Origin of the sequence: Methylobacterium sp. 190mf (genome assembly GCF_900107945.1) — a bacterium.
In the GTDB taxonomy this organism is placed as follows: Bacteria; Pseudomonadota; Alphaproteobacteria; order Rhizobiales; family Beijerinckiaceae; genus Methylobacterium.
Map to the genome: position 1 here is coordinate 1 of NZ_FNVI01000016.1, position 57080 is coordinate 57080.

The 57080-nt window shown below is 72.6% G+C and carries 45 protein-coding genes and 1 pseudogene (1 of these 46 running past the window's edge); 23 read left to right on the top strand and 23 right to left on the bottom strand.

Annotated elements, in window-relative coordinates; genetic code table 11:
• Together C4T42_RS19050 and C4T42_RS19055 are read left to right on the top strand one after the other, a co-directional pair.
• On the top strand, positions 1 to 357 hold a 357-nt coding region (locus C4T42_RS19050; RefSeq protein WP_146074008.1), incomplete at its 5' end, for a phosphopantetheine-binding protein.
• The gene (locus tag C4T42_RS19055; protein ID WP_103985621.1) at positions 354 to 4460 is read left to right on the top strand and encodes a non-ribosomal peptide synthetase; all 4107 of its coding nucleotides are present in this window, start codon (positions 354 to 356) and stop codon (positions 4458 to 4460) included. The genes C4T42_RS19050 and C4T42_RS19055, both read left to right, overlap by 4 nt.
• A 299-nt stretch (positions 4461 to 4759) precedes the next feature.
• Here the strand turns inward: C4T42_RS19055 and C4T42_RS19060 are convergent, their stop codons facing one another.
• The 5 genes from C4T42_RS19060 to C4T42_RS19080 all read right to left on the bottom strand — a co-directional run bounded on the left by C4T42_RS19060 (position 4760) and on the right by C4T42_RS19080 (position 10821).
• On the bottom strand, positions 4760 to 6982 hold the full coding sequence (locus C4T42_RS19060) for a TonB-dependent siderophore receptor (RefSeq protein ID WP_244603228.1): 2223 nt from the start codon (positions 6980 to 6982) through the stop codon (positions 4760 to 4762).
• 352 nt (positions 6983 to 7334) lie between these two features.
• Complete coding sequence (locus C4T42_RS19065) at positions 7335 to 7622, bottom strand: hypothetical protein (protein WP_020094334.1); 288 nt, start codon at positions 7620 to 7622, stop codon at positions 7335 to 7337.
• Positions 7623 to 7768: 146 nt separating this feature from the next.
• A complete protein-coding gene (locus C4T42_RS19070; RefSeq protein WP_103985623.1) occupies positions 7769 to 8113 on the bottom strand; it encodes a hypothetical protein in 345 nt (114 codons plus the stop codon).
• A gap of 18 nt (positions 8114 to 8131) precedes the next feature.
• A complete protein-coding gene (locus tag C4T42_RS19075) occupies positions 8132 to 9469 on the bottom strand; it encodes an acyclic terpene utilization AtuA family protein (RefSeq protein WP_103985624.1) in 1338 nt (445 codons plus the stop codon).
• A gap of 26 nt (positions 9470 to 9495) precedes the next feature.
• Complete coding sequence (locus C4T42_RS19080; protein WP_103985625.1) at positions 9496 to 10821, bottom strand: citrate:proton symporter; 1326 nt, start codon at positions 10819 to 10821, stop codon at positions 9496 to 9498.
• A gap of 116 nt (positions 10822 to 10937) precedes the next feature.
• Here C4T42_RS19080 and C4T42_RS19085 point away from each other — a divergent pair, with 116 nt between their 5' ends.
• Entirely contained in the window at positions 10938 to 11864 is a 927-nt protein-coding gene (locus C4T42_RS19085) for a LysR family transcriptional regulator (RefSeq protein ID WP_020094330.1), read from the top strand.
• A gap of 16 nt (positions 11865 to 11880) precedes the next feature.
• Here the strand turns inward: C4T42_RS19085 and C4T42_RS19090 are convergent, their stop codons facing one another.
• Entirely contained in the window at positions 11881 to 13701 is a 1821-nt protein-coding gene (locus C4T42_RS19090; protein WP_020094329.1) for an amidohydrolase, read from the bottom strand.
• 319 nt (positions 13702 to 14020) lie between these two features.
• Between C4T42_RS19090 and C4T42_RS19095 the strand changes: the two genes are divergently transcribed.
• Entirely contained in the window at positions 14021 to 14293 is a 273-nt protein-coding gene (locus tag C4T42_RS19095; protein WP_020094328.1) for a hypothetical protein, read from the top strand.
• A gap of 221 nt (positions 14294 to 14514) precedes the next feature.
• Here C4T42_RS19095 and C4T42_RS19100 read toward each other — a convergent pair whose 3' ends face one another.
• Together C4T42_RS19100 and C4T42_RS19105 are read right to left on the bottom strand one after the other, a co-directional pair.
• Positions 14515 to 16206: a methyl-accepting chemotaxis protein gene (locus C4T42_RS19100; protein ID WP_103985626.1), complete on the bottom strand. Its 1692-nt coding sequence runs from the start codon at positions 16204 to 16206 to the stop codon at positions 14515 to 14517.
• Between the two features lie 284 nt (positions 16207 to 16490).
• Complete coding sequence (locus C4T42_RS19105; protein WP_091927673.1) at positions 16491 to 17462, bottom strand: bifunctional helix-turn-helix transcriptional regulator/GNAT family N-acetyltransferase; 972 nt, start codon at positions 17460 to 17462, stop codon at positions 16491 to 16493.
• A 226-nt stretch (positions 17463 to 17688) separates the two neighbouring features.
• Between C4T42_RS19105 and C4T42_RS19110 the strand changes: the two genes are divergently transcribed.
• Complete coding sequence (locus C4T42_RS19110; protein WP_056533482.1) at positions 17689 to 18624, top strand: helix-turn-helix domain-containing protein; 936 nt, start codon at positions 17689 to 17691, stop codon at positions 18622 to 18624.
• An 87-nt stretch (positions 18625 to 18711) separates the two neighbouring features.
• Here the strand turns inward: C4T42_RS19110 and C4T42_RS19115 are convergent, their stop codons facing one another.
• The 4 genes from C4T42_RS19115 to C4T42_RS19130 form a co-directional block, all read right to left on the bottom strand.
• Positions 18712 to 20850: a TonB-dependent receptor gene (locus C4T42_RS19115; protein ID WP_181049185.1), complete on the bottom strand. Its 2139-nt coding sequence runs from the start codon at positions 20848 to 20850 to the stop codon at positions 18712 to 18714.
• A gap of 225 nt (positions 20851 to 21075) precedes the next feature.
• On the bottom strand, positions 21076 to 21522 hold the full coding sequence (gene nikR, locus C4T42_RS19120; RefSeq protein WP_103985627.1) for a nickel-responsive transcriptional regulator NikR: 447 nt from the start codon (positions 21520 to 21522) through the stop codon (positions 21076 to 21078).
• Positions 21523 to 21872: 350 nt separating this feature from the next.
• Positions 21873 to 23492 carry a PepSY-associated TM helix domain-containing protein gene (locus tag C4T42_RS19125; protein ID WP_103985628.1) on the bottom strand — a complete coding sequence of 540 codons (1620 nt, stop codon included), beginning with the start codon at positions 23490 to 23492 and terminating at the stop codon, positions 21873 to 21875.
• Positions 23493 to 23502: 10 nt separating this feature from the next.
• The gene (locus tag C4T42_RS19130; RefSeq protein WP_103985629.1) at positions 23503 to 25845 is read right to left on the bottom strand and encodes a TonB-dependent siderophore receptor; all 2343 of its coding nucleotides are present in this window, start codon (positions 25843 to 25845) and stop codon (positions 23503 to 23505) included.
• A 324-nt stretch (positions 25846 to 26169) separates the two neighbouring features.
• Between C4T42_RS19130 and C4T42_RS19135 the strand changes: the two genes are divergently transcribed.
• Entirely contained in the window at positions 26170 to 26994 is an 825-nt protein-coding gene (locus C4T42_RS19135) for a hydratase (protein WP_103985630.1), read from the top strand.
• 101 nt (positions 26995 to 27095) lie between these two features.
• Positions 27096 to 27332 carry a hypothetical protein gene (locus C4T42_RS19140; RefSeq protein ID WP_020094319.1) on the top strand — a complete coding sequence of 79 codons (237 nt, stop codon included), beginning with the start codon at positions 27096 to 27098 and terminating at the stop codon, positions 27330 to 27332.
• A 24-nt stretch (positions 27333 to 27356) separates the two neighbouring features.
• On the opposite strand, the gene C4T42_RS19145 is transcribed toward C4T42_RS19140, so the two are convergent.
• Both C4T42_RS19145 and C4T42_RS19150 read right to left on the bottom strand, forming a co-directional pair.
• A complete protein-coding gene (locus C4T42_RS19145; protein ID WP_103985631.1) occupies positions 27357 to 28064 on the bottom strand; it encodes a response regulator in 708 nt (235 codons plus the stop codon).
• The gene (locus tag C4T42_RS19150; protein ID WP_020094317.1) at positions 28061 to 28588 is read right to left on the bottom strand and encodes a MarR family transcriptional regulator; all 528 of its coding nucleotides are present in this window, start codon (positions 28586 to 28588) and stop codon (positions 28061 to 28063) included. The genes C4T42_RS19145 and C4T42_RS19150 overlap by 4 nt, the downstream gene beginning before the upstream one ends.
• 215 nt (positions 28589 to 28803) lie before the next feature.
• Here C4T42_RS19150 and C4T42_RS19155 point away from each other — a divergent pair.
• A pseudogene (locus C4T42_RS19155) lies at positions 28804 to 30171 on the top strand (8-oxoguanine deaminase).
• 154 nt (positions 30172 to 30325) lie between these two features.
• On the opposite strand, the gene C4T42_RS19160 reads toward C4T42_RS19155, so the two are convergent.
• From C4T42_RS19160 to C4T42_RS19175, 4 genes are all read right to left on the bottom strand, one after another.
• Positions 30326 to 31999: a formate--tetrahydrofolate ligase gene (locus C4T42_RS19160; protein ID WP_103985633.1), complete on the bottom strand. Its 1674-nt coding sequence runs from the start codon at positions 31997 to 31999 to the stop codon at positions 30326 to 30328.
• A 260-nt stretch (positions 32000 to 32259) separates the two neighbouring features.
• Complete coding sequence (locus C4T42_RS19165) at positions 32260 to 33219, bottom strand: OmpA family protein (protein WP_103985634.1); 960 nt, start codon at positions 33217 to 33219, stop codon at positions 32260 to 32262.
• A 223-nt stretch (positions 33220 to 33442) separates the two neighbouring features.
• Entirely contained in the window at positions 33443 to 35311 is a 1869-nt protein-coding gene (locus tag C4T42_RS19170) for a tetratricopeptide repeat protein (RefSeq protein WP_020094312.1), read from the bottom strand.
• A gap of 279 nt (positions 35312 to 35590) precedes the next feature.
• Positions 35591 to 37264 (bottom strand): electron transfer flavoprotein-ubiquinone oxidoreductase, encoded by a 1674-nt coding sequence (locus C4T42_RS19175; RefSeq protein WP_103985635.1) that lies wholly within the window; start codon positions 37262 to 37264, stop codon positions 35591 to 35593.
• 237 nt (positions 37265 to 37501) lie between these two features.
• On the opposite strand from C4T42_RS19175, the gene C4T42_RS19180 reads away from it, so the two are divergent.
• Together C4T42_RS19180 and C4T42_RS19185 are read left to right on the top strand one after the other, a co-directional pair.
• Positions 37502 to 38407, top strand: coding sequence for a uracil-DNA glycosylase (locus C4T42_RS19180; RefSeq protein ID WP_020094310.1), 906 nt, complete (start codon positions 37502 to 37504; stop codon positions 38405 to 38407).
• Positions 38408 to 38562: 155 nt separating this feature from the next.
• Positions 38563 to 39474, top strand: a complete 912-nt coding sequence (locus C4T42_RS19185) for a neutral zinc metallopeptidase (RefSeq protein WP_020094309.1) — start codon at positions 38563 to 38565, stop codon at positions 39472 to 39474.
• Between the two features lie 147 nt (positions 39475 to 39621).
• Here C4T42_RS19185 and C4T42_RS19190 read toward each other — a convergent pair whose 3' ends face one another.
• The gene (locus C4T42_RS19190) at positions 39622 to 39882 is read right to left on the bottom strand and encodes a hypothetical protein (RefSeq protein WP_020094308.1); all 261 of its coding nucleotides are present in this window, start codon (positions 39880 to 39882) and stop codon (positions 39622 to 39624) included.
• 195 nt (positions 39883 to 40077) lie between these two features.
• On the opposite strand from C4T42_RS19190, the gene C4T42_RS19195 reads away from it, so the two are divergent.
• Positions 40078 to 41700, top strand: coding sequence for an ABC-F family ATP-binding cassette domain-containing protein (locus C4T42_RS19195; protein WP_020094307.1), 1623 nt, complete (start codon positions 40078 to 40080; stop codon positions 41698 to 41700).
• Positions 41701 to 41897: 197 nt separating this feature from the next.
• The gene (locus C4T42_RS19200) at positions 41898 to 42377 is read left to right on the top strand and encodes a hypothetical protein (protein WP_026605110.1); all 480 of its coding nucleotides are present in this window, start codon (positions 41898 to 41900) and stop codon (positions 42375 to 42377) included.
• A 50-nt stretch (positions 42378 to 42427) separates the two neighbouring features.
• Here the strand turns inward: C4T42_RS19200 and mnmE are convergent, their stop codons facing one another.
• Entirely contained in the window at positions 42428 to 43753 is a 1326-nt protein-coding gene (gene mnmE / locus C4T42_RS19205; protein WP_020094305.1) for a tRNA uridine-5-carboxymethylaminomethyl(34) synthesis GTPase MnmE, read from the bottom strand.
• 122 nt (positions 43754 to 43875) lie between these two features.
• Between mnmE and bla the strand changes: the two genes are divergently transcribed.
• The 5 genes from bla (at position 43876) to C4T42_RS19230 (ending at position 48086) form a co-directional block, all read left to right on the top strand.
• Positions 43876 to 44778 carry a class A beta-lactamase gene (gene bla / locus C4T42_RS19210; RefSeq protein WP_103985636.1) on the top strand — a complete coding sequence of 301 codons (903 nt, stop codon included), beginning with the start codon at positions 43876 to 43878 and terminating at the stop codon, positions 44776 to 44778.
• 11 nt (positions 44779 to 44789) lie between these two features.
• On the top strand, positions 44790 to 45299 hold the full coding sequence (locus tag C4T42_RS19215; RefSeq protein ID WP_020094303.1) for an aminoacyl-tRNA deacylase: 510 nt from the start codon (positions 44790 to 44792) through the stop codon (positions 45297 to 45299).
• Between the two features lie 78 nt (positions 45300 to 45377).
• Positions 45378 to 45734, top strand: a complete 357-nt coding sequence (locus C4T42_RS19220) for a hypothetical protein (protein ID WP_020094302.1) — start codon at positions 45378 to 45380, stop codon at positions 45732 to 45734.
• 96 nt (positions 45735 to 45830) lie between these two features.
• Positions 45831 to 46679 carry a pantoate--beta-alanine ligase gene (panC, locus tag C4T42_RS19225; protein WP_020094301.1) on the top strand — a complete coding sequence of 283 codons (849 nt, stop codon included), beginning with the start codon at positions 45831 to 45833 and terminating at the stop codon, positions 46677 to 46679.
• Positions 46680 to 46796: 117 nt separating this feature from the next.
• Positions 46797 to 48086 (top strand): porin, encoded by a 1290-nt coding sequence (locus C4T42_RS19230; RefSeq protein WP_103985637.1) that lies wholly within the window; start codon positions 46797 to 46799, stop codon positions 48084 to 48086.
• Positions 48087 to 48138: 52 nt separating this feature from the next.
• On the opposite strand, the gene C4T42_RS19235 is transcribed toward C4T42_RS19230, so the two are convergent.
• Positions 48139 to 49692 carry an EAL domain-containing protein gene (locus C4T42_RS19235; RefSeq protein WP_103985638.1) on the bottom strand — a complete coding sequence of 518 codons (1554 nt, stop codon included), beginning with the start codon at positions 49690 to 49692 and terminating at the stop codon, positions 48139 to 48141.
• A gap of 240 nt (positions 49693 to 49932) precedes the next feature.
• Here C4T42_RS19235 and C4T42_RS19240 point away from each other — a divergent pair, with 240 nt between their 5' ends.
• Together C4T42_RS19240 and C4T42_RS19245 are read left to right on the top strand one after the other, a co-directional pair.
• Entirely contained in the window at positions 49933 to 50805 is an 873-nt protein-coding gene (locus C4T42_RS19240; protein ID WP_244603229.1) for a MipA/OmpV family protein, read from the top strand.
• A 68-nt stretch (positions 50806 to 50873) separates the two neighbouring features.
• A complete protein-coding gene (locus C4T42_RS19245; protein WP_026605107.1) occupies positions 50874 to 51095 on the top strand; it encodes a heavy-metal-associated domain-containing protein in 222 nt (73 codons plus the stop codon).
• Positions 51096 to 51216: 121 nt separating this feature from the next.
• Here C4T42_RS19245 and C4T42_RS32000 read toward each other — a convergent pair whose 3' ends face one another.
• On the bottom strand, positions 51217 to 51366 hold the full coding sequence (locus C4T42_RS32000; protein ID WP_020094296.1) for a hypothetical protein: 150 nt from the start codon (positions 51364 to 51366) through the stop codon (positions 51217 to 51219).
• Positions 51367 to 51773: 407 nt separating this feature from the next.
• On the opposite strand from C4T42_RS32000, the gene mnmG reads away from it, so the two are divergent.
• The 4 genes from mnmG (at position 51774) to C4T42_RS19265 (ending at position 56116) form a co-directional block, all read left to right on the top strand.
• Positions 51774 to 53675, top strand: coding sequence for a tRNA uridine-5-carboxymethylaminomethyl(34) synthesis enzyme MnmG (gene mnmG / locus C4T42_RS19250; protein ID WP_103985640.1), 1902 nt, complete (start codon positions 51774 to 51776; stop codon positions 53673 to 53675).
• Positions 53672 to 54307 (top strand): 16S rRNA (guanine(527)-N(7))-methyltransferase RsmG, encoded by a 636-nt coding sequence (rsmG, locus tag C4T42_RS19255; RefSeq protein ID WP_103985641.1) that lies wholly within the window; start codon positions 53672 to 53674, stop codon positions 54305 to 54307. The genes mnmG and rsmG overlap by 4 nt, the downstream gene beginning before the upstream one ends.
• Complete coding sequence (locus C4T42_RS19260) at positions 54304 to 55161, top strand: AAA family ATPase (RefSeq protein WP_020094293.1); 858 nt, start codon at positions 54304 to 54306, stop codon at positions 55159 to 55161. The genes rsmG and C4T42_RS19260 overlap by 4 nt, the downstream gene beginning before the upstream one ends.
• A gap of 61 nt (positions 55162 to 55222) precedes the next feature.
• The gene (locus C4T42_RS19265; RefSeq protein WP_026605106.1) at positions 55223 to 56116 is read left to right on the top strand and encodes a ParB/RepB/Spo0J family partition protein; all 894 of its coding nucleotides are present in this window, start codon (positions 55223 to 55225) and stop codon (positions 56114 to 56116) included.
• Positions 56117 to 56411: 295 nt separating this feature from the next.
• Here C4T42_RS19265 and holA read toward each other — a convergent pair whose 3' ends face one another.
• Positions 56412 to 57080, bottom strand: the 3' portion of a protein-coding gene (holA, locus tag C4T42_RS19270; protein ID WP_103985642.1) for a DNA polymerase III subunit delta. Its footprint extends 369 nt past the window's final position; the window shows 669 of its 1038 coding nt (coding positions 370–1038); its start codon lies off the right edge, out of view; its stop codon occupies positions 56412 to 56414.

Consider the following 57080-nt stretch of genomic DNA (forward strand, 5'->3'; position numbering starts at 1 on the left):
GACGCGGACGTGCCCGCCCGGGACGCCGACCCGCCGCGCACGGCGACCGAGCGGCGCCTCGCCGATCTCTGGGCCGCGGTGCTCGGCCTGCCCGGCCCCGACGCCGTCGCCCGCTCCGACACCTTCTTCGAGCGCGGCGGCGATTCCATCCTCGTGATGAAGCTCGTCGCCGCCGTCCAGGAGAGCCTGGGACCGCGCCTGCCGCTGCGCGCGGTCTTCGATCACCCGACTCTGGCGGATCTGGCCGCCCGGATCGACGCGGACGGCAGCACCGGCGGGGCCGGGGCGGCCGACCTCACCGACATGGAGAGCTGGCTCGACGCGATCGAGACGGCGGCAGGAGCGACGCGGACATGACCCTTCAGGCCACGCAGATCGCGCGACGCTTCGCCCGGCTCGCGCCGGAGCAGCGCCGGGCCTTCCTCGCCAAGCTCGCCGAGAACGGGATCGACTTCGCCACCCTGCCGATCGTCCCGGCGGACGGAGACAGGACGGCGCTGCCGCTCTCGGCGGCGCAGCGCGGCCTGTGGCTGACCTGGCAACGCGAGCCACTGAGCCCGGCCTACAACCTGACCGGCATCGTCGAGATCGCCGGGACCCTCGATCCGGCGCGGCTCCAGGCCGCCGTCGACGACCTCGTGCGGCGCCACGAGCCGCTGCGCACCACCTTCGGACTGGATCCGCAGGGCGAGCCGTGCCAGCGCGTCCACCCGGCCGCCCCGGTCCCGATCCGGGTCCGCGAGGGGCTCGACGCCGCCGCCAGCGACGCCCTCGCGGAGGCCCTGGCCCGCACGCCGTTCGATCTGGAGGCCGGCCCCCTGCTCCGCGTCGAGTTGCACCGCCTCGGGTACGGCACCGACCGGATCCTGCTCGGCCTGCACCACATCGCCGCCGACGGGCAGTCGATCCCCCTGCTGCTGCGCGACCTCGATGCCCTGTACGCGGCCCGGTCGCGGGAGGCGGGGGCCGACGGTCTGCCGCCGCTGCCCGTGCAGTACGCGGATTACGCCCTCTGGCAGCACGGCCGGCTCGAGGCCGGGGAGGCCGAGCGCCAGGCCGCGTACTGGCGCTCGGAACTGGGCGCGTCCCCGGCCGAGACGCCGCTGCCCCTCGACCGGCCCCGCCGCGCGGAGCGCGCCGCTTCGGGCGGGATCCACGCGTTCCGGATCCCGCCCGAAGTGAGCGAGCCCCTGCGAAGCCTCGCCCGCCGCGAGGGCGCGACGCCGTTCATGGCCGCCCTCGCGGGGTTCGCCCTGACGCTGGCGCGCTACGGCGACGGCGCGGACGTGCGCGTCGGCCTGCCGCTCGCCGACCGCGCGCGGCCCGAGACGCGCGGCATGGTCGGCCACCTGACGGGCATCGGGGTCCTGCGGGCCCGCGTCGACCCGCGCGACGGTTTCCGCGCCCATCTCCGGCAGGTCCGCGATCGGCTGCTGGCCGCCCAGGCGCACGCCGACCTGCCGTTCGACCGGATCGTCGCAGCGTCGGCGACGGAGCGTCGGCCCGGACTCCACCCGCTGTTCCAGGTCAAGGTCACCGAGCAGGCCGCGCCCCCGCCCGACGCCCGGTTCGCCGGCCGGCCGATGCGGCTGCGCGGCCTCGACGGGGGCGACGTCCACTTCGATCTCAGCCTCGATCTCGTCGATTCCACCGAGGGCCTGTGCGGCCGCCTGGCCTTCGCCCGCGACCTGTTCGACCCCGAGACCGTCGCGGGCCTGGCCGAGGCCTTCGCGACGCTGCTCGCCGCGGCCGTCGCCGAACCCGATCGCCCGCTCTACGCGCTGGCGAGCCCCGCCCCCGCCCCGGCCGCGCTCGACGGGGTCGCGCTCGACGTGGTCGCGGCCTGGCGCGCCCGCGCGGCCGAGGCGCCGGAGGCGCCCGCCCTGCGGCAGGGCCGGCGCTCCCACAGCCGGGCCGAGCTGGATGCCGCCTCGGACCGCCTCGCCGCGCGGCTGGCCGCGGACGGGGCGGGGCCGGAGACGCGGGTCGCCCTCCATCTCGGCCGCGGCCCCGAATGGGTGCTCGGCCTCCTGGCGATCCTCAAGACCGGCGCCGCTTACGTGCCGATCGATCCCGGCCTGCCGGCCGCCCGCCGGGCCGACCTCGTGGCCGAGTGCGGGGCCTGCCTCGTCCTGGGCGACCCTGTTCCGGGCGACCGGCCCGACCGGCCGGTGATCGCGGCGCGCTTCGACCCGGCCGAGGACGCGGCGGCCCCGCCCTTCGCGGCCGCGCCGCCGCATCCCGACGCGGCGGCCTACATCCTCTACACCTCGGGTTCCACGGGCCGGCCTAAGGGGGTCGTCGTGACCCGCGGCGGCCTCGCGCAGTACGTGGCCGGGATGCTCGCGCGCGTCGGCCTGCCCGCCGGCGGCCGCGTCGCCATGGCCTCGACCGTGGCGGCCGACCTGGGCAACACCGTGCTGTTCGGCGCGCTGGCCGGCGGCTCGGAACTCGACCTCCTCGACCACGAGACCGCCCTCGACCCCGACCGCTTCGCCGCGGCGGTCGGGGGGGACGCGGCCGGGGGCCGGAAGGTCGACGCCCTGAAGATCGCGCCGAGCCACCTCGGCGCCCTGCTCCAGGCGGCCGACCCCGCCGCCGCGCTGCCCGAACGGCTCCTCATCCTCGGCGGCGAGGCGCTGCGCTGGCCCCTCGTCGACCGGATCGCCGCGCTGAAGCCCGGCTGCCGGGTGGTCAACCATTACGGGCCGACCGAGGCGACGGTCGGCGCGCTGTGCCAGGAGGTCCGCGCGGGGGCGGAGCACCGTGGCGGTGCGCTCGGCCCGGAGGACGGGGCCGGACGCTGGGCCGGCGGCGCGCCCATCGGGACGCCGCTCCCGGGCGTCCGCGCGCGCGTGCTCGACGGATTCCTCGCACCGGTGCCGCCGGGCGCGACGGGGGAGCTCTACCTCGGCGGGCCGCAGGTCGCGCGGGGCTATCTCGACCGGCCGGGCCTCACCGCCGAGCGGTTCGTCCCGGACCCGCACGCCGGCCCCGGGGCGCGCCTCTATCGGACCGGCGACCGCGTCCGGCTTCTCCGCGACGGCAGCCTCGCCTTCGTGGGCCGGGCCGACGACCAAGTGAAGATCCGGGGCCACCGGGTCGAGCCCGGCGAGGCGACCGCGGCCCTGCGCGAGCTTCCGGGAATCCGCGACGCCGCCGTCATCGCGCTCGCCGAACCGGAGGCCGACGGGGTGGAGGGCCCGCGCCTCGCCGGCTACGTCGTGGCCGATCCGGACCTCGACCTCGCCGCGCTGGGCGCCCGGCTCGCCGAGCGCCTGCCGCCGGCCCTCGTGCCGACGAGCCTGACCCGGCTCGACGCGCTGCCCCTGACCCCCAACGGCAAGCTCGACCGGCGCGCCCTGGCGTCGCTGGAGGCGGCGCGCGGGACGGACGGGAAGGATCCGCCCCGGGACGGGACGGAGCGGGCGCTCGCCGCCCTCTGGGCCGACCTCCTCGGCCTGGATCCGTCCGCGATCGGCCGCCACGACGCCTTCGCCGACCTCGGCGGCGACTCGATCCTGAGCCTGAAGATGCTCGCGCGCATCCGCCGGGAGGGCGTCGCGGGGGGCAAGACCCTCACCCTCGCGCAGATCCTCGGCGCGAAGAGCCTCGCCGACCTCGCCGAACGCGTCGCGCCGGCGGCTCCGCGCGGGCCGGAGATCGTCCATCTCCGCCGCGAGGGCGGACGGATCCCGCTCTTCTGCGTCCCCGGCTTGATCGCCAACGCGACCGAGTTCGCCGCGCTGGCCGCACGGCTCGGGCCGGAGCGGCCGGTCCACGGCTTCGTCAGCCACGTCTACACGGAGGCGCGCTGGCAGGGGTACGACGTGCCCGCGCTGAGCGGCGCCTACGCGGAGTGCATCGCCGCGCACGCGCCGGGCGGCCGGTGCGCGCTGGTCGGCTGGTCGTCCGGCGGCGACCTCGCCTACGAGACCGCGCGCCGTCTCGACGGGCGCGTGCGCGTCGACTTCCTGGGCCTCGTGGACGTGTTCGAGTCGGTGCCCTTCGCGGCGCCGCGGACCCTGGACGCGGACACGCGGGCGCTGGCCGCGCGGCGCCGCGCGGACTGGCTGGACGGCTCGCGGATGGCCGAGCAGTGGCGCGGGCTGATCGCCCGCATGGACGCGGACGAGCGGGAGGCGCTCGACGCCTACCTCGTCGACAACCCGGAACTGCCCGCGGACGGGCCCGACTTGACGGCGCGCGAGTTCGAGCTGTGGGCCCTCTTGGACAAGCGCGTGCGGGCCAAGCGCCACGCCTTCGCGCCGCTGTCGCGGCCCGTGCACGTCTTCCAGGCCGCGGATTCGCTGACGCGACCGGAGCGCCTGCGCGACTGGAGCGCGCTGGCGCCCGTCGCGGACCTGAGGATCGTTCCCGGCGCGCGGCACCTGGACATCCTCCGGAGCACCGCGTTCCAGGACGCGTTCGCCGAGGCCCTCGACGCGGCCGAAGCCTGATCCGGGCGCGGGCCCTTCCGCGAGGGCCCGCGTCGATCCCGACGGGACGGCGGCTCCGGCGCCGCGTTCGGCGCGGGCCTCTTCTCCCGCGCGCGGGACGAGGGGCCGCGGGGACCCGGAGCGCGCGGCGCTCCCGGTCTGCGGCGGGCGCAGGGGCGCGTCGGATCAGGGACCGCGCGCCGATCCGGCCGGGGCCGACGCTGGCGGGGTCACGGCGGCCGTCCGACGCGGATGCCCGGGCGCGGTCCCGCCGCGTCCGGACCCGCCGCCCCGCGTGGGGGCGGCCGCCGGCGAGAGACTCACCACCGGTATGTGAGCGTCCCGAACACGTTGCGCGGCTCGCTGTACCGGCAGCCATTCACCGTGACGCAGGTGACGTAGGAATGGTCGAGGACGTTGCGGGCGTTGATCTGGGCGCGCCACCCCTTGAGGCTCGGGTCGGCGACGCCGAAATCGTAGAGCGCCACGAGGTCGAACAGGGTCGCCGCGCGCGAGTCGAAGGTCGCGCCCGAGATGTTCGAGCTGCCGACGTAGCGCACGCCGCCGCCGAGCCGCAGGCCCGGGATCCCGAACATGCCCATGTCGTAGGTGCCGAACACGCCGGCCTGGTTGTAGGGCACGAGGTCGAGGCGCTGGTTGAAGTTCGCCGCGACCGTGGTCCGCGTCTGCCGGGCATCGGTGTACGAGTAGGAGGCGACGGCCTCCAGCGGGCCGAAATTCGTCCGCGCCTCGGCCTCGAAGCCCTGCGAGCGGACCTGCCCGGCCTGCGTGCTGAAGACCGGGTTGACCGGGTCGGCCACCAGCGCGTTCGTCTGGTTGATCCGGTAGACCGCGGCGCTGAGCAGGGTGTCGGCGCCCGGCACCTCCCAGCGCAGGCCGCCCTCGTACTGCTCGCCGAGCGAGGGCTGGAACGGGTTGCCGTTCCGGTCAGTGACCGCGAAGGTCTGGAAGGACTGGCTGTAGGAGACGTAGGGCGCCAGCCCGTAATCGCCGAGATAGAGCAGGCCGAGCCGCCCGCTGAAGGCGCTGTCGTTCTGATCGAGCTGCGCGCCGGTGCGGTAGGTGAGGACCTGCGTGCGCGCGAAGTCCTGGCGGCCGCCGGCCAGGAAGACGAAGCGGTCGAACCTGACCTGATCCTGGACGTAGATGCCGACCTGGTCGAGCAGGCTCTTCGAGCCGGTGTTGATCGCGTAGTTGATCCGCGGGTAGGTCAGGCCGTAGACCGGGGCATAGACGTTGAGATTGCCGACAGTGCCGCTGGTGTAGCGCTCCGAGTTCAGGAAGCTGCGGTAGTAGTCGATGCCGGTCAGCAGCGTGTGGGCGGTCGGGCCGATGACGAACTTCGTCTCGAGCGAGGTGTCCGACGCCACGCCGGTCGCGTTCTCGTTGCGCATGCTGATGCCGCGCGTCGCGACCTGCCGGTTCGCCAGCAGCCCGTTCGGGAGCAGGTAGTCCCAGTCGACCCCCGACTGGTAGTAGCGCAGGGCGTGGCGCAGCCGGACCGAGTCCGAGAAGGCGTGATCGATCTGGTAGCCGATCGCGCCCGATCGGGAATCGTAGCGGTCGAAGGCGGGCTCGCCGTAGAACCGGTCGATGGCGAAGCGGGGGAATTGCCCGTTGGGCAGCAGCGTGCCGACCGCCGAGAGCGGCGGCTGGAAGCGCGTGTGGATCTCCTGGTAGTAGCCGAGCAGCGTGACGGAGGTCGCCGTCGACGGCCGCCACGTGATCGCGGGCGCGATGTAGCGCTTGTCGTCGGGCGTGTACGCGAGATAGCTGTCGCTGTTGCGGATCAGCCCGGTCAGCCGGTACGACCACGCGCCGTCGTCGGTGAGCGGTCCGGTGAAATCGCCCGACACTTCCTTGCGATTGTACTGGCCGAAGCTGACGTTCATCTCGTTGAACGGCGTCTGGAGCGGATGCTTGCTGACGGCGTTGACGATGCCGCCGGGGGAGAGCTGGCCGTACAGGATCGACGCCGCGCCCTTGAGGACCTCCAGGCGCTCCAGCCCGTACGGCTCCTGCGTCCCGTCATAGACGCCCGATTGCAGCTTCAGACCATCGCGCAGCAGTCCCGAGTTGCCCGCCTCGACGGTGAAGCCGCGGATCGTGAAACCGTCGGAGACCTTGGCGAAGCCGCCCACGGCCTGGCTGCTCAGGCCGGGCGTGTAGGCCAGGGCCTCGGCCAGCGTCGAGGCCCCCTCGTCGCGTATCTGACGGGCCCCCACGACGTTGATCGTCTGCGGCGTCTCGATGATCGGCGTGTCCGTCTTCGTGCCGGACGCGCTCGCCTTGGCAACGTAACCGTTGACCGGCCCGGTCGCCGTGTTGGGCGACAATCCTCCCTGTCCGACAACCTGGATCTCGTCGAGGGTGACAGCAGTCTGCCCGCCGCTCACCGGCTGCGCGGCCAACTCGTCGGCGGGCAACGAGATACCGACAGCCGCCGACAGCAGGAGCGGCCCCCAATACGGGAGGCGCTTCTGTGGTCGATCGGACGGAGCGGGGGCGAAATCGACGCACATGCAGGCAACTCTTAGGCGCTGCAGCCGCCGCGGTCGGATTCGGCTGCGAGACCTCCATCTGCGCGGCCGCCGTACAGGAACGCAATAGGTCAAGCCCGCCTGTGAGCCTATAACGGCAGTTCAGTTGCAGATCAGAGACAAAATCAACATGTAATAATTCTAATTTGCGAGATTTACCCGGACCGACCCGTCGGGACGAGTCGCGTGAGATCGGCGGAAAAGAGTTGCGCGCAAGCGCTCTACTGCGATGTGCTAGTCCTCGCAGAACAACCCGGCAGGGATGGCGGGATCGACGTGATCCGTGACGCGGGCGCGGGGGCCCGTCGAACGACGCCCGGCTTGGGGCCCGCTCTCAGACGGCCCAGTCCGCCGCCAGCGCGGCGGCCGCGTACCGGGCGCGCGCCGCGGCGTCGCGCGGGAGCCCGGCGCGCTCGCACCACGCCGCGAAGATCTCCGGCTCGACCGGCACGCGCACGACCTCGACGCCGCTGCGCTGCACCTCCCGTTCCATCTGCTCCGTGGCGACGCGCCAGGTCTCGTAATCGGGGGGCAGCTTGGCGCCGTCCGCGAGGCTGGTGCGCAGGGCTGGGTACTGCTCCGGGGTGTACCAGGGCAGTCCGACGCGGCGGGGGCGGTCCATCTGGGCTCTTCGAACGGTCACGCTGAACGACCGTCAACGGTCATGGGCGGCCTCTGGTTCGAACCCGCCTCGCGATCATGCCGCGGCGGCCGGGCGCTGGTCGGTGGGCATGGATACGCTCGCTCTCGCCCCGGCGGCCTCGACCCTCACCGTCTCGGGCTTCCCCGCGCGGCTCGGCCGGCGCTGCGGTCCGGGATGTCCAGATCGAGGAGCGCGGCGCCGAGGCCCTTGCCGTGCGCGTCGAGGGCCAGGGAGCGGGTGACGCCGCCGCCGAGCGCGCCCGAGAGCACGAAGTTCAGCGCCCCGAGCTTCGGCAGCGCGTAGCGGGTCACGTCGCCGGTCACGATCCCGCGGAAATGCGCCCGCACCCGCTCGGCCGTGACGTGCGCCGCGAGGTGCTCGTAATCGGCCGCGTCGTAGGCGACCAGCGCGATGTTCGACGTGTTGCCCTTGTCGCCCGTGCGGGCATGGGCGAGCGCGCGCAGCTTCATCCTCGGGACTCCCGGCTCTCAGGCTTCGACGACGTGCACGCGCGGCCGGACGAGGGCGGCCGGGACGAGGACCGACTGCACCGCCACCACCTCGCGGGCCGATTTCCAGGCGCCGCCGCCGCCGGCCGGGCCGTTGGTGTAGAGCGTCTCGACCTCGTTGCCGATCCGCACGGCCTCGGCGTGGGTCTCGGTCCGCCCGGCGACGCGCAGGCGGACCTCATAGGGCTCCCCCCCGCCCGACAGCGCCGCGCCGTGGAGCGCGTCGACGCCGATCAGGTCGCAGCGCAGCTCGGTCGTCGCCACGCCGGTGAGGGCGAGGCGCTCGCGCACCACCGACAGGGCGAGCCGGCCGCGGGCCAGGGCGCCGGGCCCGGCGTAGGAGATCTGCCCCTCACCGATATAGGAGTCCACGTACCCGACCGAGACCTTCAGGAGGCCCGTCGCCGGCGCGCCCGTCGCGCCGCGCACCCGGACGCGGTCGGGGCCGACCTGCTCCATCTCGACATCGGAGAAGTCGCCGACCACGTCCGGCTGGATGTAGCGCGCCGGGTCGTGCACCTCGTAGAGCAGCTGCTCCTTGCAGGTGGCGAGGCTGATCCGGCCGCCCGAGCCCGCGACCTTCGTGATCTCGACCGTGCCGTCCTCGGCCACGATCCCGATGGGGAAGCCGAGGCGCGCGAGGTCCGGTACGTCCTTGCAGCCCGGATCGGCGAAGTAGCCGCCGGTGATCTGGCCGGCGCATTCGAGGAGGTGGCCCGCGAGGGTGCCGCGGCCCAGGCGCTCCCAGTCGTTCATCGCCCAGCCGAAGGCGTGCACCAGGGGGGCCAGGAACAGGGCCGGGTCGCCGACGCGGCCGGTGATGACCACGTCGGCGCCGTCCGCGAGGGCGGCCACGATCGGCGCCGCGCCGAGATAGGCGTTCGCCGAGACGACGCGGTTGCCGAGGCCGGCGACCGGCTCGCCGCTCTCCTCCAGGACGAAGTCGCCCGCCCGCACCGCGTCGAGCAGGTCGTCGCCGGTCACCGCGGCGATCCGCAGGCCGGCGAGGCCCATCTCCCGCGCGAGCGCCCCGGCCTTCCGGGCGGCGGCGACCGGGTTGGCGGCGCCCATGTTGGTGACGATGCGGATGCCGCGGGCCCGGCACGGCCCGAGCACGGCCCGCAGGCGCGCCTCCAGCAGCGGATCGTAGCCGCCCTCGGGGTCGCGCAGCTTCGCCTGCTGCGCCAGCGCGATGGTGCGCTCGGCGAGGCACTCGAACACGAGGTAGTCGAGGTCGCCGCGCTCGGCGAGTTCGACGGCGGGCTCGATGCGGTCTCCGGCATAGCCGGCGCCGGCGCCGAGGCGGACGGTTCTCATGGCGCGCTCTCCGCTGTCAGAGGGGTTCAGATGGGGAAGACGCCGAAGACGACGCAGGCGAGGGTCATCACCACCGAGGCCGCCAGCAGGAACGGGAAGGTGAATCTCTGGTGGTCGGCGAGGTCGATCCCGGTCAGGCCGCAGACCAGGAAGGTCGCGGGCGTCAGCGGGCTGACGGGGAAGCCCGTCGTCATCTGGCCGAGCAGCGCCCCCTGGGCGACCTGGACCGGCGGGACGCCGAGCTGGTGGGCCACCTCCGCCACCACCGGCAGGACGCCGAAGTAGAACGAGTCCGGGTCGAACAGCATCGACAGGGGCATCGACACGAGGCCGAGCCCGAACGGGATGTGGCGCCCCATCTCGGGAGGCACGAAGGTGACGGCCGTCTGGGCCATGGCCCTGAGCATGCCGGTGCCCTGCATGATCCCGGTGAACACGCCGGCGGCGAGGAGGATCGAGGCCATCAGGATCGCGGCCCTGGCGTGCGCGTCGACGCGCTGCCGCTGGGCGTCGACCTGCGGGTAGTTGATGACCAGCGCGAGCGCCGTGCCGAGCATGAACATCAGCGCCGGCGGCACCTTCTCGGCCAGGAACACCATCGTCCCGAGGACCGCGGCCGTGAGGACGATGTTGATCCAGAAGCGGTCGGGCCGGCGCAGGGCCCGCTCCGCGTCGCTGAGGGTCCGGGCGGTCGTGGCCGGGCCGGGCGCGGCCCCCGCGGACCCCGTCGCCCCGGGGACGAGGGCCAGACGGCGCTCCTCCCGCAGGCCGAGCCAGTACGAGGCGGCGAAGATGAAGACGAGCCCGACCGCCTGTACCGGCACGAGGGGCGAGAAGATCTCGGGGATCGGCAGCTTGAGGGCCGCGGAGGCACGGATCATCGGCCCGGTCCAGGGCAGGAAATTCACCCCCGCCGCCATCGAGGCGGCGCAGGCCAGGACGCGCCGGTCGATGCCGACGCGGTCGTAGAGCGGCAGCATCGCCGGGATGGTGATCAGGAACGTCACCGCGCCCGACCCGTCGAGGTGGATCAGCAGCGCCAGCAGGGTGGTGCCGGGCACGATCCGGGTGGGGCGGGTGCCGACCCGGGCGAGGATCCGGTCGATGATCGGGTCGAGCATCCCGGCATCGCTGACGATGCCGAAGAACAGGATCGCGAACACGAACATGCCGACGACGCCCGCGAGGCTCTGCAGGCCGGCGAGGACGAACTTGCCGGTGTCGAATCCGAACCCGCCGATCAGGGCGGCCGCGACCGGGATGACGATCAGCGCCACGAGGGGCGACATCCGCTTGGTCAGGATGGCGGCGAGCAGCAGCGCGATCGTGCACAGGCCGAGCAGGGCCAGCATCCGTTCCTCCCGTTGGCGCCGGCGTGGTTCGGATCCGCGCCTGTATCGGGTCAGGAAACGGCGGACGGCTTCATGATACAATTGAAAAGATCGGATCGCAGCGATAGCCTGAGATTATGGATCTCAGCCTGCGGCAAGTCCGGGCCTTCGTGTCCGTCGTCCAGGTCGGCAGCTTCACCCGCGCGGCCGCCCTGCTGAACCTGTCGCAGCCCGCCCTGACGGTTCAGGTCCAGCGCCTGGAGGAGATGCTCGACGGGCGGCTCCTCGACCGGACCAGCCGCACCGTCGCGCCGACGCGGCTCGGCCGCGAGCTGCTGCCCGTGTTCGAGCGGGTGCTGCGCGACCTCGACGCCGTGGTGGTCGACACCCGCGACCTCGCGGCACGGCGCCACGGGGTCGTGCGCGTCGCGACGCTGCCGTCCTTCGCGGCGAGCGTGCTGTCCGACGCGATTGTCCGCTTCCGCGCCGAGCACCCCGCCGTGACGTTTCGGATCAAGGACGTCATCGCGCAGCGGGTGCTCGACCTCGTGCGCGACGAGGAGGCGGATCTCGGCATCGTCGGCGGCGACGTCCGCGATCCGGAGATCGGCGTCCTGCACCGGACGCGCGACGCCCTGCACGTGATCTATCCCGCCGATCACCCGATCGGCGCGCTGCCCCGGGTCACGATCGCGGCGCTCGCCGAGCACCCCCTGATCCTGATGGACCCGGCCACGAGCGTGCGGGCGGTGGTCGACCGCGCCTTCGTCGGCTCGGGCCGCCTGCCCCGCGTGGCCTGCGAGGCCACCTACATGATGACCGCTGTCAGCATGGTCCGGGCCGGCCTCGGCCTGACGATCCTCCCGGGCGCGGCGCGGGAGATCCGGGCCGAGCCCCTGCTCCGTTCGCGGCCGATCGACGACCCGCTGTTCGAGCGTCCGGTCTGCCTGATCAAGAAGGCCGGGCGGACGATGCCGCCTGCGGCCGAGGCGTTCTGCCGGTTGGTGGCGGACCGGCTCGCGGATCCGGGCGGGACGGCCGCCGGCGCCGCGCCGGGCCCCTGACCGGTCGGCCAGCTCCTCAGGCCCGGTGCCGCACGACGCCGTCCATCATGGTCAGGGCGACCTTGGTCCGGTGGATCTCGTGCGGATCGATCGTCAGGATGTTGCGGTCGAGGACGATCAGGTCGGCGCGCTTGCCCACCTCCACCGACCCGATCCTGTCGTCCATGCGGAGCTGGTAGGCGGCGCCCATCGTGTTGGCGTGGATCGCCTCCGCGACCGTCAGGCGCTCGTCGGCGGGGCTCAGCACGGGCGCGTCCGGCCGGCCGACCAGCTGCCGCGTCACGCCGACCTGGATCGACGTGAGGGGCTCGTAGGTCGAGACGTAGCCGGCCGCCGGCCAGTCCGTGCCGAAGGAGACCCGCCCGCCCTGCTTCAGGATCGTCCTGGTCCGGTACATCCGGCTGGCGCGACGCGCGCCGTAGCGCGCCATCATGTTCTGCAGCGTGTCGGGATCGGCCGAAGACCAGTTGGCCGAGAACTGCGCGGTCACGCCGAGCCGGGCGAAGCGGGGCGCGTCGCTGTCCTCGACATAGACCAAGTGGGCGATGGCGTGCCGCCGGTCGCGGGCCGGGTTGTTCGCCACGGCCTTCTCGATGGCGTCGAGGGCGACGCGGGCGGTCCGCTCGCCGCAGGCGTGGACGTGGACGTCGAAGCCCGCCGCGTCGACCGCGCCGACGAGGTCGTGCCACTGCGCCTCGGTGAAGGGCGACCCTCCGGTCGAGTCGGGCATGTCGGCGTAGGGCTCGATCAGCCACGCCGTGTAGCCGCCCTGCGAGCCGTCGCCGACGATCTTCACGATGTCGACGTGCACGAGCTCGCCGGAGACCTGCCGACGCACGGCGTTGAACTGCTCGACCGTGTCGTCGATCGGCAGCGACTTCACCGAGTAGGAGGCGGAGACGCGGAACGGCAGCGTGCCGCGCTTCTCGGCCTCCACGTAGAGCGCGATGATGGCGGCCTGATCGCTGCCGACGGGCGGGACGCCCGCGTCGAAGACCGTGGTGATGCCGGCGGCCGCGGCCTTGGGCAGCCAGCCCTCCAGCAGGCTGCCCATGGCGGCGACGCTGATGGGTTCCACGGCGTTGACCAGCCCGAGGACCGCGTTGACCTCGAGCACGTAGCCGGTGGGGTCGCCCTTCTGGTCGCGCGCGTAGTAGCTGAAGCGCGGGATCGGGTCGGGCGTGTCCCGGTCGACGCCGGCCATCGCCAGCGCCTTGGAATTGGCCCACAGGCTGTGCCCGTCGATGGCGAAGAAGAAGGCCGGCCGGTCCGGCAGGATGGCGTCGAGTTCGGCCCGGTTGGGGCCCTCCGGGGGAAACATGTCGACGCGCCACCCGAAGCCGCGGATCGGCCCGGTCGGATGCGCCTTCGCGTAGGACTCGATGGCCGCGAGGACCTGGGCGAGGTTCTCGCGCTGCAGGTCGACCCCGGACGTCAGGAACGCGCCGAGGAAGGGGTGGGTGTGGCCCTCGACGAAGCCGGGCATCAGCAGCCGGCCCTGGAGATCCACCACCTGCGTGGCCGGGCCGGCCAGCGCCAGCGCGCCGGCCGCGTCACCGACATGGACGATGGTGTTGCCGCGCACCGCGACCGCCTCGGCCCAGGGGGCCGGCCCCGCCACCGTGTAGACGGGGCCGTTGTGGAACACGACGTCGGCGGGCCCCGCGGCGGCCGCGCGGCCGCTCCCCGGTTCGGCGCGGGCGCCCGTCGGGACGAGGTCCAGCGCGAGCGCCGTCGCGGTGATGGCCGCGCCCGACCGCAGCACCGCGCGCCGATTGACGGCGCGCCCGCCCCCGAAGGCCTGGAAATGGGGCGCCCAGTCACACGCGACGCACATGCGAGGCTCCCTGTTCCCGGATCCGCTCCCGACGGGACCCGATCCCGCTCTTGTAAATACTTAGCTAATATTTATTAGCGATCGACTAAGATCTGACCGGATAGATTTCGCCCGATGATCGCGCGATCGGATCGGACTGACCGGGCCGGCAGCCGAACCGGTCCGCCAAGCGATCGCTCCGAGCGCAGTCGGGACTCTATCGGCCAGTCGGATTACGGTGGATAGTGGAGCCATCCGGCTCACGACTGGACGAAGGCGGTTTCGGGAGGCGACGGATACTGCCAAGCTGTTTCACGCGCGCTCGACGACGGGAGGTACGATGACCCGAACCCTCTTCCGCTCCGCGGGCCTGGCCCTGCTGAGCCTGGCCGTCCCGGCCACCCTCGCGGCCCAGGGCCTGGCGCCCGACCAGACCGGGACGGGCGGCGGCCCGGCCACGACGATCACGGCGCCGAACACCAACAGCCTCGGCGTGACCAAACCCCCCGGCACGTCCCTCGGCCCGGGCGAGGTGCCGCCGCGCGCCGTGCAGGAGCACGAGCGCGCCCGGCTCAACAAGATCGAGCGCAGCATCTGCGACGGCTGCAACTGAGCGCGGGCGTGGCGGCCCGATCCCCGGGCCGACCGGCGCGCCGAGGCCCCACGCGGGCGGCGGTCCCGGTCGTTGTGCACCGTTCCGGATTATAGATCCGGGAGACAGACGCTCCGGCGGGGCAGCCTCGCCATGCCCCCTCTGCCGTGCGGGAGAGCGGCCCGCACCGCGGACGGCACGGGCTCGGCGATCGCCCCGTCGCGCCTCGATCGGGCGCAGCTCTAGGCGGCCCGGACCTCGTCCAGGAAGCTGCGGACGGCCCGGCTGAGCCCGTCGGACCGGACCGCGAGGGTGCGCGCGGCGTCAAGAACCTGCGTCGCGGCCGATCCGGTCTCGCCGGCCCCCTCGCGCACCGATCCGATATGGCCCGTGACCTGCCGGGTCCCGTGCGCGGCCGCCTGGACGTTCCGCGCGATCTCGCGCGTGGCCGCGCCCTGCTCCTCGATCGCCGAGGCGATGTGGGTGGCGATGCCCGACATGTCGTCGATCGTGCGGCTCACGCCGTGGACCGCCTCCACCGCGCCCCGCGTGGCGGACTGGATCGCGCCGATCCGGGCGGAGATCTCCTGGGTCGCCCGGGCCGTCTGCTCGGCCAGCGTCTTGACCTCGGCGGCCACCACCGCGAAGCCGCGGCCGGCCTCGCCGGCGCGCGCCGCCTCGATGGTGGCGTTGAGGGCGAGGAGGTTGGTCTGGCTCGCCACGCCCGAGATCAGGCCGGCGGCCGCGCCGATCCGGTTGGCGCTGTCGGACAGCTCCCGGATGATGGTGCCGGTCTCCTGCGCGCGGGCGATGGCCGAGGCGGCGATCTCCACCGAATGGGTCACCTGCCCGCTGATCTCCTGCACGGAGGCCGCCATCTCCTCGGTCGCGCTCGCGACCTGCTGGACGTTACCGGAGGTCTGCTCGGCGGCGACCGAGACGCTCGCCGCGAGGGTGTTGGTCTGCGCGGCGATCTCGGTCATCGAGGCGGCGGTCGCCTCCATCTCGGTGGCGGCGGCGGTGAGCTCGTCCGTGAGCGCCCCGGCCTCCCGCTCGAAACCGCGGGTGATGCGGTCGAGCAGCTCGGCGCGGCGCATCTTGGCGGCGTCGGCCTCGGCCTGAAGGGCGGCCAGCCGCCGCGCCTCGATCCCCGAATCCTTGAAGACCTGCACGGCGTCGGCGATCTGGCCGATCTCGTTCCGCTCCCCCTGGTGCGGGATCGCGACCGCGAGGTCCCCGGCCGCCAGCCGCCGCATCGGTTCCAGCACGGCGCGGACACTGGCGGCGATGCTCCGCACGATCAGCGCGCCGAGCGCGGTCGCGAGCACGAGGGCGATGGCGCCGATCGCCAGCATGAGCCGCTTCGCGCCGGAGGCGGCGGCCGCTCCCTGGGCGATCGCCGTCTCGCCGCTGGCGTTGTTGAGCGCCACGATCTCCTCGAGCGCCTGGGAGGCCGCCTTGATGTGGGGGCGGACGCCGACCAAGCTCTCGCGCAGCGCCAGATCCTTGCGGCCCGTCCGCGAGTATTCCAGCACGGCCGGGATCGCCGCTAGGTAGCTCTTCCATTCCCGGTCGAACACGTCGAAGAGCGCGCGCTCCTTCGGACCGTCGATCAGCGGCGCGTAGTTGCGCATCGCGGCGGCCACCGCCTCCGTCTTCTTCGCCAGGGCCGCCTCCTCGGCCCGCATGTGGGCGGCCTCGGGATAGAGGATGTGGTTCACGACGCTGACGCGCACGTCGATCACGTTGCCGCGCAGCTCGCCGGCGTAGCGCACGCTGGGCAGGGTGCCGTTGCCGAGGCGGATCTGGTCCTCGGCGAGATCGCCGACGGCGTGCAGGCCCACGCCGCCGACGAGGAGCAGACAGACGATGAGCAGCCCGAGTGCTCCGACCAGCCGGTGCTGGATCGAGAGTTTCGCGAACCAAGCTTTCATTGTCCGAGCGCAGCTCCAGAGCGAGACCGCCAAGATGGAAGCGTGACGATAAGATTCCGTTACGGGATCTGTTGCTGATGCTCTCACAAACAGATCGCCCAAATCAATTTTCAGTTGAAATCTTCGCGCCCATCATTTTGTCTGTCCGCGCATCGTCACTGCTGAACGAGATCTGACGCAGAGTGCGCGGCTGTCCTCCGCGGATGGGAGCGGCTCGCTGCGGCGCCGCGCGGGCCCGCGCACGGCCGGGAACGGGTCGCCCTCGGCGCGTCGGGCGCGCGGCGTCACAGGGGATAGCGCATGGCCACGTTGCAGCGGGCATAGCGCCGGCCGAACCGGTCCATGATCTCCGGGTCGTGCCGGAACCCGACCTTCTCGTACAGGTGCACGGCGGCCGCGCACTTGGTGTTGGTCAGCAGGTAGAGCGTCTCGATCTCCATGGCCGCGGCGCGGGCCAGCACCGCCCGCAGCAGGTGCTCGCCGGCCTTGCGGCCCCGGGCCCGCGCGGACACGGCCATCTTGGTCAGCTCGTAGCAGCCCGCCTCCGTCCGCATCAGCGCGCAGGTGCCGACGATCCCGAGATCCGCCGACTCAACGAACAGGATGAGCCCGCCGCGGTCCAGGATCTCGCCGCGGGGATCGGACAGGATCCGGCGGTCGTTCTCCTCCAGCGCGAACATCGCCTCGATCCACTCGGCGTTGATGTCGCGGAAGCGGTCCGCCAGCGCGTCCGTGTAGTCCCGGATCGTCAGGCCCGTCGCGGCGTCGCCGGCCGCGCCGTCCTGGCGGATGCGGGCCGCGAACGGGACGGCGTCGAGCCTGCGCTCCAGGGCGGCGACCTGGTCCAGTAGGGGGCCCGACAGGCCGGCACACAGGCTCGCGACGGCCCTGTCGACGCGCGGCCAGAGCGCGTCCTTGGCGCGCGCCATCAGGGCCTTGCCCGCACCGCTGAGCGACAGCGCCTTCTGGCGAAGGTCCGCGTCCGACCGCGCCTCTTCGAGCAAGCCGAGCGCGACGAGGCTCGCCGCCGTGCGCGTGGCCGCCGGCTGGCTGACGCCGAGGGCGGCGGCGGCGTCGCCGATGGTCAGCGGTCCGTAGCGGTCGATGGCGGCGAGGAGCGGGAACTGGGCCGGCTGGATGCCGAGCCCCTCGTCCCGCAGGATCCGGGCGGCGTCGGCCTGGAAGCGGTCGGCGAGGCGCTTGAGGCGGCTGCCCAGGAACAGCGGCCCGAGTTCGTCGAGGATGTCTGCCGGCATGTCGGTTCTCCCGACATCAATTATATAACGCGTTATGTTTCTCGCAAGCCCTGGTGGCCCGAAGGTCGTCCCATCGCGGCACTGCCGCGATGGGACGATGGCCCCGGGGTACAGACTGTCACCCCGCGGGAGCGGGTCGCGTCAGATCGTAGATTGTGTCCCGTGCGCACTGGTCGATCGCGCAACGTAAGGTAAAATCACTCAACCCTCGCTCATCGGTCCCGCCGTGAACGTCGTACCCCGTTCCCTCTTCACGACGGATGCCCTGCCGGAGCGCGACCGCTTCGCCGCGTGGCGCGCGCTGTTCGCAGCCCACGACCTCGATGCCGATCCGCACGGCTTCTCGGGCCGGATCGAGACGACGCTGATCGGCCCGATGGCCCTGCGCGTCATGAGCGCCGCACCGCAGGGGCCGGCCCGATCCCGCTCCCGGATCCGGCGCGACGGTCAGGACGGGTTCGTCCTGCACCTCAGCCGGCACGCCTACAGCGTCGAGACCGAACGGGGCGTGGCGGAGGTTCCGGCGGGCGCGGTCAGCCTCAACGACCTGTCGCAGCCGTACCGCCGCAGCCGGGTGCCGGAGACGGACTCGCTGATCCTGGCCGTCCCGCGCGCCTCCATCGCCACCGTGCTGCCGGACGAGGACGCGATGCACGGACTGATCCTGACCGGCGGCGCGGGCCGCCTGCTCGCCGACCATATCCGGAGCCTGGCCGCGCATAGCGGCGCGATCACCGCGACCGACGCCGCCCCGATCGCGCAGGCCACGCTCCACATGGTCGCGGCCTGCGCGCGCCCGAGCCTGGAGGGAGCGGCCCGCGCGGCCGCGCCGCTCGAGGCCGCCCGGCTCAGGGCCGCGAAGCGGTTCATCCGCGGCCAGCTCGACACGCCGCCCCGGATCGACGCGATCGCGCGGGCGCTCGGCATATCGCGCTCCCAGCTCTACCGCCTGTTCGAGCCGGAAGGTGGGGTGGCGCGTTACCGCGCGCGGCAGCGCCTCGCGGCCGTGCGGGCCGCCCTCGACAATCCGCTGGAGCCGCGGTCGATCGGCGCGATCGGGGAGGCCTACGGCTTCGGGAGCGGCGCCCAGCTCAGTCGCGCGTTCCGGGAGACCTACGGCCTGACCCCGCGCGACTACCGGGTCTCGCGCAGCGGCGGCTGACGCGACCGGGACGCCGGGACGAAGTCCGTCGCGGCGTGGGTCTGCCGCGAGGGAGTCGGGACCCGCGTGTCGTCGTGGCGCTGGCGGTCAGAACCGCCCGGCGATCGTCAGGCGCACGGCCGTGGGCTCCACCGGGTGGAAGACGCGGTCGATCAGCCCCTCGGCGGGCTCGCCCGGAAGGCGCGAGACGTAGGCGTAGGTGATCTGGTCGGCCTTGCTGTTCGTCAGATTGAGCACGTCCAGCGAGACGCTCACCCCGGTGTCGAACAGGTAGCCGATGCGGCCGTTGAGCAGGGCGGTCGCCCGGGAGCGGATCGCGTTGTCCTCGATGAGCGGGCGCGGCCCGAAATAGCGGACCCGCAGGCTCCCGAACCAGCCGAGGGGCTCGCCGAAGGTCACGCCCGCCGACGCGATGGTCGTGGGGGCCTCCGGCACCCGGTTGCCCGCCGGGTCGTAGCTGGAGAACCGGGCTTTGGTGATCGTCAGATCCCCGTCCAGGGACAGCCACGGCGTCACCGCGTAGCGGTTCGTCCACTCGACGCCGAACCGGCGGGTCGGGCGGCTCGGCTCCGTGGTGCCGGTGTCGCCCTGGAAGATGTTCTCCGAGGCGAAGTCGAGCCGGAACAGCGCGAGGCTCGTCTCCAGCCCGGCGATCGACCGGTTGCGCAGGCCGAGCTCGTAGCCCGTGGAGGGCACCAGGAAGGGCGACCGGGTGATGTTGAACAGGGGGCTCGCGGGATCGACCGTGGCGGTGACGCCGCGCGCGTCGTTCGAGTGGAAGCCGCCGCCGTAATTCACGTAGATCTCGGTGTCGGACCACGGTCCGAGCACGAGGCCGAGCTTCGGGTTGACGATGCCGTCGGTGGCCCGTCCCGAGTTCGCCGGCGTGTCCGAGCGGACGTCGGCGTAGTAGCCGTCCGCCCGCACGCCGACGCTCGTGCGCAGCCACTCGGTCCAGCGCACCCGCGTGTCGAGGTAGAGGGCGCCGCTCGATTCCAGCACGCGGTCGTCGAGCACGGTCGAGCGGTACTGGCGGAAGGCGGTGTTGAACAGGCCGACGCGGATCGAGTCCGTCCGCGTCTGGGCGCCGACCTCGACCTCCAGCGGCCGGCCGAACAGGTCGCCCTGGAAGTTGTGCAGCACCTCGCCGCCGCCGAGGACGCGCTGGTCGAGCTGGTGGAACTGGTCGCCGCCGACGGGATCGTTGAGGAAGTAGGTGAAGTCGTTGAACAGGTTCATCTGGTAGCGGATCACGTAGGCCGAGGCCCGGGTGATGCCGGTGTCGTCCGTCGCGCTGAACCGCCCCGACAGGGAGAAGCGGGCGGTGTCGCCGCCATCCGTGGGGTTGAGGGTGCCGTAGCGGCCGATCAGGCCCGCGCCGACGGCCCGCTCCGGGATCTGGTTGGTGGCCGTCCAGCGGGACGCGTAGGCCATGCCGGTGACCGCGAACCCGTCCAGCGCCGTGCCCTGGCTGTAGCGGGCGACGCCGTTGAGCTTGCGCAGCGCGTCCGGGACGGTCCACGGCCCGTCGTAGACCTGCGCCTCGCCGGCCACCAGCAGGGTGCCCTCGCCCAGCGGGGCCGAGGCGATCGACAGGGCCCGCTTGTAGCCGAAGCTGCCGATCGAGGTCAGCGCGAGATTCTCCCGCACGGTGTCGAGATAGTCGATGCGCACCGAGCCCGCGGAGGCGAAGTCGCCGTCGCGCACGAAGTACGGCCCCTTGTGGTACTCCACCGCGCCGACGAGTTCGGGGATGAGGAAGTTGAGGTCGGCGTAGCCCTGGCCGTGGGCGTGGGTGCGCATGTTGACCGGCATGCCGTCGACGCTGATGGCGATGTCGGTCCCGTGGTCGAGGTTGAAGCCGCGCAGGAAGTACTGGTTGGCCTTCCCCTCCCCGCTGTGCTGGGTGACGATCAGGCCCGGCACTGCCTCCAGCACCTCGCCGGGCCGCGTGACCGGGCGGGCGTTGAGGACCGCCCCGCCGATGAGGCCGGCGCTGGCCGCGTCGACGCTCAGCAGGGCGCCGCCGATCCCGGTGACGCCGCCGACATAGCCCGCGCTGGCGCCGGGCCCGTCCGTCGCGGGGATGACTGGAGGCGCCGCGGGGACCACCGAGATCTCGGACAGGGTGACGGCCGACGGTGTCGGGGCGCCCTCACCCGGCGCCGCCCAGCCGCGCCCGGCGGTCGCGACGACGAGGCCGCCCGCGGCGAGCAGCCGGGTCACGGCGCGGAAGCCGGGGGCGGCAGGCCGGTGGCAGCAGACAGGACGGGAAGTCGAGCGGGAAGTCGGGCGGGACACCGGCAGACCGGGCGAGGCGTGGCGATCCCCGGACTCTCGCACGCCGCCCGTATGATAAACATACGAAAAAATCATACGGGCGGATTAGGCCGGCCGTGTTGCGCGTGGGGCGCAGTCGATGGGGCGCCGGATCGCGGGCGGGGGGCGCCCTCACCCCGGGCCGTCGTCGCCGTGGCCCGGATGGGTGCGGGCGTCGTCACCCTCCGGGATGAGGTGCAGGTGACCGTAGCGGACGCCGCGCTGCGTGACGACGGCGTCGGCGTAGCTCTGCATCCGGGCCACCGGCCCGCGCAGGACCGCCACCTCGAGGCACGCGTCGTGGGTCAGGTGCACGTGCAGGCTGGCGATCGAGACGCCGTGCTCATGCCCCTCGCCGGTCAGCCGACGGGCCAGGTCGCGGGTGCCGTGGCTGTAGACGTAGCTCAGGGCCCCGTAGCAGGCCGCCGATCCGCCGGTCTCCGCGGCGCGGGCCGGCGCCAGGGCGTCGCGGACGATGTCGCGCACCGCCTCCGAGCGGCTGCCGTAGCCGCGCCGCGCGCAGAGGTCGTCGACCGCCGTCAGCAGGGCGTCGTCGATGGTGATGGTGATGCGCTGCATGCCCGTCCTGCCGCTCCCGTGGCCTTCTGGTACGGGGACGCGGGGCCCGTGAACAGCCGCCGGGCCCGCATCGCCCGGCGCGGCAGAAAAAGAGCCCCGAGGGCCGCGCCTCGAGGCTCAAGTTCTGGGTCTCGGGGACATGTCCAGCGTGCGCTTGGGATGGACCGCGCTGGAACGCCTGGGCCGAAGGATCAAGGGCGTGAAAATCGACGACACAGGCGCGACCGGCTGGCATGCCGGCCGAACCATTCTGCACAGATACAGTCGACGCGCATCCGATATATGTCAGACTTCGGGAGTTATTTTGAATTAATTCGCCGCACTGGGTTCAATATACCAGTTCAATTTTATCATATCGGCTCCCGATCTCCCGGTACCGGCATGCCGGGCCGGGCCTGCTCCCGCCGCGCGTGCCCCGCGATCGAGAGCCCCGCGGCCTTCGCGGGGCCGCGGGACGCTCCGCCGCGCCGCGCGATCGTGCGGACCGCGAGCAGGATGAGGGCGGCTAGGGCCAGCATCGCGCCGTCGAAGGCGAGGAAGACCGGCTCGACCGGCGCGGCGCCACCGAACCGGAGCGCGACGAGGCGCCCGACATCCGCGGCCGCGACGGCGCCGTACAACGCGGCCGCCGCCGTCAGCGTCTCCGGCCAGACCCGCCCGGCCGGGCGTAGGAGCGCCGCCACGGCGACGAGCAGCCAGACGGCGAAGAAGGCCCCGACCTCCCACTCCGCCCGCGCGGGCAGCGCGGCGGGGAGTAGCCGGTTGGCCAGGAAATAGGCGGCGACGGCCGCGGGCAGGCCGGCGATCGTCGCGACGTTCAGGCCCTGGACGAGGCGCAGGCCGAAGCCCCGGGGCGCGTCCCCCTTGGGCAGGCGCGCCACCGCCCAGAGCAGCAGCCCGGTCGCCACCATGGCGCTGCCGGCGAGGCCGCACAGGAAGAACAGCACCCGCAGGGCCGGGCCGGCGAAGTGCGCCTCGTGCAGGCCGACCATCGCGGTGAACGTCTTGGTCGCCGGCCGCAGGCCGCCCGCGCGCACCTCCAGGACCGCGCCCGTCACGCCGTCGAAGGCGATCTGCGGGTGCTCGTGGGAGAGGCCGTGCGGCTCCTCGAACACCGCCACCACGGTGGCGCGCGCGTCCGCCGGGTTGACCACCGTGATCCGCTCCAGGGGTTCCGGCCGCATCGCCAGGGCGCGGAGCACCAGCGGCCCGACCGGCACGAGCGTGCCGGGCTGGCCGGCGGGCGAGCGCGGCGCGGTGATCTGGCCGGACTCGGCGAAGTAGCGCTGGCTGTCGCCGCGATAGGCCGTGTTCAGGCCCCAGGGCACGTACATCACCATGAGGGTGGCGAGCCCGGTATAGGTGATCATCAGGTGGAACGGCAGGGCGAGCACGCCCGTGACGTTGTGCGCGTCGAGCCAGCCCCGCTGGGCGGACTTGTCCCGCCGGAAGGTGAAGAAGTCGGCGAAGATGCGCCGGTGGGTGACGATCCCCGAGATCAGCGCCACCAGCATGATCATCGCGCAGGCGCCGACGATCCAGCGGCCCCAGAGCGGCGGCAGGTTCAGCTCGAAGTGGAAGCGGTAGAGGAAGTCGCCGCCGCGCGTCGCCCGCACCGCCGCCGGCGCGCCGCTGTCGGGATCCAGGAGGACGTGGCCGGGCGGCCGGCCCGGGCCGGTCCGCCAGAACAGCTCCAGCACCGGCCGGTCCGGCCGCGGCAGCGCGAGGAACCACGTCCGCGCGCCGCCCGCATTAGCCTGCAGGTGGGCGACGCCGCGCTCGGCCGCCGCCGCGAGCTCCGCCGGCCCGAAGGTCCGGTCGGTGCGGAGCTCGGGCCGCATCCACTGCGAGATCTCGGGCCGGTAGTAGCTCGCCGTGCCCGTCACGAAGACGGCGAACAGCACCCAGCCGACGACGAGGCCCGACCAGGCGTGGAGCCACGCCATCGACTGCCGGAAGGTCTTGCCCACGGCGGCCGCCTCACCAGCGGTAGCGCAGGGTCGCGTAGACCGTGCGCGGCAGGCCGTAATAGCAGCCCGAGTAGGTGAAGCAGCCGGTCACGTAGCGCTCGTCGAGCAGGTTCTGCACGTTGATCTGCGCGCTGAGGCCGGCGAGCCGCGGGTCGAGGTGCTTCATGTCGTAGGAGGCGACGGCGTCGACCAGCACGCTCTCGGGCACCTGGAACGTGTTGGCGGGATCGCCCCAGGACGGGCCGAGGTAGCGCACGCCGCCGCCGAGGCCGAGGCCGATGAGCGGGCCGTCGGTGAAGCGGTAGTCGACGAACAGCGAGGCCGTCGTGTCCGGCACCTGCACCGGCCGCAGCCCCTGGAGCGGCACCTGCCGGCGGGTCAGGTCGTTCGTGGTGAGGCCGGTGTCGCGGACGTTGCGGATGTCGAGGAGCGAGAAGCCGCCGATCAGGCTGAGGCCCTCGGCGAGGGTGGCCCGCGCCTCGAACTCGACACCCTGCACGCCGACCTCGCCGGTCTGCACGACGAAGCCGGGATTGACCGGGTCGGTGGTGGTGGCGTTCGAGCGGCGGATGTCGAAGAACGCGGTGGTCAGCAGGATGTCGGTGCCGGGCGGCTGGTACTTGATGCCGGCCTCGTACTGGTTGCTGGCGATCGGGACGGGGATGCGCCCGGCCGAGCCGAAGGCCGCGTCGAAGATCCGCCCGTTGACGATCGGCTCGAACGCCTCGCTGTAGGAGACGTACGGGGCGACGCCGCTGTCGAACAGGTAGAGCAGGCTGGCGCGGCCGGTGAAGGCCTCGGCCGGGACGTCCTGGATGGTCAGCCCGTTCGGCGCGAAGGTGCGGGTCGGGCCGGTCTGCCGGGCGGTGTCGTAGCGGCCGCCGAGCGTCAGGATGAAGCGGTCGAACTTCGCCTGATCCTGGAAGTACACGCCGGTCTGCTGCGCGTCGATCCGCGAGGTCGACGTGAAGGCGGGGAACCGGATCGGCAGGTCGTGGTCGGGGGCGAGGGCGTTCAGGCTCGTCGTCGCCGGGAACGGGCCGGTGACGGACCGCGTGCTGAAGGTCCGGTGGTCGACGCCGAGCAGCGCCGTGTGGGCGATCGGGCCGGTGTCGAAATCGGCGATGAAGTTGTTGTCCATCGTGTAGGCTTCGATGTCGACCTGGGTGCCGCCGACCGAGCGACCGATGGTCGGCCCGCTCGTGTACGGGCCGTTGACGTCGCCGAAGGTCGTGAACACGCTGCGGTAGTCGCCGTTCGAGCGCAGGTAGCGGCCGGCCGAGTGGAAGCGCAGGTTTTCGGTGATCCGGTGGTCGAACAGGTACTCGACGGAGGCCTGGGTGCGGTCGGAGCGCTCGATGGTGCGGTCGCCGTCGTAGAAGTTCACCGGCAGCCGGCCGAAGACGCCGCTGCCGAAATTGCGCGGGAACACCGTGCCGACGGCCGGGAAGCCGCCGTAGAAGCCCGAGAACGGGTCGCGCTGGTAGTTGGCGATGATCGTGAGCGAGGTGTCGGCGGAGGGCCGCCACGTGAGGCTCGGGTTGATGAAGGCGCGCTCGACCTTGGTGGTCACGGCCGGGCCGTCGCCGTTCCAGCCGAGGCCGATGACCCGGTAGGCGAACTGGTCGGCGAGACCCGGGATGTCGGACGCGATCGGGCCGCCGACGTCGAAGCCGCCGCGGACCTCGCTGAAGCCGCCGCCCTGGACGAAGATCTCGCCGTGGCGGACGAATTGCGGGACCTTCGAGACGAGGTTGACGAGGCCGCCCGGACCGGACTGCCCGTAGAGGACCGAGGCCGGCCCCTTGATGATGTCGACCCGCTCCAGGCGGTAGGGATCGACGCTGGGGAAGGCGTCGCGGTTACCGGGCAGCGCCATGTTGTCGAGGAAGATCGGCGCGGTGAAGCCGCGGATGTAGAACTGCTCCAGGCGCGTCGAGCCGGCGCCGCCCCGCTGCTCGGTGGTGACGCTCGGCGTGAAGCGCAGCGCCTGGTTGATGGTCAGGGCGTTCTGATCCTCGATCTGCTGGCGCCCGATGACCGACACCGACTGCGCGGTCTCCAGGATCGGCGTGTCGGTCTTCGTGCCGACCGTACTGCGGCTGGCAACGTAGCCGGGCACCGGCCCGGTGGCCCCGCCGCGCCCGTACAGGTCGCTGTTCAGGCTGCGCCCGCGCGCCTCGCCCGTCACGCTGAGTTCGGACAGCTCGATGTCCGTGGCGGGCGCGGGCTGGGCGAGCGCGGCCGCCCCGAGCGTGAGTATAGATGTCGACGATACAAACCCGATTCGGAGCAGCCTCTCCGCACGATCGAACGCGCGCGACCCGGCCCGGTCACTGACATATCTCGACATTGTACCGACTCTAAACAAGAATTACTGGGCGAAGATACGCGCCGATGCCCAGCTATCACGGATCCGTGAGCAGTATGTGCCTCCGATGACACATCTTTAAGAAACGTATTTTGGTATTCCTCTAATGAAAATATGCTGCGGGCGGCGGGGCCGGGAGCGAACGCCCCGGGAGCGCGCTCCGCGCGGGGGACGGGCCGGCGAGCGTCGGCGGCGCAGCGACAGAGCGCGCGTTCCCGGCGACGGTCACCTCGGGTAAGATCGGCCGGCCGCGCTGGAGGCGGCCCGGCGCGGGTGCCGCCCCGTCGGCCCTCACGCCGTGCGCCGATGACCGAGCCGATCTCCGCCGCGGCCCATGCCCGCACGATCCTCTCCGCGCACGAGCATCGCCGCCCGATCGCGCCGCTGACCGACTGGGATCCGGCCCTCGACCTGCCGGCGGCCTACCGGGTGGCCGAGGCGGTCCGGGTCCTGCGCGGGGGGCGCGGCGAGCGGCCGGTCGGCTACAAGATCGGCTTCACCAACACGACCCTGTGGGAGCGCTACGGCGTCCGCGCGCCGATCTGGGGGCACGTCTACGACACGACCCTGCGCGACCGGGCCGCCCTGTCGGGGCCGGTGCCGCTCGCCGCCTTCGTCGAGCCGCGGATCGAGCCGGAGATCGTGTTCGGGCTGGCGCGCGCGCCCGAGCCCGGCATGGATGCCGCGGCGCTGATCGCCTGCCTCGACTGGGCGGCGAGCGGCTTCGAGATCGTGCAGTCGCTCTATCCGGGCTGGCGCTTCGCGGCGCCCGACACCGTCGCGGCCTTCGGGCTGCACGGGCTGCTGGTGGTGGGCGAGCGGGTGCGGATCACCGCGGACGCGCGATCGGCCTGGCTCGGCGAACTCGCCGGCTTCACCGTCGAGCTACTGCGGGACGGGGCCGTCGCGGACCGGGGCGGTGGCGGCTGCGTGCTCGGGACGGGGCCGCTCGCGGCCCTGGCCCACCTCGTCGATGCGCTGGCTAACGATCCGGTGGCCCCACCGCTCGACGCCGGGACTGTCGTCACGACGGGCACGCTGACGGACGCGCTGCCCGTCGCCTCCGGGCAGCGCTGGCGCACGCGCCTCGACGGGCTGCGGCTTCCCGGCATCGACCTTGCCCTGATCTGAGAGACCCGGCACGGGTTATCGTGCCGGGTGCGTGCGGTTTCCCGGCCGGCTCCGGGTCTCAGGCATTGGTGATGGTTAGCCGACATGCCAAATGCTGGACCATGCCTGGACGCCTGCGGCGACGCCACACGACCTTCCTCGTCTCCGTGACCGCGGAGGGCGCCGGCGCGGCGCCCGGCGCCACGGTCTACGCAGTGATGAAGCCCAGCGCCGAGGAGGCGGTGGAGGCCGTCCGCGCCCTCGCCGGCCCGTCGGCCAGCCTCGCGATCGTGGGGAGCCTGTCCACCCGGATCGCCAAGGCCCTCAAGCTGAAACCCGACACGCCGCGGGTGGTCTGAGCCGCCCGGCGGCCCGCAGGCGGCTCAATCCACCGCGAGCCGGTAGCCGACGCCCCGCACAGTCTGCAGGAAGACCGGGTTGGCGGGATCGACCTCAGTCTTGCGACGCAGGCGGTTGATCTGCACGTCGACGGTGCGCTCCGCCGCCGCGCCGCCCGGACCGGCGAGCTGCTCGCGCTCGACATTGGCGCCGCCCGCCGTCGCCAGGATCGTCAGGATCTCGCGCTCGCGCTCGGTGATGCGGATCAGCTCGTCGTCCCGGCGCAGCTCGCCCCGGTCGATCCGGAACGCGAAGGGCCCGAAGGTCACGGCCTCGGCGGAGGCCGCGCGGGGCCGCACGCTGCGCTTGATGATGTTGTTGAGCCGCAGCGTCAGCTCCCGCGGCTCGAACGGCTTCGGCAGGTAATCGTCCGCGCCGATCTCCAGCCCCATCACCCGGTCGTTCGGGTTGGAGCGGGCCGTGAGCATCAGGATCGGCATGCGCGAGGTCTCGCGGACGCTGCGCGCGTAGTCGAAGCCGTTCTCGCCGGGCATCATCACGTCGAGCACCATGGCGTCGAACACGACGCTCTGGGCCCGGGCGCGCGCCTCCGCGGCGCTCGCCGCCGCGGTGACCCGGAAGCCCTGGTCGGTGAGGTAGCGGGCGAGCAATTCGCGCAGGCGGCGGTCGTCGTCGACCACGAGGACGTGGGGCGCCTCGTCGGGCAGGTCGGACCGGGCGGCGTGGCTCACGCGGGCTCCTCCGCGTCGACCTGCCCCTCGGCCCCGCCCCCGCGCCGCGCCATCAGGCGCTGGACCGCCGGCCGGTCCTCCGGCTCGATCATCGCCATCAGGAAGTCCTCCGGGGAGCCCCGGGCATCCGGCGCCGCGAGTGCCCGGGCGAGGCGGCGGGCCTGGACCCGCGTCAGGTCGGCCGCGAGCCCGGCGCCGGCCTCGGTGCAGTACAGGAGGCGCTGGCGCCGGTCGCTGGAACCGGGCTTCTGCGCGACGTAGCCCTGCCCGATCAGGTCCTTGAGCACCCGGTTCAGGCTCTGCTTGGTGATGCGCAGGATGTCGAGGAGCTCGGCGATCGTCAGGCCCGGGTACCGGTCGACGAAGTGCAGCACCCGGTGGTGGGCGCGGCCGAACCCGTAATCGGCCAGGATCCTGTCCGGATCGCCGACGAAATCCCGGTAGGCGAAGAACAGGAGCTCGATCAGGTCGTCGCTGCCGAGGGCGGCCGGCGCGGCGCCCGGGACGGGTTTCGGCGCGAACATCTCCTCGCGCGGGGCTGTCCGTGTCACGGCGCGGCCGCTCCCAACGGGTGATAGGTCAGTCCCCATGACGTTTCTCAAGGCGGCCGAGGCCCGTCAACCCTGGCCGGGGCGGCCGGGGCGCCGACCGCCCCGGATCCTCAAGCGTGTACCCGCGGGATTGCCCCCGGTCCGACGCCTCCGCTAGGCAGGCTCTCGGGCGACGGGAGCGGACGCGCATGGCCGAGGCAGGGGAACCGGGATCGGGACGCCTCTGGATCCGCGACCCGCGCGCCGTCCTGGCCGAGGCCGCCGGCGGCGGGATCGTGGTGGCGGGCACCCGGATCGTCGAGTGCGTGGCGGCGGGCGCGCGCCCCGCCGCGCCCGTGGACGCGACCTTCGACGCGTCGCGCCACGTGGTCATCCCGGGGCTGATCAACACGCACCACCACGCCTTCCAGACGCTGACCCGCGCCCATCCGCTGGCGCTCAACAAGCCGCTCTTCCCCTGGCTGGAGGCGCTCTACACGGTCTGAGGGCGGATCACCCCGGAGGCGTTCCGGCTCGCCACGCGGGTCGCCTTCACCGAACTGCTGCTCTCGGGCTGCACCACGGCGGGCGACCACCACTACCTGTTCCCGAAAGGCCTCGAGGCGTCGATGGACATCCAGGTCGCGGAGGCCCGCGACCTCGGGATCCGGGCCGCGCTCACCCGCGGCTCCCTGAGCTTGTCCGACCGGGCGGGCGGCCTGTCGCCCGCGGCCCTGACCCAGGACGACGACGCGATCCTCTCGGACTGCGAGCGGGTGCTGAACCTGTTCCACGATCCCGCCCCCGGGGCGATGGTGCAGATCGCCCTCGCCCCCTGCTCGCCCTTCTCGGTGACCGAGCGCCTGATGCGCGCGAGCGCGGAGCTCGCCGCCCGCAGCGGGTGCCGGCTGCACACCCATCTCGGCGAGACGCGCGACGAGGAGGCCTATTGCCAGCAGATGTTCGGCTGCCGCCCGGTGGAGTACCTCGAAGAGGTCGGCTGGCTGAGCGACCGGGTCTGGCTCGCGCACGGCATCCACTTCACCGATGCCGAGGTCGCGCGGCTCGGCGCGGCCGGCGTCGGTGTCTGCCACTGCCCGACCTCGAACATGACCCTGGCCTCGGGCCGCTGCCGCACCTGCGAGCTGGAGGCGGCGGGCTCGCCCGTGGGCCTCGGCGTCGACGGCTCGGCCTCGAACGACAGCTCGAACCTGATGGAGGGGGTGCGCCACGCCCTCATGATCAACCGGCTCACCTACGGGGCGGAGGCCGTGACGCATCTCGACGCCCTGCGCTGGGCGACCGAGGGCTCGGCCGCCTGCCTCGGCCGCTCCGATATCGGCCGGATCGCGCCGGGCCGCGAGGCGGATCTCGCCCTGTTCACCCTGGACGAGCTGCGCTTCTCCGGAGCCCACGACCCGCTGGCGGCGCTCGTCCTGTGCGGCGCCACCCGGGCCGACCGGGTGATGGTCGCGGGGCGCTGGCGGGTGATCGACGGGCAGCCGCTCGGGGTCGATACCGGGATGCTGCGCGAGGCGCATTCCCGGCTGGCGGTGGACTTGTTCGGGGACGCGTAGGGGCGGCCCCTGATCCGACCCGCTCCGTCATCGCGAGCGCAGCGACCCAGGGCAGCGCGCGATCTCCGGATGCGGTGTGTCCCTGGATTGCTTCGCTCCGCTCGCAACGACGAACGGCGGGGCCCGCCCGTGGGCGAGCCCCGCGCGACGTTTCTCAGAACAGCCCGTCGATCTGCCCGTTGGCGTCGAGCCGGATCGTGTCGGCGGCCGGCACCCGGGGCAGGCCCGGCATGGTCATGATCTCCCCGCAGATCGCCACCACGAAGCCCGCGCCGGCCGAGAGCCGGACGTCGCGCACGCCGACGATGTGGCCCTCGGGGGCGCCCATCAGGGTCGGGTCGGTGGAGAAGGAGTACTGGGTCTTGGCCATGCAGATCGGCAGGTGGCCGTAGCCGTCCTTCTCGAAGGTGGCGAGCTTGCCGGCGGCCTTGGTCTCGATCTGGATGTCGGCGGCGCCGTAGAGCTTGGTGGCGATCGCCCGGATCTTGTCGGTGAGGCGGCTCTCGGTCTCGTAGGCGTGGCGGATCGGCGCCGGCTCGGCCTGGCTGAGCCTCACCACCGCGCGGGCCAGCTCCTCGGCACCGGCGCCGCCCTCGGCCCAGTGGCGGCAGGTGATCGCCTCGACGTCGAGCCGCTCGCGGCACAGGTCCTTGAGCTTGGCGTGCTCGGCGTCGGTGTCGGCGTGGAAGTGGTTGACGCCGACCACGACCGGCAGGCCGAAGCCGCGCAGGTTGGTGACGTGACGGGCGAGGTTGGCAAACCCCTTCTCCAGGGCGTCGATGTTCTCGCCCCCGAGGTTCTTCTTGTCGACGCCGCCATGCATCTTGAGGGCGCGGATCGTCGCCACCACCACCACCGCCGAGGGGGTCAGGCCCGCCTGCCGGCACTTGATGTCCAGGAACTTCTCGGCGCCGAGATCGGCGCCGAAGCCGGCCTCCGTCACCGTGTAGTCGGCGAGCCGCAGGCCGGCCCGCGTGGCGATCACCGAGTTGCAGCCGTGGGCGATGTTGGCGAAGGGGCCGCCGTGGATCAGCGCCGGGTTGCCCTCGAGGGTCTGCACGAGGTTCGGCTGCAGGGCGTCCTTGAGCAGCACCGTCATGGCGCCGGTGGCCTTCACGTCCTTGAGGGTGACGAGCTTGCGGTCGCGGGTCTCGGCGATGACGATCCGGCCGAGGCGCTCCTCCAGGTCGGCGAGGTCACGCGCGAGGCAGAACACCGCCATCACCTCGGAGGCCACCGTGATGTCGAACCCGTCCTCGCGGGGGAAGCCGTTGGCGACGCCGCCGAGCGACTGGTTGATCGCGCGCAGGGCCCGGTCGTTCATGTCGACGACCCGGCGCCAGTGGATGCGGCGGACGTCGATGTTGAGCTCGTTCGCCCAGTAGACGTGGTTGTCGATCAGCGCGGCCGCGAGGCTGTGGGCCGACGTGATGGCGTGGAAGTCGCCGGTGAAGTGCAGGTTGATCTGCTCCATCGGCACGACCTGCGCCTTGCCGCCGCCGGCCGCGCCGCCCTTCATGCCGAAGCACGGCCCGAGCGAGGGCTCGCGCAGGCAGATCATGGTCTTCTCACCGATGCGGTTCAGGGCGTCGCCCAGGCCCACCGTGGTGGTGGTCTTGCCCTCGCCCGCGGGCGTCGGGGAGATCGCGGTGACCAGCACGAGCTTGCCGGGCTTCCGGCTCTCCAGCCCGGCGATGTAGCCGTGGTCGATCTTGGCAATGTGCTTGCCGTAATTGTGGAGCGCGTCATCCGGGATGCCGAGCTTCTCGGCGACCTGCGCGATCGGCTTCAGGGTCGCGGCGCGGGCGATCTCGATGTCTGACGGCATGGGCCTTCCTCCCTGGGTCGCGGGCACGTGCCCGCCCGCCGGCTCTTGCCGTGCGAATCTCCTGCCGGGCGGGACGCGGCGTGGCCGCCCGCGAACGGCCACGCACTGTGCGTCAAAGCTCGCGAAAATGCGCGTCGATTTTTATGAGCTGGCGGACAAAATACTCTTGTCGATCGCGCTGTCCCCCGCTCCGACGCCGGCGCGCTCCCGGATGGTCCGTCCGAGCCCGGCCGCCGGGGGTCTTCGCGTGCCCGCGCCGCTCAGAACTTGACCAGCTCGACGCGCCGGTTCTGCGCCCGCCCCGCCTCGCTGTCATCGGCGGCGACCGGGCTGGCAGAACCGAAGCCCTTGGCCCTCAACCGGTCCTTCGCGATGCCGGCGCCGACGAGCCTCGCCATGACCGCTCTGGCACGGCCGTCGGACAGGGCCTGGTTGTGCGAAGCGGCCCCGGTCCCGTCCGTGTAGCCGTTGATCGCGAGCCGCAGGCCGGGATCCGTCCGCAGCAGGGCCGCCACCGCGTCGATCTGCGGGGCGGAGGCCGGCAGGATCTCGGTCCTGTCGGTGGCGAAGTTGACCTGGATCACCGCCTTCCCGGTCTTGTCGAGATCCTGCTTCAGCCGCTCGGCGGGCAGGAGGGCGGCGGTCTGCACGAACGGCTTCGTCTCGAGGATCGTCCAGGCCGCGGTGAAGCTGTCGGGCACGAAATGCACCCAGATCTGCCGGTCCGGCCGGCGGATCACCCAGGTCTGGGCGGGCGCGTTGTAGACGTCGCCCAGGCCCTCATACATCCCGATCCGGATCTCCTCCGGCAGCGTCTCCGTCACGGAGTTGGGGATCCGGCCGTCGGCGATCTTCCGGCCGCCGGCCTGCGTCAGCACGGCCTCGATGTTCTTCTTCAGCTCGTAGGCGGAGTAGGTCTTGCCGTCCTTGGGACCGATCAGGGACTGGAAGACCTTGCCTTCGACCTCGTGAAGCGCTGCGCCGGTCCAGAACAGGAAATGCCCGAATTCCCGCGTCTCGGGCGGGTTCACCGGCTGGTAGCCGTCGGGCAGCGCGAAGTAGGGAAAGCGGCCGAGCGGCGCGTCCGAGACGGGAACGGAATCGAGCGCGAAGGCCTTCGGCGCCGCCGCCGCGTCCTGCGCCCGCGCGGGATCGGCCCCGATCCCGGACGCCGCGCAGGCGAGGACCAGCAGGACACAGACAGGCTTCAGCGCTCTCACGTCGCACTCCGGAACGTTGCGGAGGCGCGACGATAGCGGGCGCGGATCGGTGGGCAATTAGGTCGCTCGACCTACGGCCTCCGAGCCGCAGCGCGGGCGCCCGAAGCCGCGACAGGGCGGCGGGCGCGGGCCGGATCTCGCGGCCTCGCGTCCCGAAATGGCCCGCGCATCGTCGGGACGGCGCGGCAGCCGCACCGCCCCGAGGCGGGACTTGGCGGGAGGCCTAGCCCCCCGACTTCTTGGCCTTGTCGGCGGAGCCCGGCGCCTCGTGCGGCTGGGGAGCGCCCTTCGGGAGTTCCGGGTTGTCGGGATTGTGCGGGGCGGCGACCGGGGCCGGCACCGTCTCGGCGGTGGCGGTGGGCTTCTCGATGTCGGGCAGCCCGTCCTTCAACTTCGCGTTGATCTGGGTGAGGTCGTCCGGCTCGGGGTTCAGGTCCTTGGCGTGCTGCCACTGGAACTTGCCCTCGAGGCGCCGGCCCGAGCGCCAGTAGGCGTCGCCGAGGTGGTCGTTAATGGTCGGATCGCCGGGCTTCAGCTCGACCGCCTTCTCCAGCTCGCGCACCGCGTCGTCCCAGCGGCCGAGGCGGTAATAGGCCCAGCCGAGGCTGTCGACGATCATGCCGTCCCGCGGGCTCGCGTCGGCGGCCTGCTGCAGCAGCTTGAACGCCTCGTCGATGTTGATGTTCTGGTCGACCCAGGAATAGCCGAGGTAGTTCATCACCTGGGCCTTGGCGGCCGGCTGGTTGGCCGGCACCAGGGACAGGGCCTTCTTCAGGTCGGCCTCGGCCTTCGGCCACTGCTTGGCGCGCTCGTAGGCGGTGCCGCGGAAATAGTAGGTCGTCCAGTAGTTGGATTGCGGCCGGTTCCCGATCAGGTCGATGGCGCGGGTGTAGGTGGCCGCCGCCTCCTCGTACTTCTTGCGGGCGCGCTGCACGTTGCCCAGCGCGGTGATGACGTCGATGTCGTCCGGGTGGGCCTTCATCGCCGCGTCGAGATGGGCCAGCGCCTCGTCGCCCTTGCCCATCTGCTCCAGGTTCAGGCCGATCTGGATGTCGGCGTTGAGCTTGAGCGGGGAATTGGCCGGGATCTGCGCGTAGGCCTCGTTGGCGCGCTCGGGCTGCTTCATCCGGTCGAGCGTGTCGGCGAGCGTCAGCCGGGCCAGCGCGTGGTCGGGGGCGAGGTAGAGGGCGAGCCGCAGGTAGATCACCGCGGGCAGCTCGTCGCCCTGGGTCGAGCCGGCGGAGCCCAGCCCGTACAGCACCTCGGCGGCGCCCTCCTGGGCGGTGCCGATCAGCCGCGTGAGCGGCTTGCCGTCCTTCAGCTTCTCGAGGGCGTCGCGCACCAGCGGGTGGCGCGGCGAGAGCTGGTCGAAGTCGGAATAGGCCTGGATCGCCAGGTCGGTGCGGCCGAGGCTGGCCTCCATGCGGGCGTAGGCGTCGACGATGCGCAGGGTGTTGTGGTCGGCGTCGTAGGCGGCCTTGAGGCGGCGCTCGGCCTCGGCGTTGTCGCCGGTCACCGAGGCGATCAGGCCGGCATGGTAGTCCCGGAAGGTGTTGTAGTAGCGCTCGCCCCGGAGCTTGTTGACCGTCTCCAGCGCCTTCTTGCTGTCGCCGGCGCCCGCGTAGGACCAGGCGGTGAGCAGCGTCGCGGTCAGGTCCGTGGCGGCGCCCCGGCCGCTCCGGGAAAAGTTCTGGCGGGCGGCGGCCCACTGGCCGGCCTTGATCTGGCGCACCCCGAGGGAGAGGTTGGCGAGGCCGTTGGTCGGATCGCGGGCGATCAGCTTCTCGGCGGTGCGGAACGCGTCCGGCAGGGCGCCGTCGGCCAGCAGCGAGATGAAGGCGCGCTCGACGAGTTCCGCGTTGCGCGGGTCGGCCTTCACCGCCTCGCGGTAGAAGGTCGCCGCCGCCGCCGTGTCCCGCGACGCGCCCGCGATGTAGGCGGAGAGGAAGTTGCCCTCGAGCGAGTCCGCGGGCTCGTAGTCGAGCACCGGGGTCGATTCCTTCGGCTGCGCGGCGAGCACGGTCTGCGGGAGCCCGGCGGCGAGCAGCAGGGCGAGCGCCGAAACGCTCCGGCGGGCGCGTGTCATCATCATGAACCGATCGCGGCTCCTGGGCGCCGGCCCGTCGGGGGCCGGGCGCGAGAATGGCGGGGCATCCCCGAAAAAACGTTGGGGACACTGAACCCATCCCGCCAGCCCCGCAAGGCGAAAGGATGGCGCGGGGGTTGTGGCCGGGTTGGTCGGCCGTCCCGTCATCGCGAGCGCAGCGAAGCGACCCAGGGCGGCGGGACGTCTGCCCACGGAGCGGTTCACTGGATTGCTTCGCTGCGCTCGCAAAGACGTGAGCCTCGGCCCCTCGGCCGAGGGCTGACCTCACATGTTCGGGTAGTTCGGCCCGCCCGGACCCTCCGGCGTCACCCAGTCGATGTTCTGGTTCGGATCCTTGATGTCGCAGGTCTTGCAGTGGACGCAGTTCTGCGCGTTGATCTGGTAGCGCACGCCGTCGCTGGCTGAAGAATCCTCCACCCACTCGTAGACGCCGGCCGGGCAGTAGCGGCCGGACGGGCCGCCGTAGACGTCGTGCTCGGAGCGCTTCTGCAGCTCCAGGTCGCGGACCTTGAGGTGCGGCGGCTGGTCCTCCTCGTGGTTGGTGTTCGAGAGGTAGACCGAGGACAGCCGGTCGAAGGTCAGCTTGCCGTCCGGCTTCGGATAGACGATCGGCGTCACCTCCGAGAGCGGCTTGAGGCAGGCGTGATCCGGCTTGCCGTGGGACAGCGTGCCGAACGGCGAGGCGCCGAGGATGCTGGTCGCCCACATGTCGATCCCGCCGAGCCCGACGCCGACCAGCGTGCCGTACTTGGACCAGAGCGGCTTGACGTTGCGCACCGCCTTCAGGTCCTGCCCGATCGGGCTGTTGCGCCATCCGGCCTCGTAGGCGGTGAGCTCGTCGCCGGCGCGGCCCGCCTTCAGGGCGTCCGCGATGGCGTCGGCCGCCTGCATGCCGGACAGCACCGCGTTGTGCGAGCCCTTGATCCGCGGCACGTTCACGAAGCCGGCCGAGCATCCGACGAGGCACCCACCGGGGAAGACCAGCTTGGGCACCGACTGCCAGCCGCCCTCCATGATGGCGCGCGCGCCGTAGCCGATGCGCTTGGCGCCCTCGAAGGTCTCGGCGATCATCGGGTGGGTCTTGAAGCGCTGGAACTCCTCGAACGGCGACAGGGTCGGGTTCTCGTAGTTCAGGTGCGTGACGAAGCCGACCGAGAGCAGGTGGTCATCGAAGTGGTAGAGCCAGGAGCCGCCGCCGGCCTTGTTGGGCAGCGGCCAGCCCATCGTGTGCTGCACCAACCCGGGCTCGAACTTGCCGGGCGCGAGCTGCCAGAGCTCCTTCACGCCGAGCCCGTACTTGAAGTGGTCGCTGTGCCGGTTGAGTTCGAACCGCTGGATCAGACCCTTGGTCAGGTTGCCGCGGGCGCCCTCGCCGAACACCGTGTACTTGGCGCGCAGCTCCATGCCGCGGGTGTAGTCCTCGCGCGGCTCGCCGGACCGGCCGATGCCGAGATCGCCCGTGGCTACGCCCGCCACGGCGCCGTTGCCGTCGAACAGCACCTCGGAGGCCGGGAAACCCGGGTAGATCTCGACGCCGAGCGCCTCGGCCTGGGCGCCGAGGTACTTGCAGACGTTCGAGAGCGAGCCGACGAAGTTGCCGTGGTTCGACATGAGCTTGGGGAAGAACACGTTCGGCAGGGTGATGCCGCTGTTCTTGGTGAGCATCATGAACTCGTCGCGCTGCACCTCCGTCTTGAGCGGCCGCTCCGGGTCCTGGCGCCACTCCGGCAGGAGCCGGTCGAGGCCGATCGGGTCGATCACCGCCCCCGACAGGATGTGGGCGCCGACCTCCGAGCCCTTCTCGACGACGACGACCGAGATCTCCTCGCCGATCTCGGCGGCGCGCTGCTTCAGGCGGATCGCGGTGGCGAGGCCGGCCGGGCCGGCGCCCACCACGACCACGTCGAAATCCATGCTCTCGCGTTCGGGCAGCGCCATCCTCGGGTTCCTTTTCTTGTTCCGGCGCCCGGTTCGTCGCCGGGCCGGCCTTCCTGATGCCGTCTCAAGCGATTCCAAGCTAGAAAGGCAAGTTGCCGACGCTCAAGCTCAAGGCAAAGTTCCCTTTGCCGCAGGGGACGGCGTCACAGCGCTGCGCCGCGCCGCGCTGTTCGGTCACGCAAGTCCTTGCCACCCGGACCGATTCGGCGAGTTGTCCACAGGCCCCGGCGATCCCACATGCTGAGTCCCATGCCGAGCCCCACCGACGCGCAAGCCGACCTGATCGCCTATCTCGACTTCCACGTGGAGGCCGGGGCCGACGCGGCGCTCGACGAGCAGCCGCACGACCGCTTCAACGAGGCCGACACGCCCGCGCCTACCCTGCGCACGCCGCGCCGGGCGCCCCCCCGGGCCGCCGAGCAGCCGGTCAGCCCGGTCGCCAACACGCTCGTGCCGCCCCCCGGATCGGCGCCCCCGGGCACGGCCGCGCCCATCGCGGCGCCGCGCACCTTCGGCCGCGCCGCCAGCGCCCAGCCCGACGAGGCCGCGAGCGACGCCCGCGCTAGGGCGCGGCAGGCCAAGTCCCTCGACGAGCTCGAACGGATTCTCGCGGATTTCGACGCCTGCCCGCTGCGCTTCACGGCGAAGAACCTCGTCTTCGCCGACGGCAATCCCGAGGCGCGGGTGATGTTTCTCGGCGAGGCGCCCGGCGCCGACGAGGACCGGATCGGCAAGCCGTTCATGGGCCGCTCAGGCCAGCTCCTCGACAAGATGATGAAGGCGGTCGGGCTCGACCGGACGAGCGCCTATATCGGCAACATCGTGCCCTGGCGGCCGCCGGGCAACCGCAACCCGACCCCCCAGGAGGTGGCCGTGTGCCGGCCCTTCGTGGAGCGCCAGATCGAACTCGTCGACCCGGACATCATCGTCTGCCTCGGCGCGCCCGCGACCCAGACGCTGACCGGCACCAAGGACGGCATCCTGCGGACCCGAGGCCGCCTCTTCCCGTACAAGTTGCCGAGCCGCGAGGTGAAGCTGCTCGCCACGCTCCACCCAGCCTTCCTGCTGCGCCAGCCGGTCCAGAAGCGCCTCGCGTGGCGGGACTTCCGGTCCCTGCGCGCCCTCCTCGACGGGAAAGCGTGACCGCGAGCTTGACCGGAGTGACGGAACCGGCTCTCCCCTCCCGCCATTAGAGCTTCGTTCCCGCTGCTGGCGCGCCATCGGCCGGACACGACGACGCACAGCCAATCCCGGCCCGCCCGAGGCGGCCGGCGCAGCACTGATGGCGGGACCCAACCATGCGCTGGGAAGATCTACGCAGCTCCGACAACGTCGAGGATCGCCGGGGCGAGGGCGGCGGCGGTGGCGGCATGGGCTTTCCCGGCGGCGGCGCCGGCGGGCTCGGCATCGGCACCATCGTGGTGCTGCTGATCATCAGCTACTTCACGGGCATCAACCCGGCGATCCTGATCGGCGGGGCTCAGCAGATCGGCGGCGGCGGCCGCAGCCAGCAGGAGCAGGTCGACCCGCAGACCCAGGCCAAGCGGCGCCAGGCCCCGACCGACGAGAGCGGCCGGTTCGCCTCCAAGATCCTCGGCAACACCGAGGACGTGTGGAGTCAGATCCTGCCGCAGCAGACCGGCAAGCAGTACACTCCGACGACGCTGGTGCTCTACACCGGCGGCACGCGCTCCGGCTGCGGCTCGGCCCAGGCCGCGATGGGCCCGTTCTACTGCCCGCTCGACAAGAAGGTCTATCTCGACACCGGCTTCTTCAAGGAGATGGCCTCGAAGTTCGGCGTGAAGGGCGACTTCGCCTACGCGTACGTGATCGCCCACGAGGTCGGCCACCACGTCCAGGACGTGCTCGGCATCCTCGGCAAGGTCCAGCAGCGCCAGCAGCAGGCCTCCAGCAAGACCGAGGCGAATGCCCTCTCGGTGCGGATCGAGCTGATGGCCGACTGCCTCGCCGGCGTCTGGGCCAAGAACTCCAACGACAAGTACGCCGAGCTCGAGCAGGGCGACATCGACGAAGCGCTGAACGCCGCCGCGCAGATCGGCGACGACGCGCTCCAGCAGCGCTCGCGGGGCTACGTGGTGCCGGATTCCTTCACCCACGGCTCCTCGGCCCAGCGCCAGCGCTGGTTCATGGCCGGCTACAAGAGCGGCCAGACCAAGTCCTGCGACACGTTCCGGACGGCCAATAACTGAAGGCGGATCGCGGCTTCACGAGCCGCCCCCGTCATCGCGAGCGCAGCGAAGCGACCCAGGGTAACGTGACGTCGCCGGATGTGGCGCCGCTGGATTGCTTCGCTGCGCCCGCGATGACGGCGCGCCGAGACCCGGCGGGCACGGGCCTCACCCCCGGCTCAGCCGCCGCGCGTTCGCCTGGACCTTCCGCCGGTAGCTGCGGATCACCTTGCCGTTCGAGGCGCCTGCGGCGAGCATGAGGGCCGCCTCGCCGGCGGCCAGCATCTTCTCCGTCACCATGAGCTGCGCCTCGGCCTGGGCCGCGGGGCCGCCGAGGGCGAACATCGCCATGCGCTGGGCGATGACGCCCTGCGCCTCCAGCCCCAGCATGGCCATGTCCATGCCCGTCATCCACCAACCGAACAGCATCGCGATCCTCATGTTGCCCAGGGCAACGGCCGAGCCTCATCCTGGGTCCCGGGATGCGCCCAGGCCTGCGCCGGACGCAAGCGTTATCCCGCACTGCGGCACCCTGCCTTTGCGCCGCGTCGGCCGATGCCGTAAGCGGCCGGGATACTCCCGGACACCTTCCGGACAGCGACCTCCCGGACAGCGCCCGCCGCCATGATACGCCTGGACAAGATCACCAAGCAGAACGGGCGGCAGCTCGTCTTCATCGAGGCCTCGGCCGCCCTCCAGCGGGGCGAGAAGGTCGGCCTGGTCGGCCCGAACGGGGCCGGCAAGACCACCCTGTTCCGGATGATCATCGGCCAGGAGCAGCCCGACGAGGGCCAGGTCGCGGCCGACCGGGGCATCACCATCGGCTATTTCAGCCAGGACGTCGGCGAGATGTCCGGCCGCAGCGTCGTCACCGAGGTGATGGACGGCGCCGGCCCGGTGAGCGCGGTCGCGGCCGAGCTCGCCGAGCTCGGCGCGGCGCTCGCCGACCCGGACCGCGCCGACGAGATGGACGCCCTGGTCGAGCGCTACGGCGAGGTCCAGGCCCGGTTCGAGGAGCTCGACGGCTACGCCCTGGAGGGCCGGGCCCGCGAGGTGCTCGACGGGCTGAGCTTCAGCCAGGAGATGATGGACGGCGACGTCGGCGCCCTCTCGGGCGGCTGGAAGATGCGCGTCGCGCTCGCCCGCATCCTGCTGATGCGCCCGGACGTGATGCTCCTCGACGAGCCGTCCAACCACCTCGACATCGAGAGCCTGATCTGGCTCGAATCGTTCCTGAAGGGCTACGACGGCGCCCTGCTGATGACCTCGCACGACCGCGAGTTCATGAACCGCATCGTCACCAAGATCATCGAGATCGACGCCGGCGCGCTCACTACCTACTCGGGCGACTACGCCTTCTACGAGGGCCAGCGGAAGCTCAACGAGGCGCAGGCCCAGGCGCAGTACGAGCGCCAGCAGGCGATGCTGGCGAAGGAGATCGCCTTCATCGAGCGGTTCAAGGCGCGGGCCTCCCACGCCGCCCAGGTGCAGAGCCGGGTGAAGAAGCTCGACAAGATCGAGCGCGTCGAGCCGCCCCGGCGGCGGCAATCGGTGGCCTTCGAGTTCCAGCCGGCACCGCGCTCGGGCGACGACGTCGTGATGCTCAAGGGCGTGAACAAGCGCTACGGCAGCCGCACGATCTACGAGGGACTCGACTTCTCGGTGCGGCGCAAGGAGCGCTGGTGCGTGATGGGCATCAACGGCGCCGGCAAGTCGACGCTGCTCAAGCTCGTCACCGGCACCACCGCGCCCGACGACGGCTCGGTCACGGTCGGCGGCAGCGTCAAGCTCGGCTACTTCGCCCAGCACGCCATGGACCTGCTCGACGGCGACCGCACGGTGTTCCAGACCCTGGAGGATTCCTTCCCGCAGGCCGGCCAGGGGTCGCTGCGGGCGCTGGCCGGCTGCTTCGGCTTCTCGGGCGACGACGTCGAGAAGCGCTGCCGGGTGCTCTCGGGCGGCGAGAAGGCCCGGCTGGTCATGGCGCTGATGCTCTACGACCCGCCGAATTTCCTGGTGCTCGACGAGCCGACCAACCACCTCGACATGGGCACCAAGGAGATGCTGATCGAGGCGCTGGCCAATTACGAGGGGACGATGCTGTTCGTGTCCCACGACCGGCACTTCCTGGCCGCCCTCTCGAACCGGGTGCTCGAGGTCACGCCGGAGGGCATCCACCAGTACGGCGGCGGCTACACCGAGTACGTGGCCCGCACCGGCCAGGAGGCGCCGGGCCTCCGGAGCTGACGGTCCGCTCCGTCCTCGCGGGCGCAGCGAAGCGACCGAGGACAGCGCGTCCCGGCGAGGCCCGGCGCTGCTGGATCGCTTCGCCGCGCTCCCGAGGACGGCGGAGGGTTCCGGCCGGAAGCCCTGCGACCGGCGCGCCGCTATCGCCCCCCGGCGCCCCGCGCTAGGCTGCGCCGAAACGGCCCGGGTGAGACGCCGTGCGACGCCTGCTGAAGTTCCTCCACACGATGGGGTCCGCGGGGCTGCTAGGGGCCATGGCGTCCCTGGTCGTCATGCTGAGCCTGTCGCCCGCGCCGTCCGCCCTAGCGGGCTACGCGGCGACGCGGGGCGCGATGGGCGCGGTCGCCACCTGGATCTTCCTGCCCGCCCTGGCGGTGACGCTGATGTCGGGCCTGCTGGCGATGGCGCTGAACCGCGCCTTCCTCAACGCCGGCTGGGCGTGGGTGAAGCTCGCCACCGGCGTCCTGATGTTCGAGGGCGGGCTGGTCTACGTCCAGGGCCCGATGAAGCAGGAGGCGGAGCAGAGCGCCCGCGCGCTGGCGGGCCTCGTCGATCCCGCGGTGCTGGCCGTCTCGCTGACCGGCGAGCGCGGCACCCTCTGGGTCCTGCTGGCGGTCGCGACCGCGAACGTGGCGCTCGGGATCTGGCGGCCGCGGATCCTGCGGATCCCCCAGTAGCGAAGCCGCGTCGGGCCCGATCCCAGCCCGATTGATTGCCGGCTTTAAATCTATTTCCCGATACAGAACCCGCTGAACAGCCGGTCGAGGACGTCCTCGACGCCGACATGGCCCGCGACCGCGCCGAGCGCCCGCACCGCGAGCCGCAGATCCTCCGCAGCCAGCTCCGGGAGACCGCCGGCACTCCCTGAGACGCGATCGAGATGGCCGATGCAGGCCTCCAGCGCGGCCCTGTGCCGGGCGCGGGTGATCAGCGCGTCGCCGGTGCCGAGACCGTCTTCGGCCGCGGCCTGGATCGCATCGAGTAGGGCGTCCATGCCGGCGCCGGTATGGGCCGAGACCGTCACGTCCGCCGGATCACCCCCCTGTTCTGAGCCGGCAAAAAGATCGGCTTTGGTACGCACGGTCAGGACCGGGCCCCGCGCCGGCCCGAGATCCGGGACCGCGCCGCCGGGGGGCTTGAGGGCGACCACGAGATCGGCCGTGTCGATCCGCGCCCGCGTCCGCACGATCCCCGCCGCCTCGATCGGCTCCGCGGTCTCGCGGAGCCCGGCTGTGTCGACCAGCAGGACCGGGAGGCCGCCGAGGTCGAGCCGCACCTCGATGGCGTCGCGGGTCGTCCCCGGGCTGTCCGACACGATGGCTACGTCCCGTCGGCTCAGCGCGTTCAGCAGGGTCGATTTCCCGCTGTTGGGAGACCCCGCCAGCACCACCGTGAACCCGTCACGCAGGCGCTCGCCGCGCTGGCCGTCGCGCAGCGCCGCGGCGATCGCGTCGCGCAGGCGGGCGGCGCGGTCGAGCAGCGCCGCGTCGAGCCCGGCATCGTCCACGTCCCCCTCGTCGGCGAAGTCCAGCGCGGCCTCCGCGGCGGCGAGGCAGTCGATCGCCTCCGCGCGCCACGCGGCCACCTGCCGGCTGAGCGCGCCGTCGAGCTGGCGCAGGGCCTGCCGGCGCTGGCCCTCGGTCTCCGCGTCGATCAGGTCGGCGACGGCCTCCGCCTCGGCGAGATCCATCCGCCCGTTGAGGACGGCCCGCCGGGTGAAAGCCCCGGGCTCGGCGGCCCGGCAGCCCGGGAGGCGGGCGAGGGTGGCGAGGACGCGCATCCGCACGGCCGCGCCACCGTGCAGGTGCAGCTCGCCCATATCCTCGCCGCTGTAGGTGTTCGGCCCGGGAAACCAGGCCACCAGCGCCCGGTCGAGCTCGGTGCCGTCGTGGGGATCCCGGAGGCTCCGCAGCGACAGCCGGCGGGGCGGCGGCAGGCGTCCGCCCAGGGCGACGAGCGCGTCGCGCGCGGCCGGGCCGCTGATGCGGATCACCGCGACGGCGGCCCGGCCGAAGCCGCTGGCCGGCGCGAAGAGGGTGTCGGTATCGATCATGTTCCCACAGGGCCGCGCGAGGGGCGGAGTTTCACGTGAAACAATCGCGGCCGCCCTATACCATCCCGGCGCCGACGCGCCGCGCCCGCTTGCGCCGTCGCGATCTCGAACGGGGATCCGCCATGATCGTCTGGACCCGCCGCGCCGTCGGCCTCGGCCTGCTCGCCGCGCCCCTCGCCGCCGCCCTCCCCGCGTCCCCGGTCCTGTCCGCGCGCGCCGCGGAGGCCGAGCCGGACTGGGCCGCCATCGAGCGCCGGCTCGGCGGCCGCCTCGGGATCGCGGCCGCCTCGGCGGACCGCGTCCTCGCCGCCTACCGCGCCGACGCGCGCTTCCCGATGTGCAGCACCTTCAAGGCGCTGGCGGTGGCGGCGGTCCTGGCGCGGGTCGATGCCGGCCGCGAGACCCTCGACCGGGTCGTCAGCTACGGGGCCGGGGACCTCCTGAGCTACGCGCCCGTGACCCGGAATGCGCTGGAGGCCTGCGCCGGGACCGGGCGGATGAGCGTCGCGGACCTGTGCGCGGCCACGCTGATCTGGAGCGACAACACGGCCGCCAACCTGCTCCTAGCGGATCTCGGCGGGCCCGAGGCGCTGACCGCGTGGCTGCGGACCACCGGCGATCCCGTCACCCGCCTCGACCGGACCGAGCCGACCCTTAACACCGCGTTGCCCGGCGACCCGCGCGACACGACCACGCCGGACGCCATGCGGGCGACCCTAGGCCGTGTCCTCCTCGGAACCGTCCTGTCGCCGGCCTCGCGCGCCCGGCTGGAGGCCTGGATGGTCGCCTGCGAGACCGGCCGGAAGCGCCTGCGGGCCGGCCTCCCGCCCGGCTGGATCGCGGGCGACAAGACCGGGAGCGGCGACAACGGCACCGTCAACGACGTGGCGATCCTCCGGCCGCCGGGGCGCGCGCCGATCCTCGCGGCGGTCTACGTCACGGAATCGACCGCCTCCCCCGACACCTGCGCGGCGGCCTACGCGGAGATCGGCCGCCTCATCGCCGCGCGCGCCCATTCGACCTGACCGGACGAACCATGAAGACAGCCGCCAAGACGCCCAACAAGACACTTTCCAAGACGACCCGCGCGACGCTCGCCCTCGACAAGGCCGGCATCCGGTACAGCCTCCACGTCTACGCGTACGATCCGGACGCGCCGCGCATCGGCCTGCAGGCCGCGGAGGCGCTCGGGGTGGACCCGGGACGCGTGCTGAAGACCCTGATGGCGTCGGTCGACGGACGGACGGTCTGCCTGCTCGTGACCTCCGACAGGGAGGTGTCGATGAAGCGGGTCGCCGCCGCCTTCTCGGGCAAGGCCGCGTCCATGCTCAAGCCGGCCGACGCCGAGCGGCTGACCGGCTACCATGTCGGCGGGATCAGCCCGCTCGGACAGAAGCGGTCCTTCCCGACCGCGATCGACGCCGGATCCTTGACCGAGCCGGCGGCCGAGATCCACGTCAACGGCGGCGGCCGCGGCTTGCAGATCCGGCTGACCGAGGGCGATCTGGCCGCCGTCCTGGACGCCCTCGTCGTGCCGCTGACGTGATCCCGCGGTAATCACTCGTTTACCCTGCCGTCGCACGGTGTCGCCTTCCGACAGAGACGAAGGCGGCGCAGGGGCGGCATGCGGGAGACGGCACGCAGGGCGGTGACGGCGCTCGGACTCGTCCTGCTGCTCGCGGTACCGGGCCGGGCGGCCGATCTCGACGTCCGCTACGGCGCCGAGGCGGGCGTGGGCGGCAGCCCCCGCTTCTTCCCGCGCAACGACGGCCTCGACCGTCGGCCGGTCTACGCGGTCCGGTCCCGTCGCGTGCCGGTGGGCTGCACGCCCCGGCGGGTGCCCGTGCCGACCAACGCCCCGGACGATCCGAGCTACGTCGGCTCCGAGTACGGCCTGGGGCATCCGAGCTATTACGGCTTCACGCCGCCGCTGGGCGTGGACGACCCCTTCGGGCGCTCCCTCCTGCCCTACTGCCCCTGACGCCGACCGCGACGACGGGATCCGGCGTCGACTGCTGGATTCCACCGCTCCCCATCATGCTCTAGACCGGCCCTGCCCTCCCCCGGAGCCCGTGCCGTGTCCGAGTCGACCTTCCAGTCCTTCCGCGACCTCGCAGCCCTGCGCGGATGCGTGGCCGCGTGGCGCGCGGCGGGCGAGCGCGTCGTCCTGATCCCGACCATGGGCGCCCTGCACGACGGGCACCTCGCCCTCGTTGCCGAGGCGCGGCGGATCGGCCGCCGGACCGTCGCCAGCATCTTCGTCAATCCCACTCAGTTCGGCCCGAACGAGGATTTCGCCCGCTACCCCCGCGACCTCGACGCGGATCTGGCCCTGCTGGCGGGGGCCGGCGCGGACGCCGCCTGGACGCCCGGCGTCGAGACCATGTACCCGCCGGGCTTCGCCACCCGGATCGAGGTCGCGGGCCTGACCGAGGGGCTGTGCGGGCCGTTCCGGCCCGGCCATTTCGCCGGCGTCGCCACGGTGGTGACCAAGCTCCTCAACCAGGTCCGGCCGGACGTCGCCCTGTTCGGCGAGAAGGACTTCCAGCAGCTCCGCGTGCTCCAGCAGGTAGCGGCGGATCTCGACCTCGCGGTGGAGATCCGCGGCGTGCCGACCGTGCGCGAGCCCGACGGCCTCGCGCTGTCGTCGCGCAACCGCTACCTCTCGGCCGAGGAGCGCGCCGTCGCCCCGAAGCTCCAGGCCGTCCTGGCCGAGATCGCCTCCGCCTCCCGCAACGGCACCCCAGTGGCCGGCCGGATCGCCGCCGGGCGGGCGGCGCTGGAGGCGGCGGGGTTCCGCGTCCAGTACCTCGCGGTCTGCGACGCCCGGACCCTGGTGCCGGTGGAGCGGGTCGACGGCCCGGCCCGCGTCATCGCCGCGGCCTTCCTGGGCCGGACCCGGCTGATCGACAATCGCGCCGTCTAGGCCGGCGCCGGTCCGACCGCCGACGGTCGTGGCCGCCGGGCCACGACGCGCGGATTTCCGGGTTTCACTGCGCCAGGTGATTGGCGCCGCCCTGCCGACCTGCTCTCTGCTGGTCGCGTGATCGGAACGCGCACCGCACCGGCCATCCTGGCCGTGTCCCTCGCCCTGGCGGGCCCCGCCGGCGCCTACGGCGAGGACGCGTTCGAGGGGATGGCCGGCCCCTACGGCGAGCGCCTGCGCTACGACGCGAAGGGGTTGACGCTCACCTTCCCCGAGCCCGACGTGAAGCTCCGGATCGGCGGGCGGCTGCACATCGACGGTGGCGCGGCGGGTTTCAGCCGGCCGGACCTGCCCGAGGCCTTCCCCGACAACGTCGCCGTGCGCCGGGCCTGGATCGAGCCGACGCTCACGATCGGCCGCGACTGGGTGATCGCCTTCCAGTACGATTTCGCCGACCCGATGCTGCCGATCAACGACGCGCTGGTCGCCTGGAAGGGGCTGCCGGACACGATCCTGACGCTCGGCAACATGAAGGAGCCCTTCAGCCTGGAATGGCTGCAGAGCAACAACGACACGCTGTTCGCCGAGCGCTCGGTGGCCAACGCCCTCGTGCCGGAGCGCCGGTTCGGCTTCGCCGCCGGGCACCACAGGGCGGCCTGGACCGCGGTGGCCGGCGTCTTCGGCAACGCCGCCAGCAGCGGCATCGACGGGGACGGTGTCGCGGTGGCGGCCCGCGCCACCGTCGCGCCGATCATGGAAGGGGACGAGACCCTGCATCTCGGTCTCGCCGGGGTCTTCCGCAGCCGGTCCCGGTCGGACGGGGCCTTCAGCTTCTCCAGCCCCGCCGGCGCCTTCCTGTTCGAGCGCCCCCTGGTGGATACGGGCGACCTCCCCGACGCCGCCAGCGTGTCGCGCCTCGGCGCCGAGCTGGCCTATCGCCGCGGCCCGTTCCTGCTGCAGGCCGAGTACATCCGGGCCGCGTTGCAGCCGTTCCGCGGTCCCGGCCAGCCCGGCACCGCGCTCGATTTCCAGAGCGGCTACGTCGAGGCGGCCCTGGTGCTCAACGGCGAGGGCCGCGCCTACGCGCTGACGCCGCAGAGCGGCACCACCTACGCGACCTTCCGGGGCGTGACGGTTCCGGAGGCGCAGCGGCTCTCCCGGGGCGGGATCGGCGTGTTCGAGCTGGCGGTGCGCTACAGCGCCGTCGACCTGGACGCCCGGGGCTTCCGCGGGGGCATGGAGCAGGACGTGACTCTCGGTCTGAGCTGGTATCCCGAGCCCAACCTGCGGCTAATCGGGAACGTCGTCCACGGGCGCGTGCGGCCGGGTGAGGCCCAGTCCGAGACGCTGGGCACCCGCCCGTTCACGGTCGACACGGTGATCGCGCGCCTGCAGATCTACTGGTGACGGGGTGGGCCGGGCCGGCAGCGTGCCCGTGCGTGGCCCCTCACACGGGCCCTCACACGGCCCTGCGCAGCACCGACCGGAACGGGCGCCGCTCCGGCTCCGGCGGGGGCGTCGGCTCCTCGGCGGGCGGGGTCGCCAGGACCTCCGCGCGCACCGGGCGCGGGGCCGCGAAGGCCGTCCCCTGCGCGAACGGCACGTCGAGGTCGATCAGGTCCGGGACGTCGGCCTCGTCGGCGACGCCCGTGGCGACGACGCGGATCCCGGCCCGGGCCAGGGCCGGCGCGGTGTCCTCCAGGGCGATGTCCGACAGGCTGCCGCGGCCCGCGCCGGGCCGGAGCAGCATCTCCGCCGGCACCTTGACCTGCCCGATGCCGAGCGCCGCGAGTTCGGCCGCGTCGAAGCGGAGGTCGTCCGGGCGGTCGAGGCTGAACCCGATCCGGCCCTGCAGGGGCGCGAGCAGGCCCCGCTGGCCGGCATCGAGACGGCGCCAGCTCTCCTGCGGCAGCGCGATGGTCAGGCCGGCCAGGGCCGGGTCGTCGGCGGCCGTGCGGGCCAGCTCGCGCAGGAGGCCGGGCTCGAACAGCGACAGCGGCGACAGCCCGTAGGTCAGCAGGGTCTCGCTGCCGCGCCGGGCGAGGTGGCGGGCCACGATCGTGGCCCGCTGCAGCATGCGGCGGTCGAGTTCGGTGGTGCGCCCGTAGCGCTCCAGCACCGGCAGGAAGATGTCGGGCTCGGCCGGAGGCGCGCCGGGGCCGCCGATCCGCAGCCGGGCCAGCGCCTCGTAAGCCACCACCTTGCGCTGCGGCAGGGTGACCACCGGCTGCAGGTGGATCTCCAGACCGTCCCCCTCGAAGGCCGCGACGATCGCGCCCTCGTCCGCGGAGGGGATTGCGGGGCGGGGCGGGATCGGCCGCGGCGGAATCGGCCGCGCCGGGACGGACGGGGCCGGGGCGAGTTGAGGCCGGGGCGGGACTTGCTCGAGCGGGGCGGCCTGAACCTGCGGAGGCGGTACCGGCACGGGCTGCGGCGACGGGGCCACCGCGGGATCCGGAAGGGCTGCGCCGGGCACCGCGGGCAGCGGCCGGGGCGCCTCGGCGGGTGCGATCGCTGGCCCGATCGCGGGTGTGATCGCGGGCCTGATCTCGGGCGCGATCTCCGGCCGGGCCTTGAGGCCCGCGATCTCGGCATCCTGGGCGCTCACGACCGTGGTGAGGTCGCGGACGATCCCGCTGAGGAGTCCGAACTCGACGGTCAGTTCCTCGATCTGGGCGCGCAGGGCGGCCTCGGCGGTCTCGGGCCGCGGCTGGGCCGCCGCGGTCGCGGCCGCCGTCTCGACCTTGAGCAGGCGCCGGGACAGCAGATCGACCTCGCCGGACAGCTTCTCGCAGCGCGCCTTGAGGGTGGCGATACGGGTCAGGGCGAGACCGCCCGCGAGGGCGGCCGCGGCGCCGAGCGTCAGGGCACTCCAGAGCGGCAGGAACACCGCGAGCGGCCCGAGAACGACGAGCCCGAGAAGGCCGACCGTCAGCAGCCCCGCGTACCGGCCGAGGACCGGGACCATCGTCTGAACACCTGCCGGGAACGCGCGCCGGTCGCCGGGGGACATCCCGAGCGATCCCCACCGGGCGCGAACCGAATCGCAGGATCATTGGCCGCCCGCACCCCGCCCGGCAAGGCTCGGGGACCGCGATGGCGCGTCGCCGCCTGTTAATTCCGGGCGGTGTGACGCCCGCGCCCGCTGGAACGTTGCGGATTCATCACGGCGGACCCGATTGCGGGGCGATCCGGGGAGGGTTGCGCGGCTTGCGAATGCGGACTGGATGAAAAAGGATCATAAAGCGTGGCCATGACGCCCGCCCCCCCGCGTACTCTCCGATTTCGCGCCGTTCTCGGCGCCGGCGCGCTGCTCGCGACCCTCGGCACGACGGCGCCGCGGGCCGCGGATCTCGGCGCGGATCTTCCGCGCACCACGCCGACCTTCGCGATGGTCGATCCCAACACTTGGATCGTCACGCTGAGCGGCTCGATCCAGGCCGTGCCGCGCTATCCGGGCGCGAGCGACTACACGGCCGTCGGCTACCCGTCGATCGACATCCGCCGGGTCGGCGAGCCGCGCCGCTTCTCGACGCCGGATGACGGGTTCAGCTTCTCGCTCTTCGACACCGAGTCGTTCCGCATCGGCCCGACCGCGCGCTTCGTGCCGGGGCGCTACTACGGCGACGACCGGCGCCACCTGTACGGTTTCCGCGACGCCCGCTTCGCCGTGGAGCCCGGCGTGTTCGCGGAGTTCTACCCGGTCTCGTTCATCCGGACCCGCGTCGAGCTGCGCCAGGGCGTCTACGGGCACCACGGAACGGTCGGCTCGGTGGCGGCCGACTACCTGATCCCGGCGGAGAAGTTCCTGTTCTCCATCGGGCCGCGCCTCAATGTCGGCGATGCCAGCTACGCCCGGAAATACTTCGGCGTCTCGCCGATCGAGGCGGCGCTGAACGGGCGCGTCACCCCCTACGACCCGCGCAGCTTCTACTCGGCCGGCGTGCTCGGCGGCGTGACCTACACGCAGAGCGAGACCTGGGCCTACACGGCCTATGCCGGCTACACCCGGATCCTGGGCGCCTCCGGCAACAGCCCGCTGGTGCGGCGCCCGTTCGGCAACCCCAACCAGTATCAGTTCGGCCTGCGCATCGATTACGCCTTCCGCATGCCGGCGCTGTTCTGAGCCGACACCCGGCTTGCGCCGGCCCCGCCGGGTCCCGACATCCCGGGGAGGCGGTTATGGAGGCCCCGATGGACGAGACGCGCGCCGACCTGCTGATGCGGGTCGAGGGCATGACCTGCGACGGCTGCGCCGCCGCGGTGACCCGCACGGTGAAACGGATCGATCCCGCGGCCGACGTGCAGGTCGACCGGGACGCCGCGCGCGTGGCGATCCGCACGGACGCGCAGGCGCTGACCATCGCCGAGGCCCTGACCAAGGCCGGCTACACCGCGACGGCCATGACCGGCTGAGCCGGATCGGCGTCCCGCGTTCGCGGGCCGTGCGGTGCGGTCATCCCGGCCGACGCGACGCTCGGCCGGGAAGCCTTGCGGGCAGCTTGGCCCGAGACGACATGCCCCCGGGAACCCCTTCTCAGGAGCGGCTCAGGAACATCCCGGTCAGGAGCAGGGCGAAGCCCGCGAGGCCGAACAGGCCTTCCTTGCGCCGGGTGCGGTCGAGGAAATGGGCGGCGGCGCCGGCCGCGCAACAGGCGGCGCCCAGGCCGATTGTCAGCGACGACATCTCGAGTCTCCTCCTCGCGCGTCGCTCGGCGGCGCGGCGAAAATGGTCCCTCTCGTGGGCCTGCCGGACGGCGTTGTCCGCACAGGATCGCGTCACGGCGCAAGATTTGCACGGTCCGCAGCGACTGACAAGGCGCGACGCCCAAGTCCTCGCGGGCTCGGCGACAGCAATGCGCGCGGGAACGACAGATCTTCGCGCGGCGGGCGTTCTGAATACCGCATTCAGAGGATCCGCCGGCGCCGGCGGAGAGGGCGTCGTTCCGGCGGGCGGGATGCGTTGACCGGCGCGCCCGCGCGCGCTTAGACCTCCCGGCAGATCCGCCGGTCCCCGCGCCCACCCGCCGTGCACGGCCCGGGGCGCTCCTCGCACCCGCGGCGGGATGTCCGCGAAAGGCTGCTCGGTACCCGATGCTCACCCCCTCCTCCGCCCGATTCGACGTCGCGGTCGTCGGCGGCGGCCATGCCGGCGTCGAGGCCGCCGCCGCCGCGGCGCGCTGCGGCGCGCGCACCGCGCTGGTCACCCACGATCCGGCGACGATCGGGGCGATGTCCTGCAACCCGGCGATCGGCGGCCTCGGCAAGGGCCACCTCGTCCGCGAGGTCGATGCCCTGGACGGGCTGATGGGCCGGGTCGCCGACGCGGCCGGCATCCAGTTCCGCCTGCTCAACCGCCGCAAGGGACCGGCGGTGCGCGGCCCCCGGACCCAGGCCGACCGCAAGCTCTACGCGGCCGCCATGCAGGCGGCCGTGGCCGGGACCGAGGGGCTGACGGTCGTCGCCGGCGCCTGCGAGGACCTGGCCTTCGACGCCGAGGGCCGTCTCCGCGGCCTCGTCCTGGCCGACGGCCGGATCCTCGCCTGCGGCGCGGTGGTGCTGACCACCGGCACCTTCCTGCGCGGCCTGATCCATATCGGCGAGCGGCAGATCCCGGCGGGCCGCGTCGGCGAGGCGCCGGCGGTCGGTCTGGCGCGGACCCTCGACCGGATCGGCCTCCGCCTCGGGCGCCTGAAGACCGGCACGCCCCCGCGCCTCGACGGGCGGACCATCGACTGGTCCGGCCTGGAGATGCAGGAGGCCGACGCCGAGCCAGTGCCGTTCTCGACGCTGACCGAGCGGATCACGACGCCGCAGATCCGCTGCGGCATCACCCGGACGAGCCGGGCCGTCCACGACCTGATCCGCGCCAACCTGCACCGCTCGCCGATGTATTCCGGCGGCATCGCCAGCCGGGGCCCGCGCTACTGCCCGTCGATCGAGGACAAGGTCGTGCGCTTCGGCGACCGCGAGGGCCACCAGATCTTCCTGGAGCCCGAGGGTCTCGACGACCCGACGATCTACCCGAACGGCATCTCCACGGCGCTGCCCGAAGCGGTGCAGCACGATCTCGTCCGCCTGATCCCCGGGCTGGAGCGGGCCGCGATCCTGCGGCCGGGCTACGCCATCGAGTACGATTACGTGGACCCCCGGGAGCTCGACGTCGGCCTCCAGGTGAAGAGCCTGCCGGGCCTGTTCCTGGCCGGCCAGATCAACGGCACCACCGGCTACGAGGAGGCCGCCGGCCAGGGGCTGGTGGCCGGCCTCAACGCCGCCCGGCACGCGGGCGGCCTCGGCATCGCGGGCTTCGACCGGGCCGAGTCGTATCTCGGCGTGATGATCGACGACCTCGTGACCCAGGGAGTCAGCGAGCCGTACCGGATGTTCACCTCGCGCTCGGAGTACCGGCTGTCCCTGCGGGTCGACAACGCCGACGCCCGGCTGACGCCGCGCGGGATCGCGCTGGGCTGCGTCGGGGCACACAGGGCGGGCCATTTCGCGGCCGGGCAGGCGGCCCTCGACGCGGCGCGCGCCCGCCTCGACGCGGTGAGCCTGACGCCGAGCCAGGCCGCGGCCCACGGGATCGTCCTGAACCGCGACGGCATCCGCCGCACCGGCTTCCAGCTCCTCGCCTACCCGGAGATCGGCTGGTCCGACCTGGCGGCGGTGTGGCCGGACCTCGCCGAGGTCGCCCCGCGGATCGCCGACCGGATGAAGACCGACGCGACCTACGCGGTCTATCTCGACCGGCAGGACGCCGACATCGCGGCCTTCCGCCGTGACGAGGCCGTGCGCCTGCCGGCGGGGCTGGACTACGCGGCGATCAGCGGCCTCTCGAATGAGATGCGGGTGAAGCTCGAGACGGTGCGCCCCGGGACCCTCGGACAGGCGGCGCGGATCGAGGGCGTGACCCCGGCCGCCCTCACCCTGCTGGCCGCCCACGCGCGGCGCGGCGCGCGCGCGGCGTCGGCCCCCGCGGACCGGCTCCCGGCATGAGCGATCCGGATCGCGCCCGGGTTCTCGCGGCGGCCGGTGTTTCACGTGAAACAGCCGAGCGGCTCGACCTCTACGTGGCGCAGCTGCGGCGCTGGCAGCCGATCAAGAACCTTGTCGGCCCCGCGACGCTGGCGGAGGTCTGGAGCCGCCACATCGACGACGCGCTGCAGCTCCTCGACCTCGCGCCGGAGGCCCGCACGTGGCTCGATCTCGGCTCCGGGGCGGGCATCCCGGGCCTGATCCTCGCCATCGCCGGCCGGGAGCGCGGCGTCCGGGTCGATCTCGTGGAGAGCAACGCGCGCAAGTGCGCGTTCCTCACCGAGACCGCCCGGCTCACCGGGGCGCCGGCCCGGGTGCGCAACGCCCGCATCGAGGCGGTGATCGGCGAGTACGTCGGGACCGACGTGGTCTGCGCCCGCGCCCTCGCCCCGATGGCGCAGCTCCTCGCCTGGACGGAGCCTCTGTTGAAAACGGGCACCACCGGCCTGTTTCCGAAGGGGCGGGACGTACAAGCAGAATTGACCCAGGCCGGCGCGCAGTGGAGAGTCGTTAACGACCTCGTGCCGAGCCGGACCGATTCCGAAGCCCGGATCGTGCGCGTCACTGCCCTCGCCGCCCCGAGCCACCGATGAGCGAAGCGATCCTCGGCGACCCCGCCGACAGGTCCATGGATTCATCCATGCGACGCCCTCTGCGCGTTCTGGCGCTCGCCAACCAGAAGGGCGGCGTCGGCAAGACCACGACGGCGATCAACCTCGGCACCGCCCTGGCGGCGATCGGCGAGGACGTGCTGGTCGTCGATCTCGACCCGCAGGGCAACGCCTCCACGGGTCTCGGGATCGACCGCGCCAAGCGCCGGGTCTCGACCTACGAGGTCATGGCCGGCGAGGCCTCGCTGGCGCAGGCGGTGGTCCCCACCGCCGTGCCGCGGCTGTCGCTGGCGCCCTCGACCATGGACCTCCTCGGCCTGGAGCTGGAGCTGGCCACCCTCCCCGACCGGGCGCACCGGCTGCGCGGCGTGCTGAAGAGCCTGACGCAGGCACCGAGCCTCAGCCGGATCAGCTACGTGCTGATCGACTGCCCGCCCTCGCTCAACCTGCTGACCATCAACGCGCTGGCGGCCGCCGACGCGGTGCTGGTGCCGCTGCAGTGCGAGTTCTTCGCCCTGGAGGGCCTCAGCCAGCTGCTGCGCACCGTCGAGCAGGTCCGCGGCGCCCTGAACCCGAAGCTGACGATCCAGGGCATCGTGCTGACGATGTTCGACCCGCGCAACAACCTCTCCGCCCAGGTCGTGGCGGACGTGCGCGGCTTCATGGGCGACAAGGTCTACGAGACCGTGATCCCCCGCAACGTCCGGATCTCCGAGGCGCCCTCGCACGGGAAGCCGGCGCTGCTGTACGACCTGAAATGCGCCGGCAGTCAGGCCTACCTGCGCCTCGCCTCGGAGGTGATCCAGCGCGAGGGCCGGGTTCCGGCCGCGGCCTGACGGGTTTGAGTCCCCCTCCCGATTCGAGGGGCGAGTGTGGAGCGTGACACGGGTGGCGATCATGGCGGAGGAGGGGGCGAAGCCTCGACTGGGGCGCGGGCTCGCGGCGCTGATCGGTGACTTCAACGAGGCCGGCAAGGCCTCGGCCAAGGCCGAGGAGCAGCGCCGGGTCCCGATCGAGTTCCTGCGCGCCAACCCGCGCAACCCGCGCCGGAGCTTCGCCGAGACGGAGCTGTCCGAGCTGGCGGCCTCGATCGGCCAGCGGGGCATCATCCAGCCGATCGTGGTCCGCCCGATCGGCGACGTGCCCGGGACCTTCGAGATCGTGGCCGGCGAGCGGCGCTGGCGGGCCGCCCAGCGCGCCGGCCTCGACGAGGTGCCGGTGGTGGTGGTCGAGATCGACGACCGCGGCTCCCTGGAATTCGCCATTCTGGAGAACGTCCAGCGCACCGACCTCAACGCGATCGAGGAGGCGTCCGGCTACGAGCGCCTGATGAAGGATTTCTCGTACACCCAGAAGGAGCTGGCCGAGATCCTCGGCAAGAGTCGCAGCCACCTCGCCAACACGCTCCGGCTGCTCAACCTGCCGCTGTCCGTGCAGGAGCGGGTCACCGCGGGCGAGCTGACCGCCGGCCACGCGCGCGCGCTGCTGGCCGTGCGCGATCCGGAGGCCACGGCGCGGCGCGTCGTGGCCGAGAGCCTGTCGGTCCGGGACGTGGAGGCGATCGCCTCCGCGGAGGCCGCTCCGGCCGAGACGCCGCGCCCCGGGCGCCCGCGCCTCTCGGCCGAGCGTCCCGCGACGGTGCGCGACCTGGAACTGCGGATCCACCGGGCCCTCGGCGTCCCGGTCTCCTACAAGCCCAAGGACGCCGATTCGGGCGAGATCCGCATCCGCTACGAGACCCAGGACGAGCTGCAGGCACTCCTCAACCGGTTCAAGGTCTCGGACGCCTGAGGAACCGTCCCGGCCAGCCCGGGGGCCCGGGCTCAGCGAGCCCGGCGCAGGCCCGGCGCGGGCCGGGCACGAGGGCGGTCAGCAAGCAGGCCGCGGCGCGCGGTGGTAGAGGGCGTGGTGTCTCGCTCAGGTCAGGCGGTCCGGGCCGGGCGATGGAGCACCGACATCGCGCGTCAGTGTCCGCGTCGGGTCGTGTCGCAGCCGTCTCGCCTGCGGGCCCCTCCGGTCGGGACCGTCGCGCCGTACCCCCCTCTTCCGTGCGGGAGAGGCAATCCGCGCCGCCGACGGCGCGGCCTCAGCGGCGCCGCCGCGCCCCCGCCTCGGCGACCCGCAGGAGGGCCGCCGAGGCCAGCGCGTGGGCCAGGTCGGGCTGCGCCCGCCGGCAGGCCAGGATCGCCTCCTGCAGGGCCGCCACGGCCTGACGGAGCGTTCCGGCCGGCCACGCGCCGAGTTGGCCCTCGATGCTGGCCCTGCGCTTGAAATGCAGGCCCCGCCACGTCGCGACCATCATGGCGGGCGTCTTGTCGGGATTGTCGAGGCGGGTGGTGAGCAGCGTCAGGGCATGCCGCAGCGCCGAGCTCAGCACCACCCCCGGGTCGAGACCCTCGTGCCGGAAGCGGCGGTAGTCGCGCTCCACCGCGTCGCGGCGGCCGTCGAAGGCGGCGTCGATCAGGGTGTTGAGCACGCTCGCCGCGACGTCGCTGGTGACGGCCTCCACGTGCTCGAGGGTCACGGTCCTGTCCCCCTCCCCCGCGGCGTAGAGGGCGAGCTTCTCGATCTCCATCAGGCTCGCCCGGCGGTCGCCGCCGAGGCTGCGGGCCAGGACCTCCCGGGCGGCGCGGTCGATGCGCAGGCCGCGCTCCTGGAGGGTGCGCTCGATCAGGTCCGAGAGGGTCCGCTCGTCGTCGGCGTAGCAGGGAATCGCGAGCGCCTTCGGCGAGCGCTCGCAGAGGGTGCGGAGCGG

Bases quoted from the DNA above. Each gene is read 5' to 3' on its own strand.
- C4T42_RS19055 (WP_103985621.1), top strand. From the start codon at position 354: ATGACCCTTCAGGCCACGCAGATCGCGCGACGCTTCGCCCGGCTCGCG.
- C4T42_RS32000 (WP_020094296.1), bottom strand. From the start codon at position 51,366: ATGTCGTCGCTGACAATCGGCCTGGGCGCCGCCTGTTGCGCGGCCGGC.
- C4T42_RS19195 (WP_020094307.1), top strand. From the start codon at position 40,078: ATGATACGCCTGGACAAGATCACCAAGCAGAACGGGCGGCAGCTCGTC.
- C4T42_RS19095 (WP_020094328.1), top strand. From the start codon at position 14,021: ATGACCCGAACCCTCTTCCGCTCCGCGGGCCTGGCCCTGCTGAGCCTG.
- mnmE (WP_020094305.1), bottom strand. From the start codon at position 43,753: ATGATCGATACCGACACCCTCTTCGCGCCGGCCAGCGGCTTCGGCCGG.
- bla (WP_103985636.1), top strand. From the start codon at position 43,876: ATGATCGTCTGGACCCGCCGCGCCGTCGGCCTCGGCCTGCTCGCCGCG.
- C4T42_RS19245 (WP_026605107.1), top strand. From the start codon at position 50,874: ATGGACGAGACGCGCGCCGACCTGCTGATGCGGGTCGAGGGCATGACC.
- C4T42_RS19060 (WP_244603228.1), bottom strand. From the start codon at position 6,982: ATGTGCGTCGATTTCGCCCCCGCTCCGTCCGATCGACCACAGAAGCGC.
- C4T42_RS19105 (WP_091927673.1), bottom strand. From the start codon at position 17,462: ATGCCGGCAGACATCCTCGACGAACTCGGGCCGCTGTTCCTGGGCAGC.
- C4T42_RS19140 (WP_020094319.1), top strand. From the start codon at position 27,096: ATGCCTGGACGCCTGCGGCGACGCCACACGACCTTCCTCGTCTCCGTG.
- C4T42_RS19240 (WP_244603229.1), top strand. From the start codon at position 49,933: ATGACGCCCGCCCCCCCGCGTACTCTCCGATTTCGCGCCGTTCTCGGC.
- C4T42_RS19190 (WP_020094308.1), bottom strand. From the start codon at position 39,882: ATGCTGTTCGGTTGGTGGATGACGGGCATGGACATGGCCATGCTGGGG.
- C4T42_RS19235 (WP_103985638.1), bottom strand. From the start codon at position 49,692: ATGTCCCCCGGCGACCGGCGCGCGTTCCCGGCAGGTGTTCAGACGATG.
- C4T42_RS19170 (WP_020094312.1), bottom strand. From the start codon at position 35,311: ATGATGATGACACGCGCCCGCCGGAGCGTTTCGGCGCTCGCCCTGCTG.
- C4T42_RS19175 (WP_103985635.1), bottom strand. From the start codon at position 37,264: ATGGCGCTGCCCGAACGCGAGAGCATGGATTTCGACGTGGTCGTGGTG.
- C4T42_RS19185 (WP_020094309.1), top strand. From the start codon at position 38,563: ATGCGCTGGGAAGATCTACGCAGCTCCGACAACGTCGAGGATCGCCGG.
- C4T42_RS19220 (WP_020094302.1), top strand. From the start codon at position 45,378: ATGCGGGAGACGGCACGCAGGGCGGTGACGGCGCTCGGACTCGTCCTG.
- C4T42_RS19150 (WP_020094317.1), bottom strand. From the start codon at position 28,588: ATGTTCGCGCCGAAACCCGTCCCGGGCGCCGCGCCGGCCGCCCTCGGC.
- C4T42_RS19070 (WP_103985623.1), bottom strand. From the start codon at position 8,113: ATGAAGCTGCGCGCGCTCGCCCATGCCCGCACGGGCGACAAGGGCAAC.
- C4T42_RS19130 (WP_103985629.1), bottom strand. From the start codon at position 25,845: ATGTCGAGATATGTCAGTGACCGGGCCGGGTCGCGCGCGTTCGATCGT.
- C4T42_RS19135 (WP_103985630.1), top strand. From the start codon at position 26,170: ATGACCGAGCCGATCTCCGCCGCGGCCCATGCCCGCACGATCCTCTCC.
- C4T42_RS19085 (WP_020094330.1), top strand. From the start codon at position 10,938: ATGGATCTCAGCCTGCGGCAAGTCCGGGCCTTCGTGTCCGTCGTCCAG.
- nikR (WP_103985627.1), bottom strand. From the start codon at position 21,522: ATGCAGCGCATCACCATCACCATCGACGACGCCCTGCTGACGGCGGTC.
- C4T42_RS19215 (WP_020094303.1), top strand. From the start codon at position 44,790: ATGAAGACAGCCGCCAAGACGCCCAACAAGACACTTTCCAAGACGACC.
- C4T42_RS19180 (WP_020094310.1), top strand. From the start codon at position 37,502: ATGCTGAGTCCCATGCCGAGCCCCACCGACGCGCAAGCCGACCTGATC.
- C4T42_RS19065 (WP_020094334.1), bottom strand. From the start codon at position 7,622: ATGGACCGCCCCCGCCGCGTCGGACTGCCCTGGTACACCCCGGAGCAG.
- mnmG (WP_103985640.1), top strand. From the start codon at position 51,774: ATGCTCACCCCCTCCTCCGCCCGATTCGACGTCGCGGTCGTCGGCGGC.
- C4T42_RS19265 (WP_026605106.1), top strand. From the start codon at position 55,223: ATGGCGGAGGAGGGGGCGAAGCCTCGACTGGGGCGCGGGCTCGCGGCG.
- C4T42_RS19080 (WP_103985625.1), bottom strand. From the start codon at position 10,821: ATGCTGGCCCTGCTCGGCCTGTGCACGATCGCGCTGCTGCTCGCCGCC.
- rsmG (WP_103985641.1), top strand. From the start codon at position 53,672: ATGAGCGATCCGGATCGCGCCCGGGTTCTCGCGGCGGCCGGTGTTTCA.
- C4T42_RS19160 (WP_103985633.1), bottom strand. From the start codon at position 31,999: ATGCCGTCAGACATCGAGATCGCCCGCGCCGCGACCCTGAAGCCGATC.
- C4T42_RS19100 (WP_103985626.1), bottom strand. From the start codon at position 16,206: ATGAAAGCTTGGTTCGCGAAACTCTCGATCCAGCACCGGCTGGTCGGA.
- C4T42_RS19090 (WP_020094329.1), bottom strand. From the start codon at position 13,701: ATGTGCGTCGCGTGTGACTGGGCGCCCCATTTCCAGGCCTTCGGGGGC.
- C4T42_RS19075 (WP_103985624.1), bottom strand. From the start codon at position 9,469: ATGAGAACCGTCCGCCTCGGCGCCGGCGCCGGCTATGCCGGAGACCGC.
- C4T42_RS19260 (WP_020094293.1), top strand. From the start codon at position 54,304: ATGAGCGAAGCGATCCTCGGCGACCCCGCCGACAGGTCCATGGATTCA.